Source organism: Pseudomonas sp. GW456-L12, assembly GCF_059424045.1.
The window spans coordinates 112,712-170,382 of the sequence record NZ_JBWKZA010000011.1 but is presented as its reverse complement, the minus strand read 5'-3'; the positions used below and the strand labels follow the sequence as shown (position 1 = coordinate 170,382).

Genomic DNA, 57,671 nt, shown 5'->3' with positions numbered 1-57,671 from the left:
CGGGCAATCAGTGCCGTCAGCGGTGCCGCCACGGTGGTGACCGGCGTCCCCTTCGCCAATCGTCCGGGCGCCGCGGCCCAGAAGCTGGTGGGGCCGTTGTCCAACACCATCCCGGTCAGTACCCGGCATGAGCCCGGCGAGCCATTGGCCGCGGTGATCAAGCGCGTGCAGCGGGCGGTGATCAATGCCGCGGCTCGCCAGGACATGGAGCCGGCAGCCTTGTATCCCGAGGGCATGTCTACCCGCACCGCCGGCTTCGAACTGCCGTTTCCCCAGCTGTTCAACGCCTGGAACTCACGCAGCGCAGGCAGCCGCATCGCCCTGGGCGACAACCAGTGGATGAGCCTGCGGTTATTGCCCAACGATACCTGCCGTGTGGCTTTCGAAATCACCCTGGATGAGCACACCGAGCATATTTCGGGGCGGATCGACATGGACGCCGCAGCCTATGGCGACCATGCAGGACAGGTCATCGAACAGATGATCAGCGATCTGCAAGGCATTCCCGGCGACTGATCCGCAAAGCGTGTAGACACCACCGCCAAGAGCGCAGTTCGCACAGTCCTGCGCTCTTGGTGGATGGCCTGGCTGCAACGAGCCGGGCATCGCTCCTGCCGATAACGCGTGGGGGTGTTCAATCCTCACTGACCGGCTTGAGTTTCAACGAGACAACATGAAGGTTTCGTACTCCAGGTCATCCAGCGCCGTCGATAACCGCGCCAGCCCCAGCAGTACACAGAGCAGCAGCGAGAAGGTGAAGCCATAGCCGAAGAAACTCGGCCCCAGGTACAGGCTCAGCAGGGTCAAGGCGCCGTTGAGTGCCACGAACAAGAGGCACAGTTCCAGCACGATCATCCGTTTGTCGAGGTAGAAAAACACGTTAAGGATCGCCATGAACACCACCTGGATGCTCACCCCGATCAGGTCGATATAGAACAGCGGCAGGTAGTAGCTGGACATCCCCAGCCACTCCAGTATGCGCGGGCCAAAGAGAAACAGCAGAACCACCGTCAGCCCCTGGACCTTGCAGATTTCCAGCAGGCCCTGGCGGATCGAGAAGGTCATCTCGGCTTTCAACGAACCGATATGCTGCAGGGTCTCGCCGTCGCGCACCGCCCGGAACAGGCGCTCGTACCATTCGGCGAAGTCGGTTTCGATCCTTACCAGGAACACCGCCATGCCAGGAATGATCGCCAGGTAGGCGAGGAAGATCGGCAAGTCATAAAGAATCGAGGCGCGCATCGGCCCGATCACCTGGCTCGAGGTCTGCGGGTTGAACCAGAAGATGAACTTGTCGATCCAGATTCCCAGGTTGTAGCAAAGCCCGGTCAACAGCAGGCTGACAAACACCTGGCGCCGGTCCAGAAAGTCGAAGGCCACCAGTTTCTCGGCCCGGTATTCGCGCAGGATGTCGTAGAGAAACAGGAACAATAGGCTGCTGTGCCCCAGCAGCAACGCCAGCAGCAGCCCTTCCATGCCCAGGTGCCTGAGGAAGAATGCGCTGCCGATCATCAGCCCATAGCCCACCAGCATCACCAGCAGGATGCGGTTATAAGCCTTCATCCCCGAGAGGAATATGATCACCAGCCACAGGTTGCAGAGCACCACGAAGTTGGCCAGGGTCAGCAGGCGGTAGATCAGCCCCTGGTCGAACAAGGTGATCAACAGGAGGATGCCCAGTACCCCGGCCCCCAGGGTCACCAGCAGCAGCATGCCCACCAGGTTCGGCAGGATTTGCTCGTACTTGCGCTCGAACAGGCGGTCGGAGACAAAACGGGTGAAGAAGAGTTGCAAGCCGCCGGTGAGGATCAGCGACGTGGCCATCAGGTAGGTCACGGTGATCAGGAACTGGCGGATCACTACCTCCGGAACCACCAGCCCAAGGCTGATGACCCCCACCAGCATCACGCTGAGAATCGACAGGACCCAGGGCCCGGAGCTGATCAGGCCGGCATAGACATAGGCATGCAGCGTCGCCGTGTAGGAGTCGCGCGAGAGAATCTTGCGCAGTTCGAAACCGATACCGGCCATTTACACGGCCTCCTTTTGCAGGGTGCCCATGGCGCTGTGATAAAGCCTGCGATAGCGCTCGATCATCAAGGTTTCGCTGTAGTAGCGGTGAACCCGCGACAAGCCGGCGGCCTGGGCGGACTTCCAGCGCTCGGGGCTGCGCAGCAGGTCGATGATTGCCTGGGACGTGGCCTGGGGATCGGCGATCGCCACCACCTCCCCGGCCAGCCCGAGATCGCGGTCGGACGCTTCGCCGCCCTCGATCAGCTCACGGCAGGAGCCCACATCGCTGCTCACCACTGGAGTACCGGCGGCCCAGGCTTCGAGAATCACCAGGGGCTGGGCCTCGCTGATGGACGTCAGCACCATCAGGCCCAGTTGCGGCAGGATGTCCTGGATCTTCTGGAACCCGAGGAACAGCACCTTTTGCTCCAGCCCGAGGCTGGCCACCAGGCTGCGACACTCGGCGACGTACTCGGGATCTTCCTCTTGCGGCCCGACGATCCAGCCTTCGACCTGCGGCATCACACTGACCACTCCCCGCATGGCCCGCAGGAAGGTCTTCACGTCCTTGATCGGCACCACCCGGCCGATCAGTCCGACCACGGGGGCGATGCCTTCGGCCCGGGACTCAAGGGCCTGGGTCCAGAGCTGCAGGTCGATGCCATTGGGAATCACTTGGGTGCGCTCGGCCGGTGCGCCGTCCTTGATCTGTCGCTGGCGGTTGCCGTCGTACAAGGCAATGATCTGGTCGGCGCTGTCGTAGACCAGATGACCGATGCGCTCGAAGAAGCGCACCCAGAGCATACGGATGTAGCCGGAGCCGGTGTCCATGCTGTCGTTGAGCGCCTGGTTGCTGGTTTCAGCGATCCAGCTGGCCTGGGCCAGGTCGATCTTGCGCTCCTTGGTGTAGATCCCGTGCTCGCTGAGCAGCAACTGGCACCCCCACAGTTGCTTGAGGATGCAGCCCGCCAGCCCGGCATAACCGGTTGAAATCGAGTGCAGGACCCGCGCCCGCGGCATGCGTCGGGCGGCATCTGCGAGCATCAGCAACGGCGACTGCATGGTGCGCAGGGTCCAGAAATAATTGACGAAGGAAGGATCGGCGCAATGCTGCTCGTACCCTTCGGTCAGCGCCTCCCAGCTGGGGCGACTGTAGAGCACGTCATCCAGGGTGATCCGCGCCTGGGCCAGGGAATCGAGCACGCCAATGCCCAGCTCGGCGGCCGGTTTTTCCGGGTTGTGCAGGTAACGGTAAAGGTTGCTCAATTCTTCCAGGGACGCGGTGTGGGCGACTCGCCTGTGCTTCGGATTGCGCCAGGCTTCCTCCAGATACACCTCTTCGATGTGCACGACGTTGGCTGGAATCTCATAGCGGCGCTGACCGTAGGCTTCGCGCTGGCCACCGATGAACAACACCGAAAAGGTCAGTTGCGGCAGCCCGAGGATCATCTGGTGAATCCAGCTGGACACACCGCCGCGCACATAAGGCCAGGTGCCCTCGAGCAACAGGCAGACATCGGCGATGGGCGTTGGGTTGACGGTCTTCTTCATGTCCAGGTCCTTATCAGCCCGGCAAAGGGCGGACGTTGTTGCATCTGCGGCGGCAAGCTGCTCAACAGCGCGGGAATCTCCGCATAGTTCCCGCTTTCAAAGGCGATTTCGGCACGGAACGGCAAGACCTTGGCCGGGTCCATGCCCGCTTCCTGGGCCTGGTGCATATGCAGCCGCGCCTTGTCGATATCGCCGCGCTCAAGGGCGATACGCCCGGCCAGCAACAGCAACTCGCCGCCCTCTCCCGCCTCCAGCGCCAGCCTGGCATGTTCGCCGGCTTGCTCCAGCACGTGCAGCTGGACGCTGCCCTGGGCCAGGCCCAGGTAGGCCAGTTCCCAGTACCAGCGCGCCAGGGTGGCATGCAGGGCGCCGGCCTTCCTGGGCGCGGCACCGGGCAACTGTTCGAGGGAAGACTGGATCCGCTGGTTGATATCGGTTTCCTGCTTGTCGAGCATCGAATACGCCAGGAGACGGACATCGTCGCTCGGATCGCCCAGGGCCAGCTTCAGAATCGGCACCGCTTCCTTGCCCGGCATCCTGCGGGTGGCGAGCAACGCCGCCAGGCGCTGGTCGGGGTCCGGCGCGTGGCGCAACACATCCTGCAAGCCACTGTCACCGAAGGTCGGCGAATGCAAATGGGACTGCGCGCGAAACGGCAGGCCGGGAATGCCGACGGCCTGCCACATCTGCGTATCGCGCTTGCGGGGCAGATACAGCGCCGGAAAGATCGCCGCAATCACCCCCACCGAGCCCAGCAACGGGACAAAGAACGCCAGGCTGAAAATGAACAGCGGACTCCACGGCAACGGCGTGCGATAGCGCGCCGGCAGCAGCCGCCAGACCGCCGCCGTCAGCAGGCCGCAGGCGATCCCGTGGGTCATTGCATACAGCAGCGCGATCTGCGGGTCGGGCAACTGCGCCGTCAGGCTGGCCCAGCTCCCCGCCTCGAAAAACAACGCTGCGCTAAACAGCCACTTGCTGATCATTCAGGCCACACTCGTTGTACAGGAAGTTACGCAGCCCATCCCGTTGCCGGGCCGACTCCAGGTCGTAAGGCAGCACGGTGACCCCCAGGCTGGCCAGTTCCACGCTCATGCCGAAATGCTCGTGAATCAGCTTGCCCAGGCGCGCCAGATAGCCTTGGGCGCCCTCGGCACTGGTCAGTGGCAACAGCACCAGCAACAGAGCGTGCCCGCGGTTGTTGGCAAGGCCCAGATGCAGGTCCAGTCCGCGCTGGCTGCGTTCGAAAAGCCGCGTCAGTTCATCGTTGGCCTGGGTCGATTCAAATGCATAGAGGCAACCGGACAGGCCGTGCTGCTCGACATCCACCAGCGAACGCTTGAGCTGGCGTGTGAAGTGTTGGGCATCGTCGCTTTCCAGTTGCAGCACCTGCAAGTCAGAGTGCAGCAGGTCGGCGATATGCCCGGCCAGCAGCGCCAGCAGGCTGAGGGTGCGCTCCTGGAAGGCGAAGAACGGCATCTGCCGTACCGCGAGGATCGCCAGCACCTGTCCCTGGGTGTCCACCAAGGGAATACAGGCCTGCAGGGACGACACCGAAGCCTGCCCGCCGCTATCGAGCAGCTCTTCACGCACACTCACCAGTTCCTCGCGCTCCAGGCACAAGCGCACCAGCAGGTCGTTGTGGTCCAGCGGCCCCATGGTCCCGGTGGCGGCCAGCAGGGTCAGGTTCGGCGACGCATGGCCGGCCTGCTCCACGCGATACAGCGCGGCTACCCGCAACGAGCCGTACTGGCCAAGCAGGCTCAGCACGGGCTCGGCCAGCAGGCTCAGCGGGTCATCGCCATTGGGCAGCACGCGCAGGCGATCGCGCAGGCCCAGCAACGAACTGCGCAGGCTCTGGTCGCTGCCGGCCAGGCGCTGCTCCAGGCGATCGTGGGACACCCGCAGAATCTGGTGCGCCCGGGTGAAATCGTCGAGCCGGTACTGGCGATACTCGTTGGCCATCTGCAAGCGCAGCAATCGCCGTTCCCACAGGTCTCGCACCTCGCCCACGAGCATGCCGCAGACCAGCACGCCGACAATGTAGGAGGGAGCGATCTGCGCGTAACCGGGCAGCCCCGACTGGCGCAGGATGAAGAACGCCGCCACCAGCAGGCTGGCGCTGATCAGGCCGCGGACAAACCCGTAGCGCACACCCAGCAACAGCGGCGCCAGCACCGACCAGGGAAACTCACCCTGCACCTGCAGCGGGTCTTGTGGCGCAAGCCACAGACCCACACCGATGACCAGGGCCGTCACCAGGAAAGTTTCCAGCCATGACGCCGGACCGCTGGCGCGGGGCGCCAGCGCGTAGTCCATGTGTGGAGATCTCATGACAGTCACTCGATCCTGAGGCCACCGACAAGCTTGTCGAGCACCTTCTGCGCCGCACCGGCCAGGCTTTCGCGGGACCAGCCGGCACGGGCGCCGCTATTGCTCCAGAGCACCTTGCCGGTGCCCGCCTCGACCACCCGCAGGCTGATGCCCACCGCCGGCTCGCCATCCAGGCCATTCTTGTACTGCCACTCTTCAATGCTGCCGGACACCACATAGTCGAGATTCTGCTCGCGAGCCCAATCCATGGCACCGGCCAAGCGCTCGTTATCATCGAGCAGGGCTTGTTCGCCCTGCCCCGCCGCGCCGTTGTAGACCTGGGGTTGCAGGCCCCGGCTGCTCAGTACGCTAAGCAGAATCTGCTCACTGCGCTCGCCGGCCTGGGGCGTCTGGGAATAGTTGACCAGCGGCAACACGCCCCAGCGGGCGGATTTCGACAGCTCGGGGCTGTCCTGACCGGTAAAACTGCTGCAGCCGGCCATCAGCAAGGCGACCATCGCCAGACTCACGCAACGAATGGATTGCATAAGGTTCACTCCTCTTTGAATTCCATGATCAGCGTCCAAAACGGACGCTGTAGCTGACACCTGCCGTGCCCCCGGACTTGCCCGTTCCGCCTTGTGGGGCCGACTGGTAGCCGAAGGTCACCGCCAATTCGTCATCCCCTATCACCTCGGTGCCGACACCGGTACTGACGGCGTAGTTGATGGTGTTGTCGGTCCACTGCCAGCCTGAGCTGACGTCTACCAGCCAGGTGTACTGCCCACGCGTGCGGTTCAGTGCCCCCGGGAAGCCACGCCGCCACGAACTGCCGAAGAACAGCTGGCCGTAGCGCTTTTGCAGCAGGGTCTGGCTGGTGATCTGGTTCGGATCCTCGAGGCCGGCCCCCGCCAGGTCGATGCCCCCGCCCAGGGTATTGGCCAGGTTGGGCAGCGAACGGTGGTCCAGGCTGTTTTGCTGGTAGTCGATGCCGCTGCGCAATGCCCAGTTCGGCCCTTCGAACTGCAAGGTGTGGTCGAACTCGATCTTCAACGCCTGGCCACTGCCCAGGTCATCGCCGCTGCGGGTCGAGAACCAGCGCTGGGCCAGGCTCCAGGACAACTGGTCACGGGCCGAATAGCGATGCCGCCCGCCGACCCAGACATCGTCCTGCTGGCCGAAGGCACGCATCAGCCCGCTGTCCTCGTTCTTACGGTGCCAGTCGGCGCCGACGTCCAGTTCGTTGCCGCTGTCCACCTGCCAGGTGCGGCTGGCGCCCAGGCCGTTGCGGTCATCGTCCTTGCGCAGGCTGCTGTCGAAGATCAGCGTGTAGTTGCCGTCCTCCAACTGCCGCTGCAAGGTCAATCCGGTATTGGTCTCGTTGCCCAGGCGTGATTCATCGAGGGTGTCGCCGCTGTATCGGCCCTGCTCCACCACGAGCTTGGCGTACCAGTCGTCATTCAGGTAACGCGCAGCGCTCAGGCGCGGGCCGTTGAACACCAGCCCGCCGTAATCCTGGCGTTCCCAGGCGATTTGTACGCCCTGGGGCGTGCGCTCGGTCATCTCGATGGCCTGGCGCCGCAATTGCTCACGGATCGCGGGAGGCTGGTCCTCGCCTAGCGCCGACAGGTCGACGGCCAGCGCTTCGCCGCCACGACCCAGGCTGTTCAGGGCCTCGACCCGCTGCGCCGGGTCCAGGCCATCGCTGGCCACCAGGCGTTCCAGGGCTTGGCGATTGTTGCCGTGCAGGGCTTGCTGGATCTGTTCGTAGCGACTGACCTTAAGGCCACGGGCGCGGGCCCAGGCCAGCCAGTCATCCTTCTGCGCCGACTGATTGATGTCATCCAGGCGCACCAGCATTTGCTCGAACCACAACTGCAGCATCGGCCTGGAGCCGTCCAGCCATTGCATCTCCTTGTTCTGCGCCTTGCGCGACGAGTAGCTGCTGGCCACCAGACGCAGCCAGGTCGCATAGCCCTGGGGCGTGGCGCGGATCTGCTCGGGCGTCACCTGACGATTGAGCTTGAGCCGCAGACGCTGGGCCGAGTCGGCATAACCGGCGCCTTCCAGCGCATCGGCGTAGGCCGCCTGGACCATCCAGTCCCGGGGATTGGCTTGCAGGTACAGGCGGTACCAGGCCAGGGCCTCGGTATTGCGCCCCAGCAACTGGCTGGCGGCGGCAAACGGCAGCCAAAGCGTGCTGTCACCGCGCGCCAGGGAACGCCATTGCTGCAGCAGCGGCTTGATCTCGCCCGTGCGCCCCAGGTCGACATACAGCCACATCAGGCGTTCGCGGAAGGTGTTGTCCTCCGGGAAGCGGCTCAAGCCCAGGCGATACAGGCGCTGGGCCTCGTCGTGATGACCCTGGTGGACCAGCAGCGCCCCGCGCGCTGCCAGGACCTGGGAATAGTCGGCGGCTTCCGGGTACTGGTCGGCCTCCTTGAGCAGATCGATCACCAATGGCCAGTCCTGAAGCTCCTGGGCCAGTTGCAGGGCCGCGACCAGGCGCCGCGGATGGTGCCCCTGGCGCCAGCTGTCGACGGTCAACTGCAAGGCCTTGCGCGGATCGCGGGTGCGATAGAGGGCGATCAGCTCACTCTCGTCGCCGGTATTGAGCGAGCCCTTGATGGCCAGCATCTTCTCCAGTGCGAGCTGCAGTTCATCGTCCGACTCCAGGTCCCAGGCCAGCGCGGCACGGGACTGCCAGTAGTCGAGGTCGTTGATTTTGTTGCCGTCGACCGCGGTGATCACCTTCCAGGCCGACTGGCTGTCAAACAGCTTGAGGTGGTTGTTGGCCCAGTCCACCCGCTCGGCGCTGGTCAACGGATAACGGCTGGCGAAATTCTTCCAGACCGCCAGCCGCTGTGGGTACTGCTCGGTGTTTTCCAGGTTCTGCAACAGGCGGACCCAGGCCAGGCGGTGCTTCGGGTATTTGGCGACATAGCGGCGCAACCACTTTTCCGCCTGCTCGGGCGTGCCCCGGGATTCTTCGGCGTACACCAGGGCATCGAGTTCGACATTGCTCAGGGCGCGGCTGTCCATGATCCCCGCCAGCAGCGGAATGCCCCGGTCGAAGTCGTAGCTCTGCATCGCCAGGCGCCAGGTGTGCTCGAACTCGGCCGGGTTGTCACGCAGCTTGCTCAGGCTGATCCAGTAGCCCAGCGCCGAGGCCGAGTCGCCCCGCCATTCGGCGAGATGGGCCATCTGCTCCAGCAGCAACGGATCCTCCGGATGTTGCTCCAGCAGTTGCGAGCCCGCCGCATGAGCGCCCTTGAGGTCACCGAAGGCCAGTCGCTGCCTGAACTCCTTGGCCAGGATTTCCGGGTTGTCGGGCTGCGACTTGCGCCATGCGATGAAAAATGACTCGGCCAGGTCCGGACGCTTGTGCGCTACCGCCACATCGACGCCCCGGTCAAGCAGCGCAGCATCGAATTGCGCATCCGGTTGCGCGGCCAGTTCCCGGGCCAACAGCTCGGCCGCCTGAGCGCCGCGATCCGCCGCCACCAGGGTGTTGAAGGCTTGCTGCAGGAACTGGCGACGCGCTTCAGGCGCCTGGCTGGCATCGAGCAACTGCACATAAAGGTCGGCTGCGCGTCCGGGTTGCTCGCTGGCCTGGTACCACTTCGCCGCCTCGGGCAGCCAATGCTCACGCTGCCCTGGATCGCGACGCGCCAGTTCGGCATAGGCGTCCGCGGCCAGCCCCGGGGCCTGGACACTCAAGGCCAGCGTGGCCAGGCGCTCAAGCTGGGGGGATGGCAGTGTCTTGTAGTCAAAGGCCTTGAAACGTTCGGCCAGGGCCTGCAACGCTGCACTGTCGGTGCTGTTGGTCAGCGCCAGGGCATCCAGTTGCAGGCGGTAGTAGGACTTCAGCGCTGGATCGGCCTGTGGCCATTCGGCCAGGTGTTTTTCCGCCCTCGGGTAATCGCCCAGCTGAATCAGCAGGTCGAGCAGTTGGGTGCGCAATTCGTTGTTTTCCGGGTGGGCCGCCAGCAGCACCTCGGCATAGCTGGCGGACACTTCGTCCGGGGGGCCGAGCGTGGGACGGAAGGTATCTTCGTTGCGATAGGTCGCCCACAGCAGCACGCCGACGACCATCGCCACCAGCAGCAATGCCCAGGGGTTGAGCAGCCGTGCGCGTGGCGCCTTAGTTGCAGAAGAGTTGGGCATCACTCACCTGCTTCATGGGAAGTTGGAAATGCCACAGGCCCTGCTCGGACTTGCCGGCATAACGTTGGCCCCGGACCTCGACCCGACAGGCGCTGGCCGAACGCACCGAGAACTCCAGGTTGAATTGGCCGGCAAAAGAGAAGCTCACCTGTCGGTCACTCACATAACGCCAGTCACGCAAGGGAATATTCGCCAGCTCCAATGCCGGACGCGGGTCACGCTCGGGCCGCAGGGCCAGCAGCGCATGGTCGCCGCTCAAGGCCACATAACGGCCCTGGGGCAGATCACGGACACCGGCCACGCTCCGCGAACGACCCAGATCCGGCCAGCCCAGCTCCGGGTCCAGGCGCAGGGTACGCAAGCCGTCCATGCCGCGGACCTGCCAGTCGCCATTGGCGGTGCGGGCCAGGCTGGCCTGGTACAGGCCATGGACCCGATCGAGGTAGTCGCTCATCCACAACGACAAGGGCTGCTGGCCGCGCATGAACCGGTAGATATCGGCCATGGCCTTGATCGACGCCTGCTTGGTGCCCGAATAGAAGTGGTAGTACAGGTGAATGCCGCGCAGGCGCCGTGGGCTGTCGGTCAGCTCGAACGTATCGATGACGTCGCGAAAGCCGTAATACGGGCCTTTCCAGAGGTTGGTGTACATGTTCTCGTTGATCACCGGGGCGTAGTACTGCAAGCCGCCTTCGGTGGGACGCAACAAGGGGTACAGGCCGGTCAGCGACGAATTGGCTTTGGTCAGGATGGTCTGCCCGCCGTTGACGTTTTTCAGCCCGGCGTCGTAGGCCAGCTTGATGGTCTCGGCGCTGGGCAGCGCATCCCCCGGCCAGAAGAGCAACTTCACCGGCTTCTGCGCAGTGGTCAGGCGGCTGTTGATGTAGTCCCGCGAACCGACGATCTCGCGCTTGAAGTCCAGGGTCTTGTAGCCCTGGATGTTCAGGCGCAATCCGTATTCGGCGTGGAAGTCTTCGTCCTGCCTGGCCTTTTCCGGCTGCAGGTAGAACGGGTGGCTGTAGGTGTGGCTGGCAACCTCGACTTTGGGATCGGCAAAGATCTCCTGGGCGAGGGGCTCCAGCTCCCTGGCGAGGAACGGCGACATGCCCTTGGGCCCGACCTCCCCTTCGATGATCGAAACCGAGGTCAGGTACGGGTTGGGACGAATGTAGTCATCCAGCACCTGGCGCCCGGAATAAGGGGTGCCGCGCACTTCGGCATGGGATGGGAAGCCATCCCCGTCGATATGCACCGTGGCGATCCGCCGGCCGTTCTCGGTGGTGGTGTCCGGGCGCGGTTGCGCCGGCAGGCGCAGGGCTTTCTGGATAAAGGCAAAGGGGTCGAGAATCCAGCGGCTGCGCTCGACATTGGTCTCTACCACATAAGGCGCCAGGGCCATGCCCCCCCAGGTGCCGATGGCCACGGGGGCGTACTTGCCGCCCTGCTCATCCCCCAGCAACAGGGCCGGTTGCGGCCCGTCGGGCAGCAGCGTCATACGGGTCAGCTCTCGGGTGCGCGCCACTACCGGCGCCTCGAAGCCACCGATCAGGGCCTTGTCCTGGCTCAGCACTCGCAGTGCGCCGCGAGCCCCCGGCGCCGCGAGGTTCAGCCCCAGGCGCTTGAGCAATGCGCGATCCTCGATCGGCAGGCCGGCCATGATGGCCAGCGGCACCCGTTCGTCCAGGCGTTGGCCAATCCAGCCATTAAAGGCACGGCTGTCCTGGGGTGGGCCGCTGGTCATCCACACCACCACCCCGGCGTACAGGCCGGCGAAGCTGTGGGACGGCAAACTGGCATCGGCCGGCAGATAGTCCACCCGATAGCCCAGGTATTCCAGCAGACCGCCAAGCATCCGGTGCCCGGCGTGATCGTAGAGTTCGCCTTCGCGCGGGTCGTAGAGCATGGCAATGCGCCGCGGCTGTACTTCCACGGTGCTCATGCCGATGGCGTTGAGGTCCGGGGTGGTGACCACCGGGATAAAGCCTTCCTGGCTCAATTGGCGAACCAGCTTGCGCGCTTCTTCGCGACGGTCGGGCGGCAAGTAGTCGATGGCCACCAACGGCATGTTTTTCGCGCGAAGTGGCTTGAGCTCACCTTCAAGCCAGTTGCGGTCGGACTCGGAAACCGGGCGATAACGCTTGGCTGAGGCATCCCAGCCGGCATGGATCGATTCGACGGCCACGGCCGAGGCAACGCCATCGAGCTCGCCCAGCACTTCGAAGCCCCGGTTGAAGAACAGCTTGAGGTTCGGCTGGCGGCTGTGCAGTTCCCGCAGAAACGCCGCCAGGGCTTTGCGTTGCGGTTCGCGATGAGCCTCGGGGAGCAATTGAAAGCTGTCGAGCGTATCGAGGAACAGACCGGCATAACCCTGCCCTTGCAACGCCTTGGCACGCTTGAACAGATGTTCGCGCCAGGCCGGCGTCGAAATATCCATGACCTGGCTATTCCAGGCCTTGTTACGCGTAGCGCTTGCGCTGCGGGTCAGCGACGCTTTGTCCAGGGCGACGCGGTCGCCATCGAACTCACCCACCGACAGGTAGGCGAACGGCTGGCTGCCAAGTTCGCGCAAGGTGGCAACATTGGCGGTGCTCATATGGCCCGGCTCGACCACAACCCATTCGAACTGCGCCAACTCTTGAAGCGGTGGCCGATCGGCGTACCAGAACCCGACACTGGCGGGCGCCGCCGGCGAGGCTTGCACCACCGAGTGGGTCGCACACAACGCCAGCGCGGTAAACAGCCGCCGTACCCCTTTGCAAACACGCCCCCTGCGAAACTCGATGTCCATAAATCACTCTTGAGTAAATCAATCCGCGCGATACCGGACCCGCGAGCCCTCTGCAACCGGGCCCGCAAGGCGTGGCATTAAAGACTGTGGTAAAGCCGTGCCAGGCCTTCAGCCACGGTGGTTGGCGACCCCAGGTCAAAGCGTTCGCGCAAGCGGCGATTGTCGGCCTTGGAATGCCGGATATCGCCCGAGCGGGCAGCGGCATGACTCACGCTTAGGGGTTTGCCGCTGATCCGTTCCAGGGCCGTAATCAGGTCATTGAGCGTGGTGACCCCGCCGAGACCGACATTGGTGGCATCAGCCGCGGGCTGGGGGTGTTCCAGGCCCTGGAGCAGGATCTTCACCAGGTCTTCGACATAGACAAAATCGCGGGTTTGCTCGCCATCGCCGAACACCACGATCGGCCGTCCGCTTTTCGCTCGCTCGCTGAAAATGCTGATCACCCCGGAGTACGGCGACAATGGGTCCTGGCGGGGCCCGAAGATATTGAAGAAGCGCAGGATCACCGGCTCCAGTCCATGCTGGCGACGATAGAAATTCAGGTAGTGCTCGCTGGAAAGCTTGTCCGCGGCATAAGGCGTCAGGGGGGACTTGGGCGTGTCCTCATCAATCGGGGTGCCCTCCCCGTTATTGCCGTAAACCGCGGCACTGGAGGCAAAGACCACTCGACGGATGCCCGCGGCGATCATCGCCTCGCATACCCGCAGCGTGCCGATGAAATTACTTCGATGAGTAGCTGCCGGGTGTTCGACCGAGGCATGGACCGAAGCGACAGCCGCCAAGTGCACCACCGCGCAGCACCCCTGCATGGCTTCAGTGAGGGTCGCGGCATCGGCGACATCGCCGACCACCAGTTTCAAGGCCGCGCTGTCCATCGGCAGGTTGCTGACCTTGCCGGTAGAGAGATCGTCCAGAACCCGAACGGCATAGCCTCTTGCCAGCAACGCATCCACTAAGTGGGAACCAATGAAGCCAGCCCCCCCGGTTACCAGTACTCGTTTGGCAGACATAGATCATCCCTAAAAAATATCGCAACCCCCATCGTCTAAAACCGGCACCCCCACGAAAATGAGCCATGGCTGTTGGCCTTATGGCTGATCTTTCCGTGGATACCTGATCTTTAACAAAGGCTGTATCGCCTTTTTCTGGAGGGCCTCAGAAGTCCGGCGTCAAAAAAACATCAGTTAAATGACGCAAAACAGAAGCGGATACTGGGATACGAATGCCATCATGTCAATAATACGTCTAATTTTTAAGATGAAGCTGTTGGCGTCAAAAAAAGCCAGCATATTGACGCGCGTCCCCCTGGAGCTCTGGGCTTTGCCCCGGCAATGGAAAATCCATTTTCACGGCGATGCGCGCGCCTTGAACCTCTGCATGCGGGACCTGAGTCGGAATCACGCCTCATTGATCTCAAAACACGACACCCGTATTGAGCGGGGCACCCGAGTGCTATAGAACCCCTTGGCGGTATTGGTCAGCGCGGCGCCATCTTTGCCCTGCTGCGTATTTACCCGCTCCGTTTCCATTCAGGTATCGAGTATGAAATCAAAAATAAACCAAGCCTTGATTACCCCTGCGCTCTTCTCGCTTCTGATGTTCCAGTGGACGCCTGTGTTTGCCGAAGAGGCTGCCAGTTCCCCCTCCAATCTCTTGACCGCGGCGGTTGCCTGGAAGCAGACGGCGGCTGAGTTCGAGGCGCTTTATTACCAAGGCTTCAACATCGCCAGGATGCGTCTGGACCAGGCCCTGCAAGCCCGCAAGGACGGCGACCGACCGTTGGCCGTCATCAGCGATGTCGACGATACCGTGCTGGGTAGCAACAGCTACTGGGGCTACATGATCAATTCGGGGAAAGAGTTTTTCGATGACGGCGCCTGGGACCAGTGGGTCGCCGACAATGGCCCGGTCGCCACGCCCGGGGCAGTGGAGTTCTTGAATTACGCCCAATCGAAGGGGGTCGAGGTGTTCTACGTCACCAGCCGCGACCAGGGCGAAAAAACCAAGGAATATGCCCTGGCCAACTTGCGCAAGAACAAGCTGCCGTTTGCCGATGAACAACACCTGACGGTCTATCGCGACAGCTCCAACAAAGAGCCACGGCAAACGGAAATCGCCAAGGACTACGAAGTGGTGGTCATGCTGGGCGACAACCTCAATGACTTCAAACGCAAGTACTACGTCGCGGACGTCAAGCAGCGCAACAGCCTGATGACGGAAGACAAAGAGCAGTTCGGCCGCAAGTTCGTCCTCTTCCCCAACCCTACCGACGGCCATTGGCTCAAGGCGATCTTCGGTGATTCGGAGCCACCGGCCACCCCGGAAAACCGCGCCAGGTTCAAGGCCGCGGCCGAATCGACAGCCTGGCAACCAAAGCAGTAATCCTGGGCCACCTGTCCTGCCCGCGCCGTTCGAAAACCGGCGTTTTTCCGCAACCTTCTGAACGCTGCATATCCACTCAAAATGATTGGCCCGGCCAGCATTTTGAGTGGAACTGACTAGACCGCAATCGCCCCCGCCCGCCCCGACTCCACCACAAAGGACTTGAGGGTCGAGACACTGGCATACGGGTCCCTGGGGTCGGAAATGATCCGTAAGTGGGTCAGCATCTTCCGTTCTTCCAGCTCCACCGCCACATATCCCCGCCAGCGGCTCTCGAAAAACCTTACATGGGGATTGAAGGGCAGGATGGCGTCGAACGACTGGCCGTCGGACGTGACCGAGGTGCCGACGAATTCAGTGGCGACGATCCGCGAGTCTGGGTCGTGAGCGCGCGCATGCAGGTCCGTGACCCAGAACGAATGAATGTCGCCGCCCCAGAACACCGGGTTACTGGCTCGCCGGCGTTCGATGGAGGCCAGCACGCGTTCGCGAGTCGCCCTGTAGCCGTCCCAGCCGTCGGTCCAAGACCCCAGCGCCTGGCTCGCCGGGACGTGCTGGAGCAGCGGCGCCACCAGCAGGTCCTGGGCGATCACATTCCATTGCGCCCGGGACTGGGCCAGGCCCTGGTCCAGCCAGGCTTCCTGCTGCCAGCCCAGCATGGTGCGCCCAGGGTCGCGCAAATCCAGGCAACTGTCTTCGGCGATATGCCCCTGGTGGCTGCCATTGGGCGCAATGCACGGTTGCTCGGAGCGGTACTGCCGGCCGTCCAATACATGGAATCGGGCCAGTCGCCCATAGTCCAGGTTCCGATAAATGCGCATGTCCGGCCCCCGCGGCAGGCTGGTGGCGCGTAGAGGCATGTGTTCGTAGAAGGCCTGATAGGCCGCCGCGCGCCGCTTGAGGAACGCGGCTACCGGAGTCCCCGGATCCTGGGACCAGCGATTGGCGTAGTCGTTCTGCACTTCGTGATCGTCCCAGGTCGCCACGCTGGGCGCGCTGGCATGCAGCGCCTGTAAGTCAGGATCGGTCTTGTACTGGGCATAGCGGTTGCGATAGCCCGCCAGGTCCAGCGCCTCGTCACTGCTGTGGGGGCGAATGATCTTGCCGGAGTCGGGCGCATAGGATTTTTCGTAAATGTAATCGCCGAGGAAGAACACCAGGTCAGGTTGTTCCGCGGCCAAGTGGCGGTAGGCACTGAAGTAGCCGCGCTCCCAGTGAGAACAGGAGACAAAGCCCAGCCGCGCCGACGCCATCGCGTGCAGCGGCGGAGCCGTGCGCGACTGCCCTGTCGGACTCTGCGCCCCGAGGCTTTCAAATTGGTACCAATAGGGCCGCCCAGCTTCCAGCCCCGCGACCTCGACGTGGACGGAATGGGCGAAACGCTCAGTGGCCATGACTTCGCCTTGTTTCACGATCCGCCTCATCGCCGCGTCACTGGCCACCCGCCAGCGCACCGGCACCGAACGGTTCAAGCCACCACGCCCATCGGCCGCGTTGAACAACGGCGCCAGGCGGGTCCAGATGACAAAGCCATCCGGCAGCGGATCGCCCGAGGCCACGCCCAGGGTGAACGGGTAGTCGATGCCGGCACTACGGGCGAAGGGGCTGAGGATCGAAAAAGCCGTCGCCACCGCCAGGCCCGACAGCACCCGGCGACGGCCCGGATCCACCGGCTTGCGGATATCGTCGCTCATGACGCGGGCCGCCAATCGGCGCGCAACAGCCCGTACGATGGAATCGCTGCGGTGTTGTCAGCGATCCCGGGGCCGTTGGCCAGCTCGAACAGTGTCTCGGCCTGGTGTTTTTGCAGCGCTTTGAGCGCCAGTCGCGGGGTGAGTAACGAAGGAAGTACAGCGCTCATGTCGAGGGGCTCGCCGATAAATGCGCAAAAATGCGCCCCTGGCATGTCAATTTCATGACCATCAAAAATAACTGATGGTTCTTCTGAAATCCGCGTCCTAGACACCTAAAAGCTTAAATTAAAGTTAACCAATCGGTCATTTTCCGTTGCTAGCGTGGCGCCCCTAATCAATGACGGGGTAACGGAATGAGAACCTGGGACGAACCGAAAAAACGCAAGGCGCACATCGAACTGATCCCGATGATCGACGTGATGATGTTCCTGTTGGTGTTTTTCGTACTCGTGAGCCTGAACGTGATTCCGGCACTGGGCATGAAGACCCAGTTGCCCAGCGCCAGCAGTTCGCAACAGCTCAAGCCGCAGAACAAGTTCATCCTCACCCTGGGCCTGGAAGGCCAGTTGCAGCTCGATGGCAAGGACCTCAGCGTCGAAGCCCTGGTGCCGGCGCTCAAGGCTGCGCAAAAGCCTGACAGCAAGTCGACCATCATCGTCAACAGCGACAAGGGCGTGGAAGTCTCCCGCCTGGTCGAGGTCATGGACACCCTGCGCCTGGGTGGCTTTACCTCGGTCTCCATCGCCACGCGCAAGTCCTGATCATGTACGCCCTGTTTCGTGCGCGTCAGTTGCTGGGCAGTGTCCCGGCCCTGATCGCCCTGGTGCTGATTGCACTGGGTGTCCAGTCGCAAACCCTGAAAGTGCAGCCGGTGTATGACGAGTCGGCGGTTGAAATCGCCCTGGTCGAACCAGAACCGGAGGCCGTCCCCGAGCCCGTGGTGGAACAGGAACCACCGCCGCCGGTCATCGAAGACGAAGACGCCGAGCCGGCCCCTCCTCCGCCGCCGCCCAAGCCACAACTAAAGCCACTGCCGAAACCCAAGCCCAAGCCCAAACCGCTGCCCAAGCCAGCGCCCGTGGCCGCCAAGGCAACGCCGACACCCACGCCGCCGGCCACCGCCAAACCCGTGCAACCCGCCGTCGCCCCGACACCGACGCCTGCGCCACCTGCCCCGCCGAAAGTCGACGGCCAGGCCCTGGAAGGCGGCTATCTCAAAGGTTTGCGCAACGAGCTGGACACCTACAAGCAGTACCCCACCGGACGCCAGGCGTCCCTCGAACGCCCCAGTGGCGAGGTGGTGGTCTGGTTGCTGGTGGATCGCCAGGGCCGCGTCCTCGACTCCGGGATCCAGACCCAGGCGTCAAGCATGCTGCTGAACCGGGCCGCCACCAACAGCCTGCGCCGGATCAAGCAGGTCAAGCCGTTCCCCGAGCAAGCCTTCGGTGGGCGCAACGAGCAACGTTTCACCGCCACCTTCAACTACAGCGTGCAGTAAGCACCCAACAGCAGGACGACAGTGATGAAGTTCACCCGGATTCATCTGGCACTCGTTGCCGCGAGCATGGGCCATGGGATCGCCATGGCAGACACCAGCGACAGCGACGTCGGCACCATTGGCGTGCAAGGCAAGGCCACGGCGGGCGGTGGCTACATGGTCCAGGAGGAGAGCGTCAAGGCGCGCTCCACGGTGACCAAGGAGGCGCTGGATAAACAGACCGCCACCGGCAACGCCGTCGACAAACTCAAATACACCCCGGGCCTGAACATCTCCAGCGAAGATGCCACCGGGCTTTCGGGTTTCCGCTTCACCATGCGCGGGCTCAACTCCGACCAGGTGGGGATGTCGGTGGACGGCATGCCGATCAACGACTCCGGCAACTACGCGCTGTACTCCAACCTGCTGGGCGACCCGGAAAACATCGAGCAGATCTTCGTCACCCAGGGCGCGGCCGAGGCCGATGGCCCGCACATCGGTTCCAGCGGCGGCAACATCGGCATCGTGACCATCCGCCCGACCAAGGAAACCGGCGCCTTCGTCAAGCAGGTGGCTGGCAGCAACGGCACCTTCAAGACCTTCGCCCGGCTCAATACCGGCGAAGTCAACGGCCTGAGCAACTGGCTTTCGCTGTCCCACACCGAAGGCGAGAAATGGCGCGGCGACGGCGCGGTGCGGGCGGACAAGGTGGAATGGAACAGCTTCTTCGACATGGGTGGCGGCAACACGGCCAACCTGATCCTCAAGTACCACGAGCAGGACAACAACAGTTACAGCCAGTTGACCAAGACCCAGTTCCAGCAGAACGGTCGCAAGTACGACCCCTACCCTTCGACGCCGGCCCTGGGCAGCAACGGCAAGGTCAGCAGCTACTACGCCCTGGCGCAGAACCCGTTCCAGACCTTTACCGCGGTGCTCAACACGCAATTCAAACTGGCCGACAACCTGGCCCTGTCGGTCATCCCGTATTACTACTGGGGTAATGGCAGCGGCGTGGGCGCCTCCAGCTATGCGCTGAACAGCGGTTCGAACCGGGGCGGCGTGTTCGACCTCAGCAACCTGCAGACCGCCGCCCAGTACAACGCCGACGGCTCCTCCACCAGCGGCGTCTATTACCGCCCTTCGCGCACCCAGACCTGGCGTCCGGGCATCACCACCAAGCTGAACTGGGACCTGGGCGACCACAGCCTGCAATTCGGCTACTGGTATGAGCGCGCGCGCCAGAGCCAGACCCAGCCGTTCATTCCACTCAAGAGCAGCGGCAAGCCGGAAAGTACCTGGCCGGATTCGGATAACGTGGTGGACGCCAATGGCAACAAGGTCCAGGGTCGCGATCGCTTCACCATTACCCCGGCGCAGAAAGTCTGGGCCCAGGACACCTGGTATTTCGCCCCGGACTGGACCCTGGTGGCGGGCCTGGCCTACATGAACGTCAAGCGGGACGGCAGCAACCACGGCAGCCTCACCGAACAGCCGGAAAAGCGTCACCAGACCTATAACAAGTTGCTGCCCAACGTCGGCCTGAAATACCAGATCGACGAGCGCGACCAGGTGTTCTACAGCCTGTCGCGCAACATGCGCATCCCACAGAACTACGTGCTCTACGACCAGGGTGTCGGCTCCATCGATTCCAAGCCGGAAACCAGCTGGAACCACGAGCTGGGCTGGCGCTACAGCGGCGACGACATGACCCTGGCCGCCACCTTGTTCTACATGCAGTTCAAGGACCGCCAGGTCTCGTCCAGGGACATCAACGGCGACTTCGCCGACATCAACGCCGGCGCCGTCGACAACAGCGGCCTGGAACTGGAATGGAGCGGCCTGCTGCCCCACCACTTCAACTACTACACCTCCTACACCTATACCCGCGCCGAGCAGCAGGACGACCTGACTGTCTACAACGCCGGCAAGGCCATTGTCCTGCCCACCAGCGGCAAGCAGTTCGCCAACGTGCCGAAGAACATGCTGGCGGCCAACATCGGCTACGACGACGGGCGCTTCTACGGCACCTTCGGCGGCAAATACACCAGCAAGCTGTATGGCGACCTGACCAACGACGAAGCCATTTCCGGACGCACCGTGTTCAACCTCGGCGCCGGTATCTACCTGCCAGTGGACAAGAAAGTCATCAAGGACGCGACCCTGCGCCTCAACGTCGACAACCTGTTCGACAAGAAGTACCTGGACGGCGTGTACACCACCAAGACCAACGCCGCGCCCTACGGCGGTTTCCGTGACGGCGACCCGGCCTACATCGTGGGCCTGGAACGGACCGTGACCGTCTCCCTGGAAGCGAATTTCTGATCGTCATCCGCCATTATCGAAGAATGAGGTAAAGCATCATGGACATGAACCTGCTTCACGACATCACCTTCTATGTGATGTATGCCGCGGTGGCCATCGCGATCTTCATCGCCATCGAGCGCGGTCTCTACTTCGCCTATGTACGGCGCCAGGCCAGGGCGTTGATGGAGGCCCTGGGCGGTCACGTGCACAGCGAGCGGGATTTGCCGCAAGGCGCGACCCGCCGCGACAGCCTGCCCTTGAGCATGGTCCTGCCAGTGCTGGCGCAAAAGGCTGCCCAGGGTTCGCGCAAGGACCTGGACGACGTGATCGAGAGCCAGTACCTGTCGACCCGCGCGCCACTGGCCCGCAGCCTGTGGATCATCGAGACCATCACCACTGCCGCCCCCTTGCTAGGCTTGCTGGGCACCATCCTGGGGATCATCGACACCTTCAAGGCCCTGGCCAGCGCCGGGGTGTCCGACCCGGGCCAGATTTCCGGCGGTATCGGCACGGCGTTGTTCGCCACCGGCCTGGGGATCGCCATCGCCCTGTTCTGCGTGGTGTTCCATAATTTTTTCCAGGACAGCCTGGAGCGCATCAACGATCAACTGAAGATGCTGCTGATCCGCGCGGCCACCGGCGCCCGTGTGCAGGATGAGGTGCCGCAGCGGGTGCCGAGCCCGTTGCACAGCCGCACCGCGTAATTTCCCAGGGCGGGCGCAGGCCGCGTCCGCCTTTTTCCGATATGAGACGCCTATGTCCGTATGCATGAAGTTTCCACGAGCGCTGCTCAGCGTTCGGATCGCAGGCCTGGCTGGCTTGCTCGTCAGTCCGCTGGTCCAGGCGGACTTTGCCATTCCAGGGTTTGAGTTGGTGCATACGGTGCCGGTGGACACCGCGCTTGGCACGGCGGATCTGCGGCAACCCGGCCCCGTGTGGATCGAGCTGTTCGATGGCGCGAAAAGCCGGATCGACATCGGCCAGTTTTATGCGGCGGACCATCCCGGGTCGGTGCTGGGCACGGTGATCGAACACCTTGAGGCGGCCGGCAAACGCGGGGTGAAGATTCGCTTCCTGCTGGAAGAAAAGGGCCTGAAGCTGTCAGATCCCGCCACCCTGGAGCGATTGCGGGCGATTCCCAACCTGACCTTCCGGGTACTGTCCTACGCCCAGGTGAGCGGCGGGATCATCCATGCCAAGTACATGGTGGTGGATGGCAAACAGGCGTTCGTCGGCAGCCAGAACTTCGACTGGCGCTCGCTGGAGCATATCCACGAAACCGGGTTGCGCATCAGCGATGAAAGCACCGTGGCCCAGGTGCAGGCGATCTTCGAACAGGATTGGCAGGCCCAGGCGGCCGTGGCGGCAAACCAGCCGGTGCCCCTGCCCGCCCCCGGCCAGCCGCCGCTACGCCGCGGCAATTACCTGGTGGCCAGCCCGCAGCGCTACAACCCGCCCGGCGTGGGCGACTCGCAACAGGAGTTGCCGCGCCTGCTGGCCGAAGCGAAGAACGAAGTGCGGGTGCAACTGCTGGACTATGCGCCGCTGTCCTACGGGCCTGACCGGACCCGGCCCTATTACGCGGTGATCGACAATGCCGTGCGGGCAGCCGCGGCGCGGGGCGTGTCGATCAAGTTGCTGGTGTCCAACTGGAACACCGACAAGCTGGAACTGCCCTACCTGAAAAGCCTGGCGGTGCTGCCCAATGTCCAGGTCAGGATCGTCACCCTGCCCCAGGTGCCCCAGGGGTTCATTCCCTATGCGCGGGTGATTCACAGCAAGACCATGGAGATCGATGGGCAGGTGGCCTGGGTCGGCACCAGCAACTGGCTTGGCGGTTACCTGGACAATTCGCGCAACCTGGAAGTGGTGATGCACGACAGCGCGATGGCCAGGCGCATCGGTGAGCTGCACGGGCAATTGTGGGATGGGCCTTATGCCAAGCCGCTGGAGGTGATGGCTGAGTATCCGGATCCGCATCCGGGCACGCCGTGAAGGCAAAAAAAGGCCGAGCCTTTCGACGGCTCGGCCTCCTGTCCAGCGTTCAGCGTTTTGACGCAACCATCGCCTCCACCGTGGTCACTCTGTCCGCACCGGCCGTAGCCTGCCCTGCCCCGCGCGCCACCTGCGCCCGTACTGCAACAGCATCCTGCAGGATCACCTGCGCGGCCTTCTCCGCCGCCACATAGATCGAGGTGACGATGAAGAAGCCGGGGATTTTCGGGAAGATCGAGGCGTCCACCACCCGCAGGTTGCCCACGCCGCGTACGCGGAAGGCGCTGTCGAGCACGGCCATCGGGTCGTCGTCGGCGCCGATCGGGCAGGTGCAGGAGGCGTGGTGGCCCCAGGCCTGGTTCATGACGAAGGTCTTGAGCTGTTCGTCGGTCTGTACCGCGTCGCCGGGCAGTTCTTCGCTGGCGATCAGCCCGGCGTCTTTCAGCGGCTGGGCCAGGTTGCGCACGAACTTGATGCCCTCCACCACCGATTGCAGGTCTTCGCCCTGGGTGTCGCTGCCCTCCTCGAAGTAATGGAAGTTGATCAGCGGGGTGTCGGCCGGGTCTTTCGAACGCAGGGTGACGTAGCCGGCGTTGTTGTTGGTATGGGCCTTGAGTATGGCCCAGGTCAGGTAGTTCAGGTGCTCGACGATCAGCTTCGAGTAACCGGGGAAATAGCCGCGAAACAGCGCCAGCAGGGAGAAGCAGAACAGGTCTGGCAGCGGCCGTTGCTTCAGGGATTTCTTGATGATCGCCAGGACCGCGCCGTTGGTGCTGTAGACCCCGACCTTGCCCTTGGCCCACTCCTCGTACTGCGGATCGCCCTTGGCGTAGCGCGCGCCCTTGAGCACTTCCCAATTCTCGAAGTTCATCCGGTTGACCACCCCGACCTCGTAGCGGTCCTGCAGGTTGCGCCCGACGCCCGGCAATTCGACCCGCACCGGGATGTCCTTGGCCTCCAGGGTTTCGCGCGGGCCGATGCCGGAGAGCATCAGCAGTTGCGGGGTGTTGAAGGCGCCACCGGCGAGTATCACTTCACGGCTGGCGTGCACCTGGCGCAGTTCACCGGTGGCATTGCGCGGCAAGGTGCAGGCCCGGTACAGCCGCGCGCCCTTGATGTACTCCACGCCATAGGCGCGCTGCTGGTCATCGAGCAGCACCCGGGTCACCAGCGCGTCCAGCTCGATGTGCAGGTTGTCCGGGTGGCGCTTTTGCACATCCAGCAGGCGTTCACGGGTGCCGTGGCGATGGTGATGCCGGGTGGTCAGCGGCGGATAGCGCAGGCCGATGGCTTCCTCGCGCACCAGCCGCCAGTCATTGGGGTCGCCCACGCCCTGCAATTGCCAGCCGATGCGCTTGAGGGTTTCGCCCAGGGTCTTGAACGCCTGCTCGGCGGACTTGACGATCGAGCGCACCAGCGACAGGTCGTCGATCACCGCTTCCGGCACGGCCTTTTCCACGTGCAGCCAGCCCTTGAAGCCATGCCGCGACGGGTTGATGCCGAACCAGGAGAGAAACCGCTGGAACGGCCGGTGGTGGCAGTTCTCCAGGTTCTGGAAGTGCTCGCGCATGGCACTGGCGTTCCACGACGGGTCACCGGTGATCTGCGCGATATGGTCCCAGTCCTGGTTGTGCGGGTAGACGGTGATCATCGCATTGTGCGCGGTGCAGCCGCCCAGGCAACTGGCCCGCGGATACAGCACCCCGTCGACGTTCTCGCCCTGGAAGGTCCGGGTGAACTTGGGGTCCTGCGACTGGCGGGCATCGTTGCTGTAGTGGCGGACGAAGAAGTCCCAGCGCATCGCATCGTTCTCGGTGGAGCGCGGGTGGAACGCCGGCACCTGGTACTCCTCCGGCAGCCGCGGGGCGGTGGTGTCCGCCGCCGCCGGGTCGCTGCCCGACTCCAGCACCAGCACCTTGCGGCCCTGTTCGGCCAGGCGGGCGGCGACGGTGCCGCCCCCGGCCCCGGAGCCGACCACGATGTACTCGTAATCCGTTTCGTTGTTCATCGCTGGCCACCTAGAAAGTTTTCAGCAGGGCGATCAAGGCCCGTTTGTCTGCATCACTCAGGGGCGCTTCCTCCTTGAGGAAGCTGGTGCCGAAGTAATGCCCCTTGTCCACCACGAAGTCCGGGCACTTGCTCACCTGCAGCAGCGGCTTGACCAGGCCGGCGAAGACCTTGCGGGCTTCCTCGTCGGAGGCACCAGGCGGCAGTTGCTTGAGGTCGTGCTTGATCTTCAGCAGCAGGTCCAGCACCTGGTCGCGTTTCTCCAGGTCGATGTTGGACAGCAGGCTCACCGGCGTACCTTGCGGGATCGGCCCGAGCTGGATGCCGTCCTCGCCGAACAGCCACGGCAGCCAGTGGCTGAACAGGCCTTCGAGCTTCTGCAGGAAGGTCGGCAGATAGCCGCTGCTGACGCGCAGATAGCTGGTCTCACTGGTGACGTCGACGGTGCCCATATGGGTCTTGCCGGAGCGGGTCATGACCTGGAAGTCGCCGGTGCGGTGTTCCGGCCACAGCAGCATCTCGATCGAGCTGTCGAAGGACGCCATGCGGTCCTCCACCCCGCCCTTCCAGTGGAATTGACCCAGGCGGTTGTTCAGCAGCAGCGGCGCGGTGGACCACACGCTGACCAGCGAGGCCGGCCGCGTATAACCACGTCCGCCCGCCGGCATCGCGTATTCCCAGGGCTCGCCGGTGTAGGGGTTCTGCACCAGCACCGAGCCTACCGCCGGCAATTGCTTGTACGACTCCGACGAGAAGTTGTCCCAGATATTGCCGCCCAGGGCGTTGGTCGCCAGCGGGCTGCAGGCGTTGGTTTCGGTCAGGGTGACCGGCACCCGCAGCTCGGTGGAGAGGAAGTTGTCGGTCAGGAACTTCTCATCCTTGACGATGGCGCGCATCGCCGTCTTGAACTCCGGCGTCTTGCTCCAGGTCCAGTAATTGTTCCAGCACTTGAGGTAACCGTCGTTCACGCAGCCATGGTCGGGAAAGAAGGTCCAGGCCTTTTCCGGCAGTTTGCTGGAGTGACAACGGGCGCAGGTGTCGGCGAAGACTTCCTTGCCGCGCTCCAGTACCGCCGCCGGTTCGCTCAGGTGTGCCGCGCCACCGGGAGCGTTCTTCAGGTAGTCCGGGGTCGCCGAGGCCAGGAAGAACAACGCCAGGTCCGGGGTCTGCGCCTCGTTGGCGTTCCAGTAGGAGGAGTTCTTGCGCGCCACGTCGATGCGGAACGGGGTGATCGGCTTGCCGCCGATCAGCGGCCGGAAGTGGGTGGTCCACTCCTCGCTGTACAGGCCGATATTGATGAACACCCGGTTCAAGGCCCCGAGCGCGCCCACCGAGTCGGCACCGTCCTTGAGCACCCGTGGGGTGAACACCGTGTCGGGCTTTTTGTAGAACTGCGCCAGCGGGCTGTCCGGCGGCACGCCGGGCACCTCGTTGAACTGGCGGTTGTTCAGCCCGCCGCCGGCGAGTTTTTCCTTGCCCAGGTTCGAGGCCAGCTCGATGCGCGCCTTGAGGTTGTAGACCGCGTTCATGGTGCGCGGGTTGTTGATGTAGTCGGTGGAGACGAACGAGGTGTCCAGCGCTCCCGGTTTCGAGGTGTGGAACAGCTGGTACGGGAAGCTGCTCGGGTCCTGGTTCCACATGAAGATCCGGTCGACCCAGAAGTACTGCGCGCCAGGGTTGGAGTTGAGGTTGGACCAGGCCGGATGTTCAGGGTCGGCCGGCGGGTTGGTCGGGTTCGGCCCGACATGGCAGAAGCCGCAGGACATGCCGACCCGGTAAGGTTTCACCAGCTTGTTGTCGTTGTAATAGGCCGGGTCTTCGTAATAGCGCTTGGCGTCCCACTTCTTCTGCGCGTGCTCGTCGAAGTCCGGGTTGGGGAACAGCCGCAGGCCGACGATCCCGGTGCCGTAGCCGTAGTAGGAGCCCACCGGCAGGTTCTTGCCCCGGGCGCCGATCTTCACCCCGGGGTACTTGGTTTCGTCCTCGAAAGGGTCGGCGGCGCAGGACGGGTCACGCTTGTCCAGCCACAGGCCGTAGCGATCGTCACGCGGCCCCTCGCCCTTGACGTAGCAGGGTTCGTTGACCACCCCCAGCACTTGCCAGCGTTTATCGCGGTTGTATTTCAGGCTCGGGTGGTTGGAGACGGTCTTGAGCAGGTCCAGGTTGCCGACGCTGTCGCGCGAGAGCTTGTCCCACAGCGCATCGTTGCCGGCGGTCCAGACGATCCAGTTGTTGCGCCCGCGGGCGAAGGCCTGGAGCGCCTGCTGTTCGGTAATGCCGGGGATGAAGGGCGACAGTCGCTCGACCAGCAGTTGCGGTTGCCTGGACACGCCGTAGTCCATGTCGGCGAAATAGTCCTCGTCGGCGCCTCTGAGGCTTCCGGCATCGCGGCCGACGCATTTGGCTTCGTCGAGTCGCTCGCCGGGCTTGTCGCCGCAGGGGTTTTTCGTATCGCTGCTACAGGCCTGTAACAGCACCAAAGGAAGGAAAATGCTCAACATCAGCTTCACGGGTGTCATGCGCTGCTCCTTGCATGTGCTGCAGACCGGTCCCTCTGTCCTTGGGGACACCTGTGTCGCGACCGGTTCTTTTTCTGATGGCCGAACAACCGACTGCCTGCGCACCGGGCCGGTTAACCTCGGCACGCCAATCGCCTTACAACGCCCTACAGCCGCCATACTAGGCCATGGCAAGCGGCTCAATACTTCCATTTGGCGATGAAAAGCCAGGGGTAATTGCGATTGGCTATCGGGCTTCACACTCACCGTTCCGGCTGTCGGAAACGCTACTGGCAACCCGCTGTTTTCCTGCTTTAACTTACTCGTGAGGGACGGATCACCCTCTCTTTCGCGAGGCTGCACATGGACAGGAAAAAGCCCGCTTCTTCGGCTCAGGATGCTCAGTTTCACGCCGAACATGCCCGTATCGACCAACGTCGGGATCTGCTCGGCCTGGCGCGCAAAAGCGCCGGCCACTGGGCCGTTGCCCTGTCCGGTGGCGGCATTCGCAGCGCCACCTTCTGCCTCGGCGTGTTGCAAGCCATGGCCCGGGCCAGGGCGCCGGATGCCGTGGGCGAAGAACCGGGCATCGGCAAGCGCCTGCTGGCGCAGTTCGACTACCTCTCCACCGTCAGCGGTGGCGGTTACCTGGGTTCGTTTTTCGGCAGCCTGTTCCTGCCCGGGCGCCTGCGTGGACGGGAAAACGCCCAGGTGGTGGCCTGCCCCGAAGTGCAGGCCGCAGAAGATGCCTATGAAGTGCTCGACTTCGAGCCTCCGGGGCGCATCCACACCCATATCGACTACGCCAAGGCCCCGGTGGGCGAAGCACCGCTGGCCTGGCTGCGGGAGAACGGCCGCTACCTGACCCCGGGCGGTTCGGGCGACCTGTTCTATGTCCTGGGCCTGTCGCTGCGCAATCTGCTGGCGCTGCATTTCGTGATCGGCATGCCGCTGTTGTGCGTGCTGGCCCTGGCCACGTTGCTGCAAGTGAGCATCGCCGGTAGCGACCTGTGTTCACCGATCACTGTCCTGCTGCCCATGGGCCTGATCAACCCCTTGTGCGGTTCGCTCTGGTGGCTGCCAGGGGGGGCGACAGTGTTCGGGGTGATACCGCTGATGCTGGCGTTCTGGATGGTGTATTTCCGCAAGAACCAAGACGACGCGGTGCGCCTGCGCAATTGGGCAACGCTGCTGTGCAGCGCGGCCGGCGCCCTGTTCATCGCGCTGGCCTTTACACCCAGAGGACTGGACGTTGAACTGCGCACACTGCTGATCGTCTGCGGGCTGGTCATCTGGCTCGGGGTGCTGGCCTGCATCGGCGTAGCCCTACGCCTGCGTTTCAAGCGCGACAAAGACGACGCGCTGGCGCGCAACAACTGCGTGCGCACCTACCGGGTCCTGGTCACCCGCTATCTGGCCCAGGTCCTGATCTTCACCCTGATGCTGGGCTTCTTCGCCCTCGTACCCTGGCTGGCCCAGTGGATCTACACCAGCGAGCAACGCGCGCAACTGATGTCGCCTACCGGCGCCCTGCCGCTGTTGATCGGCGCGATCCGCGCCCTCTCCTTCCTGTTCGACGACAAGGCCCTGCCCAGCTGGGTGAGTCGCCTACCCCTGAACGTGATCGCCGGTGTCGCCGGCATCGCTATCTTTCTGCTGGTGGCCCTGCTCTGGGGGCTGCTGGTGCAGTTCGTGCGCTATCATGGGCCGGATGCCGACACCGTGGCGCGCCTTTGCGGCCTGGCTGGGCTGGCATTGATCCTGAGCCTGGGGACGGGAAACTTCATCGGCTTTCTCAACCTGTCCTCGTTGCAATCCTTCTATCGCAGCCGGCTGACCCGGGCGTATCTGGGCGCCTCCAACGGCCTGCGTTTCGCCGGCAGGACGGCCAAGATCCGCAAGCAGCGCCTGAGCGTCGCCGAAGCGCTGCCCGGCGACGACGTGCCGATCGAGCAGTACTACGGCGTCACCACCTGCGCGCCGGTGCACCTGGTCAACGTCACCCTGAACCTTACCGTCGACCCGGCCGAGCAACTGGTACAGCGCGACCGCAAGGGCAAGCCGTTGTGCTTGGCGCCCAATGGCGCGGAGGCACCCGACAGCGTCAGCTACATCCTTGACGGCGAACCGCGCAAGCGCTCGATCAAGAACAAATGGTTCAGCGAGATCTACCAGCCACGAGGGCTGGCCGATTGGGCTGCGACCTCCGGCGCAGCGATCTCCACCGGCCTTGGCCGGGCCACGACACTGGGCACTTCGCTGTCGTTTGGCCTGACCAACCTGCGCCTGGGCACCTGGTGGCCGAGCAATTTTCTTGAAGGCGACAAAAAGTCCGACAGGCCCCGGCGTTGGCGGGACAAGTTATGGGGCACGGTGTTTCCGACACAGACTTACCTGTTCTATGAGTTGAGTGCGAGTTTCCACGGCCTGAATCGCAACTATCAGTACCTGTCCGACGGTGGCCACTTCGAAAACACCGCCACCTACGAACTGATCCGCGAAGGGCGCAAGATCGAGGTGATTGTCTTGTGCGATTGCGGCGCCGACCCGACCTACCAGTTCGACGACCTGGCCAACCTGATCCGCCTGGCGCGGATCGACCAGGCCCTGGAGATAGTGGAAGACTCGGACGTGCATAGGGTGCCATTACTTGCGCCCTACTTCGGCCATACCCGCAACTTCAGCCACCCGGGCCCCGACGACAGCCTGCGCTGCGCGATGCTGTTCAACGTGCTCGATCGCCAGGGCCAGCGCACCGCACGGATCCTGCTGCTCAAGCCACGCCTGATCGCCGGGGTGCCGGTGGACGTGCTCAATTACGCCAACGCCCACCCGACCTTCCCCAACGAAAGCACCGCCAACCAGTTCTTCGACGAAGCGCAGTTCGAAAGCTACCGGCAACTGGGCCTGCAGATCGGCCAGACGCTGTTCGGCAGCGGCGAGCCGACCCCGGTTTCCCAGGCGTTGTGGAGCTACCTGGCATCCGGAAGCCGGCAAGCGGCAGCAGCGCATACCAGCCTTGACCGGTCTCCGCTGCCAACCGCCACCTAAGGCGTGGAAAACACTCCGGTATCGGTCAGCGTCCGGACATCGACCCGATGGGGAAAGATCTTCTTGGCCACGAACAGGTCATCGACTTCCTGCAAGGCCTGCATGTCCTGGGCCGCCACCGGCAGCAGCGACTCGTCGCCCCAACGGCGCAGGGTCTGCGACACCTCCAGCGGGATGTCGTTGACCCTGGCGAAGACTCGCGCGTATTCGTCCGGGTTCTGCCGGCCCCACTCCAGGGCCTTGGCGAAACGTTGCAGGACATCGCTCAGGGCCTGGCGCTTCAGTGGGTCGCTGAGCACTTCGTCCGAGGCAGTGATGAAGTTCAGCCCGGTGTTGATGCCCTCGCCGCTGATCAGCACTCGGGCACCCTGCTGCTCGGCGAAAGCCTGATACACGCCGAAGGTGGCCCAGGCCTCGATTTGCCCGGCATTGAAGGCCGGCAAGGCGTCGGTCGGCAGCACGAAGCCGACCTTGACGTCCTTCTCGTCGACCCCGGCGTTGGCCAGGGCGCGAATCAGCAGGTACTGGGCAATGCTGCCGCGGGCCGACGACACCACCACATTGCGCCCCTTGAGGTCGGCGACGCTGCGGATCGGCGAATCCGCCGGCACCAGGATCGCGATGCCGCGCGCCTGGCCGCGGCGCACCGCGACGATGCGCAACGGCGCGCCACCGGTGGCCGCCGCCAGCACCGGGGTATCGCCGGCGGGCGCCAGGTCGACGGCACCGGCGCGCAGGGCTTCGAACAGCGGTGCGGCGCCCTGGAAGTTCGCCCACTGCACCTTGTACTCGATGCCCTCCAGGGCGTTCGCCGCCTCCACCACCGTGCGCAGGCCCTTGGCCTGGTCACCGAGGATCAGGGTGACGCCGGACAGGTCCGAATGATTCGCGGAGCTGGATTTGCTTTCGCCGCCTTCACCACAGCCACCAAGCAAGAGCATGGCGCCCGACAACAGCAGGACCGTGGCTTTCCAGAGGCGCGAACCTTGGTTCAGCAAAGGATCAACCATGGGCGAACCGCCGGATACTCGAAGGCTGGTGCGCAGTGCCGGCTGCTGGCAGCGCGGGCTCCGCCGCTTCCACCCCCAACAGGCTCAGCAGGCGCGCGCGGATTTCCTGGAAACCGTCCTGGCCGGTGTCCCGCGCGCGTGGCAGGTCGATGCTCAGTTGCTCGGCGATCTTGCCGTTGGCCAGCACGATGACCCGGTCGGCCAGGAGGATGGCTTCGTCGACATCGTGGGTCACCAGCAGCACCGCCGGCGTGTGCTTGCGCCAGAGGTCGATGATCAGCCGGTGCATGCGGATCCGGGTCAGCGCATCCAGCGCGGCGAAGGGTTCGTCGAGCAACAGCAGCTTGGGCTCGCGCACCAGGCCGCGGGCCAGGGCCACGCGCTGGGCTTCGCCACCGGAGAGCGTCGCCGGGTAGGCTTCCAGGCGGTGGGCCAGGCCGACCTCGGTCAGGGCCTGCACCGCGCGGGCGCGGGCATTGGGGATGCGCAGGCCGAGGATCACGTTCTTCCAGGCGCGCTTCCAGGGCATCAGGCGGGGCTCCTGGAACACCGCCGCCCGCGCCTTGGGCACCCGCAACTGGCCGCTGTCGATGCTGTCGAGCCCGGCCAGGCTGCGCAGCAAGGTGGTCTTGCCCGAACCGCTGGCGCCCAGCAGTGCGACGAACTCCCCCGGTGCGATGTCCAGGTCCAGGCCGTCGATGACCCGCTGCTCGCCGAACTGGCGCACCACATTGCGCAGTTGTACCGGATGGGCGGCTTTGGTCGCGTCCACAAGATCGATGCTCGACATATCAATTCCTCACGAAAGTTGGGCGCCAGGCCAGGGCAAAACGTTCCAGGGTGCGGATCAGGCCGTCGATCAGCAGGCCGAGGACGCTGTAGATCAGCAGGCAGATGACGATCACGTCGGTGCGCATGAAGTCCCGCGCATCACTGGCCAGATAACCGATGCCAGCGGTGGTGTTGATCTGCTCGACGAACACCAGGGCCAGCCAGGAAATCCCCAGGGAATAGCGCAGGCCAACGAAAAACGAGGGCAAGGCGCCCGGCAGGATCACGTGCCAGATCAGCTCGCGCCGGCTCAGGCCCAGGGTGTTGGCGGCCTCGATCAGCTTGGGGTCGATATTGCGGATACCGGCGAACAGGTTCAGGTACACCGGGAAGGTGGTGCCGGTGACGATCAGGGCGATCTTGGTGAACTCGCCGATGCCGAACCAGAGAATGAACAGCGGCACCAGGGCCAGGGAGGGAATGGTGCGCAGCATCTGCATCGGCGAATCCAGCACCACCTCGCCGCGTTTCGACAGGCCGCTGATCAGCGCCGCGACTACCCCGATGCTGACGCCGATGCTCAAGCCCACCAGCGCCCGTTGCAGCGACACCAGCAGGTGCTTGCCCAATTCACCGGAAGCGATCATGGCCCAGAGCGTGCCGCCGATCTGCGACGGCGCGGCGATCACCCGCTGGGGAATCAGCCCCCAGCGCGAGGCCAGTTCCCACAACAACAGCAGCACGATCGGGCTGATCAGCCGCAGCAGCGCCTCGGGGGTGCGCCAGTTGCGCAGCCACTGCGGGATCCAGCGAGCCCCACCCTGCCCTGTACTGTTGAAGCGAACGGCCTTATCGACGGAAAACGAGCTGCTGGCGCCCGGTGTCTCGAAAGTCTTGTCGCTCATCAGGCTTCCTTCCTCATCAAGCCCATGGCCGGAGGCGCCATGTTTCAGCTTCGAATTCATGCTATTCGCATAAAAAATCGCAGTGAAATTCTTTTTGGGAATAACCTAATATGATTAAAAATCAGATAGAAAATTAACCAGATAAATTATTTGCATAGTAAGACGGCTCGGCCAACGCCCTTTGCGGGGTGTGCGAATGCAGCGCTATAAAATGCACATTGCTGATACATGGATATTTAAATAATCAGTTAATTTAATAATTAACTTAGAACAAAACGGCATTTCACACCCTGCCCCGCTGCGCCTACTTTCGACACCACGGACCGACCCCTTGCCCGGTGGAGGCTGAATCACGCCTATTGGAAAACTATTGGAAGAAAACAGGGAATCCACCATGAGTATCGAATTCATCGGTTTTATCGGCGGCCACCACGCCTCGGAAATCCACCCACGCAGCGGCCCCGTGCTGCAACCCGACTACGTGGAGAAAGTCGCCCGCGCCCATGAAGACGCCGGCTTTGACCGCGCCCTGGTGGCGTTCCACTCCAACAGCCCGGACAGCACCCTGATCGCCGCGCACGCCGCCAGCGTGACGAAAAAGCTCAAGTTCCTGATCGCCCACCGCCCGGGTTTCGCCGCGCCGACCCTGGCCGCGCGCCAGTTCACCACCCTGGATGTGTTCAATGGTGGGCGCACCGCGGTGCACATCATCACCGGCGGCGATGACCGCGAGTTGCGCGCCGACGGCAGCTACATCGGCAAGGACCAGCGCTACGCCCGCACCGACGAATACCTGGACGTGCTGCGCCAGGAATGGACCCGCGACCAGCCCTTCGACTATCAAGGCCAGTATTACCAGGTCGAGGGCGCGTATTCGGCGGTGCAGTCGCCGCAACAGCCGCACATTCCGCTGTACTTCGGCGGTTCCTCGGCGGCGGCCATCGCGGTGGCCGGCAAGCATGCGGACGTCTATGCGCTGTGGGGCGAAACCTACGAGCAGGTGCGCGAAGTGGTGAGCCAGGTGCGTGCCGAGGCCGCCAAGCATGGTCGCAGCATCAGGTTCAGCCTGTCGTTGCGGCCGATCCTGGCGGATACCGAAGAGCAGGCCTGGGCCCGCGCCGAACGCATCCTGCAGCAGGCTACGGCTCTCGCCGAACGGAACGGTTTTGTCCGCCGCGAACCACCCAATGAAGGTTCGCGCCGCCTGCTGGCGGCAGCGGCCCAGGGCTCGCGCCTGGACAAGCGGCTGTGGACCGGCATCGCCGGGCTGCTCGGTGCCCAGGGCAACTCGACGTCCCTGGTCGGCACCCCGGAGCAAGTGGCCGAAGCCCTGCTCGACTATTACGACCTGGGCATCACCACCTTCCTGATCCGCGGTTTCGACCCGCTCGAGGATGCCATCGACTATGGCCAGCGCCTGATCCCGCTGACCCGCAAGCTGGTAGTCGAGCGCGAGCGGCTGGCCGCGGAAAAAGTCGCCTGAGCTGAAACCCCGACGCATGGAGCCCTGATCGCCCTGTAGCCGCTGCCGCAGGCTGCGATCGGGGCGCAACGCGCTATTACTGACCCTTGGCGGCGCCTGGCCTGGCGCCCGCTGCGCGGTCGTTCGCAGCCTCGCTTCGCTCGGCAGCGGCTACAAAGCATCACGCCTTGCTGGATTGACGCCTTGTAGCCGCTGGCGCAGCCTGCGATCGGCTGCGCAGCAGACGTAAAACCGGAGACTGCGGTATGTCAGGCAGACCGCGTCTTGCGGATTCACGACTGCTGCGTCGGAATGCCGCCCAAGCCGATCGCAGGCTGCGCCAGCGGCTACAGTGCGTAAGCGCGCTGGCATGTCCGTACCATCACTCCTTGTAGCCCGTATCGCTACGCTCCAACTGACGGATCAATGCATTCCAATGCCGGGCGACACCCGGCCCATCACCACTCTTGAAGGCTTCGGCCTGCTTCTCGACCTTGGCCACTACCTCGGCCGGCGGGAAAATCAGTTCGGCATTGCCGCTGGCCTGGGCAGCGATCTGGATATTGCAGGCGCGCTCCAGGTAATGCAGTTGCTGGAACGCATGCTCGACGCTGATGCCCGCGGTGAGCAGCCCGTGGTTGCGCAGGATCAGCACGCTCTTGTCCCCCAGGTCCGCCACCAGCCGTTCGCGCTCGTCGAGGTCGAGGGCGATGCCTTCGTAGCCGTGGTAGGCCACGCGCCCGGAAAAGCCGATGGCGTGCTGGGAGATCGGCAGCAGGCCGTCGCGCTGGGCGGACACGGCGATGCCGTCGCGAGTGTGGGTGTGCAGGACCGCGTGCAGGTCGGGACGGGCGCCGTGGATCGCGCTGTGGATCACATAACCGGCATAGTTGATGCCCAGGCCCGTGGGGTCGTCGACGATGGTGCCGTCGATGTCGACCTTGACCAGGTTGGAGGCGCTGATTTCGTCGAACAGCAAGCCGAAGGCGTTGATCAGGAAATGCTCGTCGGGCCCCGGCACCCGCGCGGAAAAGTGCGTGTAGATGTGATCGGTCCACCTGTACAAGGCCGCCAGCCGGTAGGCCGCGGCGAGCTTCACGCGCACCTCCCATTCTTCGGGGCTGACACGCTGGCGAACATTTTTCGAGACGCTGGATAACGGGCTGACGCTGCTCATGGCAAAACTTCCTGGATGGCCTTTAAGGAACTCCAGCAAGCCTAGGGGAAGGCAAAAAATAATAAAAAGCACATTTTAATCTAAGCTAATTATCATTATTTTTTATTTTAAGCCGTCCCTCTCCCCTCCCTCTTTACCCCGCTCACGCGGCGCTCTTGATCTTCTGCAGCGAGCCCGCGACCAGCTTGCCAAAGGCATCCACCGGCCCTTGCAGGTTGCCGAGAAAATGCGGGTAGATCAGCCACAGATCCATCACCGGCTTGAAGTCCTTGAGCGGCATCACCGCCAGTTGTTCGCGGTGGGCGCTGCGCTCCAGCAACGGCCGCGGCACCAGGCCCAGACCCAGGCCATCGGCCACCAGGCCCAGTTGCAACTCGGTGCCGAAGGTTTCCAGGTTGACCCGCAGGGCCAGGCCCTGGTCCGACAGGGTGCGTTGCAGCCCGGCGCGGAAACCGCAGCCGTCCGGATTGAGAATCCAGCCGTTCTGGTAAATGTCCGCAAGCTTGCACGGGCGCTTGGGCAATTGCGCCTTGGCGCAGACCACCACCAGCTCCATCTTGCCGATCGACTCACCGATGATGTTGTCCGGAAAGATCTTGCCGGCCGGGAACAGCGCGGCCGCCGCGTCCAGCTCGCCACGCTCGATCTTGCCCACCAGCTGGCTGCCCCAGCCCGTGGCCACCTGGGCGCGCAACTCGGGGTATTCGACCCGCAGGTGCTTGAGGGCATCGAGCAGCACCACATCGCCGATGGTCTGCGGCACGCCCAGGCGCAACAGCCCGGTGGGCGGCGCATCGGTGGCCACCAGTTCGCGCAGGGCATCCATTTCCCGCAGGATCAGCCGGCACTGCTCGTACACCCGGGTACCGATCAGGGTCGGCTTGAGCGGCTTGGTATTGCGGTCGAACAGCTCCACGCCCAAGGCCTGCTCGAAGTTCTGCACCCGCCGGGTGATCGCCGGTTGCGTCAGTTGCAAGGTCTCGGCGGCATGGCTGATGGACTGGCAACGAATCACTTCGACAAAGGCGTCGATATCATCAATTTTCATTTGGCCCGCACATAGAGAACAGTCATTAAGATGTTCGAAAAGCATAGTTTGAATGTGCGTAGCTGAATAGCCTGGCGCATCTATCGATAACGTCTAACGCTATTCACAAGGGTTCTAAATTCCTTTCAGCTATAACCTAATCATAAAAAAATAGCATATTAAGAAAAATCATTATGCTTAAATCCTGATAACGAACCTGATATCGAACTTAGACCACGACCACGGAATCGCCATGACCCAGGCCCGACACCCGGAGAGACTCAGAGCATTCATAGGCGCCCTGGCGGAGCTGATCGACAGCAACCCTCGCGAAGGCGATCTGCTGCACCGCGGCGGCAAGCTGCTGGCCCAGCTGGTCAGCCATGACGACTGGTTGCCCGAAGACTTCGCCCAGCCGGACCCTGCGCGCTATCAACAGTACCTGCTGCACGCCGATTCCCGGCAGCGCTTCAGCGTCGTCAGTTTTGTCTGGGGGCCGGGGCAACGCACGCCGATCCACGACCACCGGGTCTGGGGGCTGATCGGCATGTTGCGCGGCGCGGAGTATTCCCAGGGCTTTGCCCGCCACAGCGACGGCAGCCTGCGGGCCGAGGGCCAGCGAATCCAGCTGCTGCCCGGCCAGGTCGAGGCGGTGTCGCCGAAGATCGGCGACATCCATCAGGTCAGCAATGCCTTCGACGACCAAGTGTCCATCAGTATCCATGTCTATGGCGCCAATATTGGTGCCGTGCGCCGCGCGGTGTACCAAGCCGACGGCAGCGAAAAACTGTTCATTTCCGGTTATTCCAACGCCTTCCTGCCCAATATCTGGGACCTGTCCAAAGAGAGCCAAGCCCTATGAGCACAGCACCTACCCGCTCCTACCCGCAGATCCGCCAGGCGCTGCTGAACCGTGAAGAGCTGGCCCTCGTCGATGTGCGCGAAGAGGCGCCCTTCGCCCAGGGGCATCCGCTGTTCGCCGCCAATATCCCGCTGTCGAAACTGGAGCTGGAGGTGTATTCACGGATTCCCCGGCGCGATACCCAGATCACCCTCTATGACCATGGCGAAGGCCTGGCGGAACGTGCCGTGCAACGTCTGCAAGCGCTGGGCTACAGCAACGTCAGCTTGCTCGAGGGCGGCCTGCAAGGCTGGCGCGACGCCGGTGGCGAGTTGTTTATCGACGTCAATGTGCCGAGCAAGGCCTTCGGCGAACTGGTGGAAAGCCAGCGGCATACGCCGTCCCTGGCGGCGGAAGAAGTCCAGGCCCTGCTCGACAGCCAGGCTGACGTGGTGGTGCTCGACGCCCGGCGTTTCGACGAATACCAGACCATGAGCATTCCCCGTGGCATCAGCGTGCCGGGGGCGGAGCTGGTGCTACGCGCCCGCGAGCTGGCGCCGGACCCGGCGACCCGGATCATCGTCAACTGCGCCGGACGCACCCGCAGCATCATCGGCACCCAGTCGCTGATCAACGCCGGCATCGCCAACCCGGTGGCCGCCCTGCGCAACGGCACCATCGGCTGGACCCTGGCCGGGCAGGCGCTGGAGCACGGCCAGTCGCGGCGCTTCGCTGCGACCAGCGAAGCTCATCGCGCCATTGCCGCCGATGACGCCCGGCGGGTGGCCGACAAGGCACGAGTGGGCCGCGCCAGCCTCGGCGATCTGCAACGCTGGCAGCAGGAAACGCAGCGCAGCACCTACCTGTTCGACGTGCGCACCGCGGAAGAATTCGAGGCCGGCCACCTGCCCACGGCCCGCTCCACCCCCGGCGGACAACTGGTACAGGAAACCGATCATTTCGCCAGTGTGCGCGGCGCGCGCCTGGTGCTGGTGGACGACGATGGCGTGCGCGCCAATATGTCCGCCTCCTGGCTGGCGCAGCTGGGCTGGCAGGTGTACGTGCTGGACGACTTGCAGCCCGCACATTTCAGCGAACGAGGCCCCTGGCAGGCCCCGGTGCCCGCGCCGCGCCAGGCCGAGGAAATCAGCCCGGACACCCTGGCCCAGTGGCTGGGCGAAGGCGACACTCTGGTGCTGGATTTCACCAGCAGCGCCAACTACGTCAAGCGGCATATCCCGGGGGCCTGGTGGGCCTTGCGCGCGCAGTTGCCGCAGGTCCTGGCCAAGCTGCCGCCCGCCGAGCGTTATGTGCTGACCTGCGGCAGCAGCCAGTTGGCACGGCTGGCAGTCGCCGAGGTCGAGGCCCTGACCGGCAAGGCGGTATTCCTGCTGCACCAGGGCACCGCCAACTGGATCGCCGCGCAGCTGCCGCTGGAGACGGGCGAAACCCGCCTGGCCTCGCCGCGCATCGACCGTTATCGCCGGCCCTACGAGGGCACCGACAACCCCCGCGAAGCCATGCAAGCCTACCTGGACTGGGAGTTCGGATTGGTGGAGCAACTGGCCCGCGACGGCACCCACGGTTTTTATGTGATCTGAACCCTGTGAATTGAAGCCCGGCTCATGTGCCTTCAGCGGTCATGAGCCAGCCGACGCAACACCCGGACCGACCCCTTTCTCCAGGCGGAGGTGACCCCAAACCACCGACACCCGCCTGGAGCCTGTCGTCATGCGCGCTACCCTGCCCTTCATCACCCCGCTGTTGCTGGCTGCCACTCTCTGCCTCGCCGCCACGGTGCAGGCCGCCGACCTGCAACCGCTGCGGGTGGCCAATCAGAAATCCACGATCAAGGTCTTGCTGCAAGTCTCCGGCGAGCTGCAGGACGTGCCTTATGAAATCCAGTTCTCCGAGTTCCCCGCCGCCGCCCCCCTGGGCGAAGCGCTGAATGCCGGCGCCGTGGATATCGGCGCCCTGGGCGATGCGCCCTATGTGTTCGCCCTCGGTGCCGGCGCGCCGCTTAAGGTGGTCAGCATCGTCCATGCCGAGGGGCGCTACACCACGGCCATTCTCGCGCCCAGGGATTCGCCGCTGAACGACGCCCGCGACCTCAAGGGCAAGCGCATCGTCACCACCCGTGGCTCCATCGGCCACTTCCTGGCGATCAAGGCCCTGCGCAGTGTCGGCCTGAGCACCCAGGACGTGCAGTTCATCTATCTGCTGCCCAGCGAGTCGCGCACCCTCCTGGACAACGGCAGCGCCGACGCCTGGTCGACCTGGGACCCCTACACCACCATCGCCACCACCCAGAGCCAGGCCAAGGTGCTGGCCAGCGGCGACAGCCTGCTGAGCAACCACCTGTACCTGGCCGCCACCCGCCAGGCCATCACCGACAAACGCCAGCAGCTCGAAGACTTCGTCGCCCGGGTCGATCGCGCCTACCGCTGGACCAATGCCCATCCCCAGGAGTTCGCCGCCGCCCAGGCCCAGGTCACCGGCCTGCCGCTGGCGGTGCACCTGGCGGTGGCCAAGGCCACGCACATGCAGCCGGTGGCGATCGACGACCAGGTCATCGGCGGCCTGCAAACCACCGCGGACATCTACCGCGAGGAAGGCATCCTCACCCGGCCCATCGACGTTTCCCAAGGCTTCGACAAGAGCTTCAACACCCCGCGCGTGCAACTCAACCAGGCATCCCGCTAACCAGGCTACGGATTCAGGAGCACCACCATGAGCAAACAACGTCAATTGAAACTCGGCGCGATGGTCCATGGCGTCGGTCACGGCTGGGGCGAATGGCGCCATCCGCGGGCCCTGGCCAACGCCAGCGTGAACTTCGACTTCTATAAGCAGCAGGCGCAGCTGGCCGAGGCGGCGAAGTTCGACTTCGTGTTCATCGCCGACAGCCTGCACATCCATGAAAAATCCAGCCCGCACTACCTCAACCGCTTCGAGCCGCTGACCATCCTCTCGGCCCTGGCCGCCAGCACCCGGCATATCGGCCTGGTGGCCACTGTCACCGTCAGCTACACCGAGCCGTTCCAGGTCGCCCGCCAGCTCGCCTCGCTGGACCATATCAGCGGCGGTCGCGCCGGCTGGAACGTGGTCACCTCCTGGCTCAGCGGCACCGCCGACAACTTCGGCAAGGCCGAGCACCCGCCCCACGCCGTGCGCTACCGCATCGCCAAGGAACATGTGGCGGTGGTCCAGGGCCTGTGGGACTCCTGGGAAGACGACGCCTTCGCCTACGACAAGCACAGCGGCGAATTCTTCACCCCCGGCAAGCTGCATGCCCTGGAGCACAAGGGCGAGTTCTTCTCGGTGAAGGGCCCGCTGAACATCGCGCGCTCCCGGCAAGGCCAGCCGGTGATCTTCCAGGCTGGCACCTCCGAGGACGGGCGCAATTTCGCCGCCGAAAATGCCGATGCGATTTTCGTCAATTCCGAGGGCTTCGACGAAGCCCGCGCCTATTATCAGGACCTGAAACGCCGCGCCAGCGGCTTTGGCCGCGATCCACAGCTGCTGTCGATCCTGCCCGGCATCCGCCCGATCGTTGGCCGCGATGCCGCAGAAGTCGAAGAGCGTTACCAGCAGGCGGTAGCGCTGGTGAGCATCGAAGACGCCATAGTCGCTCTCGGCCGGCCGTTCAACGACCATGACTTCAGCCAGTACCCGCTGGACGGGCCCTTCCCCGACCTCGGCGACCTCGGCGCCAACAGCCAGAAAGGCGGCTCGGAGCGGATCAAGCAGCTGGCCAGGGATGAGGGCCTGACCTTGCGCGAAGTGGCCCTGCGCTTCTCCCGACCACGGCGCGACTTCGTCGGCACCCCTGAGCAGGTCGCCGACGCCATTCAGACATGGTTCGAAGAAGGCGCGGCCGACGGTTTCATCATCAACTCGCTGCTGCCGGACGGCCTGCAGTACTTCACCGAACGGGTGGTGCCGGTGCTGCAACAACGCGGTCTGTTCCGTGACCAATACAGCGGCCAGACCCTGCGCGACAACCTCGGCCTGCCGGTGCCGGTCAACCGCTACGCCACTGCGTCCCAGGCCAGCGCAACCCAGAGCGAGGCCGTGGCATGAGCGAATACCTCAACCGTCGCGGCTTCCTCACCGCCAGCTCGCTGGCCCTCGGCGCCTTGGGTTTGTCATCGCTGGGGTTCGCGCCACGGGTATTCGCCCAAGGCAACAGCCTTGCCGACCTGACCCTGGGAGTCGCCACCTACCGTGGGCAGGACTCCTACTTCGTCGAGGACGCCGGCACCGCCAACACCCCCTATAAGGTCGAATACTCGGAGTTCGCCGGCGGCAACCTGATCGTCGAGGCCTTGGCCTCGGGCAGCCTGGACGTCGGTGGGATGAGCGAGATCCCGCCGATCTTCTCGATCCAGAGCCATCGCCAGCCACGCCTGATCGCGGTGCTGCAAGGCGACGTGAACAACCAGGTATTCCTGATTCCCAAGGACTCGAAGGTCGAGTCGGTCGCGCAGTTGCGCGGCAAGCGGGTCGGCTATGTGCGCTCCACCACCTCGCACTACTTCCTGATCAAGGCCTTGAAGGAACAGGGCCTGAGCATGAACGACATCACCGCGGTAGCGCTCACGCCCCAGGATGGGTTCAGCGCCTTCCAGAGTGGCCAGCTCGATGCCTGGGTGATCTATGGCGTGTTTATCCAGCTGGCGAAATTCCGCAGCGGCGCCCGGGTACTGAAGACCGCCCTGGGCTACCTGTCCGGCAACTACCTGATCGCCGCGCGGCCCGCGGCCCTGGAAGAGCCGCTGCGCAAGCAGGCGATCCAGGACTATATCCGGCGCCAGGCGCGCACCCTGGAGTGGATCAACGACAACCCCGGGCCCTGGGCGAGCAAGTCGGCGCAGTTGCTGGGCGTCGACAAGGCGGTGTTTCTCGACATGTACAACAACCGCAGCCAGCCGTCGCGGATCATCGCCGTCAACGATCAGGCCATCGCTTCGCAGCAGGCAGTCGCCGACCTGTTCTTCGACGCCGGCGTGCTCAGCGAACGGCTCGACGTCAGTCCCCTGTGGGACCGAAGTTTTGCCTTGCTGCCGCTATGAACCGGCTCCCAGCCTCCTTGATCGAGTGAAGTCACCATGAGTCTTTCTTCTCCCCTGCCGCCCTTGCTGCACCCGGTCGAAGTCGCCGACTTCGACGCCTTGCTGCAAGGCCTCGGCCAGCAACTCGGCGCCACGGCCCACCTGTATGACCAGAGCGGCGCCTTTCCCCGGGACAACTTTGCCCTGCTGCATCAGCACGGCCTGTTGGCCCTGACGGTGCCCAAGCACCTGGGCGGTGGCGGCGCCAGCCTGGCCCAGGCGCGCAAGGTGATCAGCGCGGTGGCCAAGGGCGAACCCTCCACCGCGCTGATCCTGGTGATGCAGTACCTGCAGCACTCGCGCCTGCAAGACAGCAAGAGCTGGCCCGAAGCCCTGCGCCTGCGGGTGGCCAGCGATGCGGTACGCGACGGCGCGCTGATCAATGCCCTGCGGGTCGAGCCCGACCTTGGCACCCCGGCCCGCGGCGGCCTGCCGGCGACCATCGCCCGGCGCACCGCCGCCGGCTGGCGCATCAGCGGGCGCAAGATCTACTCCACCGGCAGCCATGGCCTGAGCTGGTTCAGCGTCTGGGCCCGCAGCACCGACGAAGACCCGCTGGTCGGCGCCTGGCTGGTGCACAAAGACACTCCTGGCATCAGCATCGTCGAGGACTGGGACCACCTGGGCATGCGCGCCACCTGCAGCCACGAAGTGCTGTTCGACAATGTGCTGGTGCCGCTGGACCACGCCGTCAGCGTCAGCCCCTGGAGCGCGCCGCAGCCGGAGCTGGATGGCGAGGGCTTCCTGTGGATGGCGGTGCTGCTGTCGGCGGTCTACGACGGCATCGCCCAGGCCGCGCGGGACTGGCTGGTGGGCTGGCTGGAACAACGCAAGCCGTCCAACCTCGGCGCGGCATTGGCAACCCTGCCGCGTTTCCAGGAAACCCTCGGCCATATCGATACCCTGCTGTTCGCCAACCGCAGCCTGCTGGATTCCGCCGCCGAAGGCCGCACGCCGACGAGCAACGCCGCGCAACTGAAGTACCTGGTGACCGGCAACGCGATTCGCGCCGTCGAGCTGGCCATCGAGGCTTCCGGCAACCCCGGCCTGTCGCGCCACAGCCCGCTGCAACGGCATTACCGCGATGTGCTCTGCGGTCGTGTCCACACCCCGCAGAACGATGCCGTGCTGCAAGGTGTCGGCAAGGCGGTATTCGCCCAGCGCCAGAACAAGGACAAGTCATGACCCCACTCGTTATCGCCAGCCAACTGGATGCCGACTTCAACGCGGTGATCCGCCAGCGCCTTGAGCAGACTCACCCCGGGGCCAGGGTGCTCGACGTCCCCGTCGGCGTGCCCAGCGACCTGCCGGCCGAGGTCAGCATCCTGCTGGCGCGACCGATCAATGTGCGGGGTTACCTGGCGCCGGACACCCCGCCTCCGGGCTGGCCCTATGCACTGCGCTGGATCCAGGTGGTGTCGTCGGGCATCGACTTCTACCCCAGGTGGCTGTTCAACGGCCCACCGGTCAGCACCCTGCGCGGCAGCGGGGCCGAGAACATCGCCGAGTTCGCCCTGGCCGCGATCTTCGCCGCGGCCAAGCACCTGCCGCAGATCTGGGTGCATGACCCGCAGTGGAACTTCACCGCGCTGACCCCGCTCAAGGGCAGCACCCTGGGGCTTCTCGGCTTTGGCGCGATCGGCCGCAGCCTGGCGGGCAAGGCCCGGGCCCTGGGCCTGAATGTGCTTGCCCTGCGCCAGAGCCAGGCGCCGTTCGAGGTCGAGGGCGTGCAGGCGGCGCGGGACATCCATGAGCTGTTCGCCCGTAGCGACCATCTGGTGCTGGCGGCGCCCTTGACCGAAGCGACCCGGCATATCGTCGACCGCGAGGTGCTGGCCAGCGCCAAGCCCGGCCTGCACCTGATCAACATCGCCCGCGGCGGCCTGCTGGACCAGGACGCCCTGCTCGCGGCCCTGGACAGCGGGCACATCGGCCTGGCCTCGCTGGACGTCACCGAACCCGAACCCCTGCCGGCCGGCCATCGGCTGTACAGCCATCCCAGGGTGCGGCTGTCGCCCCATACCTCGTCGGTCTCCACCAACAGCCGGCATGAGATCGCCGACGGTTTCCTGGCCAACCTCGAGCGTTTTCTTGCAGGACAGCCGTTGGAGAACCCGGCGAATCTCGAGCGCGGCTACTAGCGGGCGCCAGACGTTTCACCGCAATCGCGGGCAAGCCTCGCTCCTACGGATCACACGTACCTGTAGGAGCGAGGCTTGCCCGCGATTGCGTTATTGAATACCCCGGATAAACATCAGAAATACGCATTTATTAATCGCATTAAATTACATATTTTTATAATTAACTTATAACTATTCAGACTTTTACACGGCGTATTTATACAAATACTGTTACATCCAGCACCGACCACCCGACCAGGTGGAGGCCCACGGAACTGCATTTTTTCCGGCCGACACCACTCCACGGTCAATAGCTCCACCCGAACCTGAAACCGGCTCAAGCCCCCGCCGCGATGGCTTTCAAAGCATGGCCCCGGCGCAGCTTTGCCCGAAAAAACATAACAACGCCAACCTACACACCTGGGGTTCACCATGCAGCACTTCACCGCACACCGCCTGACGCTGGCTGTCTCCCTGAGCGCCGGCGTCTCGCTGAACCTGGCCGGGTTGCCGGCCCACGCCGAAGAAAGTACCGACAAGGCTGCGCTGCCGGTGGTCACCGTCACCGCCGAGCACCATGCCGAGGACCTGCAAAAGGCCCCTCTGGCGATCTCCGCGTTCGACGAAAAAGCCCTGGAAGACAAGCAGATCAAGAGCATCCGCGACCTCTCCGGGCAGGTGCCGAACCTCACCCTCAGCCGCCAGTCGATCTCCTACAGCGCGCAGACCTACGGCATCCGTGGCATCGGCGAGACCGATCCGATCCAGGAAGCGGCCGTGGCGGTCTACGCCGACGACCTGTACATCCCACGGGCGATTTCCTCGATGCTCGATTTCAACGACGTCGAGCGCGTCGAGGTCCTGCGCGGCCCCCAGGGCACCCTGTACGGACGCAACAGCAGCGCTGGGGCGATCCGCGTGATCACCCGCGACCCGACCCAGGAAACCCGGGGTTTCCTCGAACTCGGCGCCGGCGACTACAACGCCCGCAACGGCCGCCTGCTGATCAGCGGGCCTCTGGTGGACAACACCCTGTTCGGCAGCTTTTCGGCGATCCGCCTGAGCCGCGACGGCACCGTCTCCAACCCCACCCGTGGCAAGGACGTGAACAACGTCGATATCCAGTCGTACCGCGGCAAGCTGCGCTACAAGCCGGACGATTCGCCCTGGGATGTGCAACTGACCCTGGCCGGCACCTTCGACCGGGGCGACACCACCAGCTACACGCCCTTCGATGCCAACGGCCGCTTCGACAAGTTCAAGAGCTACAGCAGCCTCGATCCGAAAAACCGCCTCGACCAGGGCAGCTCGGTGCTGCGGGCGATCTACGCCATCGACGACCACCTGAATTTCAAGTCGGTGACCGCCTACTCGGCCTTCCACCAGCCGGTGGACTACGACAACTCGGGCCAGGCGGCGCTGATCCAGAACAACCTGATCCTCTACAAGCAGGACTACGCCACCCAGGAGTTCCAGTTCAACGGCGACTACGACGACCTAAGCTTCAGCACCGGCCTGTACCTGTACCGCGAGAAGTTCGACGCCGAGCGCGACAACCTCACCTACTCGGTGGCGCGCAACCGGGTGATCGGCCAGGGCCAGTACAGCACCACCCACACCGAGAGCTATGCGCTGTATGGCCAGGGCAGCTACAAGATCACCCCGCAACTGTCGCTGATCGCCGGGCTGCGCTTTACCCGCGAGCACAAGAACTTCGAGTACGACAACTACGCCATCGACAGCAATCGACGGATCACCGGCACTAATTTCAGTGCCGATTCGAGCAAATCCTGGCAGTCCACCAGCCCGAAACTCGGCTTCGAATACGCCTGGACGCCGCACCTGAACCAGTACGCCTACGTGGCCAAGGGCTTCAAGGCCGGTGGCTACGATAACCGCGCGCCGACCCGGGCCGCCGCCGAGCAGGCGTTCTCCCCGGAAGACGTGACCACCTGGGAAACCGGCTTCAAGGGCGACTTCTTCGACCGCCGCCTGCGGGCCAACCTGGCGCTGTTCTACAACGACTACAAGGACCTGCAGACCAACGCCTACGACCCGGCACTGGGCGTCAGCCTGCGCACCAATGTCGGCCAGGCCCACACCTACGGGGTCGAGCTGGAAACCCTCAGCGCCCTGACCCGCGACCTGCAGCTGACCTTCAACCTCGGCTACCTGCAAAGCCAGTACGACGACTTCGAGAACGCCAGCGGCGCCGGGGTCGATGCCAACGGCAAACAACTGGTGTTCTCGCCGCGCTGGAACACCAGTGTCGGCCTCAATTACACCATCCCCGCCGGCCTGCCCGGCACCTGGCTGGCCGGCAGCGATGCGCAGTTCCAGACCAAGTCGTACGCCAACGCGCTGAACGACGACATCCAGGAAATCCCCCGGCAGACCTTCTGGAACGCCAACACCCGCTACATCTCCGGCGACGGCCACTGGACCACCACCCTGGCGGTGAAAAACCTGCTCGACCGCGCCTACCCGCAGTCCGTGGGCTACGTGCCGTCCAGCGGCGCCCGCTACTACTCGGTCAACGACCCGCGAACCCTCTTGCTGTCCGTGCGCTACGACCTCTGACCCCCTCATCGGCAAACATGCCAAGGAGCACCTTATGGCTTTTACCCGCAGGCAACTGATTTCCCGTATCGCCGCCGTCGGTGGTTATTCCGCCGCCGTCGGCGCCCTCGATGCCCTGGGGCTTGCGCCCAAGGCGATGGCGGCGAGCTTCGACCCGCTGCAACTGGGCAGCAGCGGCAAAGGCAAGCATGTGGTGGTGGTCGGCGCCGGCATTTCCGGGCTGGTCAGCGCCTATGAACTGCGCAAGGCCGGTTTCAGCGTGACCATTCTCGAGGCCCGCGAGCGTGTGGGCGGACGCAACTGGACCCTGCGCCGCGGCACCAAGGTCGATTTTGACGACGGCGTCAGCCAGACCGTGGACTTCGATGAGGGCCAGTTCTTCAACGCCGGCCCGGCGCGCATTCCCAGCCATCACCAGACCCTCCTCGGCTACTGCCGCGAGCTGGGCGTCGAGCTGCAAGTGCTGGTCAACAGCAGCCGCAATGCCCTGGCCTTGCCCGACGCCCGGCAGCCGGCGTTCCAGCTGCGCCAGGCGGTCAACGACAGCCGTGGCCAGCTGTCCGAACTGCTGGCGCGCAGCGTCAGCCGCAAGGCCCTGGACCAGGACCTGAGCGCTGACGACCGCCAGGCGCTGCTGAATTTTCTCAAGGTCTATGGCGACCTCAACGCCGACTTCCAATACAAGGGCTCGGTGCGCTCGGGCTACACCCGCCTGCCCGGCGCGGGCGAGCAGACCGGCATCACCCGGGCGCCGCTGGAATTGCAGACCCTGCTCAACCCCAAGCTCTGGGGCGCGCTGGTGTTCGATGAAATCCCCGAGTTTTCCTCGACCATGTTCCAACCGGTGGGCGGCATGGACCGCATTCCCCTGGCGTTCTACGACAAGCTCAAGGATGCGGTGCGCTTCCACGCCGAAGTCAGCGACATCCAGACCGCAGAGCTTGGCAGCCGCATCACCTACAAGGACCGCCAGACCGGCAAGAGCCAGACCCTGAGCGCCGACTACGCCATCGTCACCGTGCCCCTGCCGCTGTTGGCCAAGCTGCCGAACAACTTCAGCACGCCGTTCAAGCAGGCGATCCTCAGTGCCCAGAGCGACCAGGCGAACAAGGTGGCCTGGCAGTCGCCGCGCTTCTGGGAAACCGACTTCAACATCTTCGGCGGGCTGTCCTACCTGGACCACGAGGTCAAAGGCCTGTGGTACCCCAGCGACCGGCTGAACAGCGCCCAGGGCATCCTTATCGCCGCCTACAACACCAGCGCGGCGGCCCAGGCCTTCAGCCAGAAATCCCTGGCCGAGCAGTTCGCCTCCTCGCGCCAGGCCGTCGAACTGCTGCACCCCGGGCACAGCGCCAAGCTGCAAAAACCGGTGGCCATCAACTGGTCCAAGGTGCCCTTCAGCAAAGGCCCGTGGATCGTCAACGACGAGGTTGGCGAACAGGCCTACCACATCCTCAACCAGCCCCAGGGCCGCACCTACCTGGCCAGCGACGCCCTGGCCCATGGCGGCGTCGGCATCTGGCAGAACAGCGCCGCCGATTCGGCGCGCCGCATCGTGACCTTGATCGGCCGCCATGCCGAACGCCTGCAACCGGGCGTTGCCGCCTGATTTTTCCCACTGATGTTTCCGCCCTTTTCTCCACAGCAAAAAGGACCGACCGATGAAAACCACCACACTGCTCGCAGGACTGCTTATGACCGCCACCGCCTTCACCAGCCTCAGCCACGCCGACGAGATCAAGCGCATCGCCCTGCCCGATTCCAACTTTCCGATTTCCCTGGCGGTGGCGGTGCCGGCGCAGACCGAGCTGCTGTTCGTCAGCGGCCTGCTCGCCGACCTGCACGACCCGCAAGCGCCGAAGGACTCCTTTGCCGCCTACGGCGACACCGCGACCCAGACCACCTCGATCCTCAACAAGCTCAAGGGCGTGTTGCACAGCCAGGGCCTGGACCTGGGGGACGTGATCCAGCTGCGGGTGTTCCTGGTGGGCGACCCGGCCAAGGGCGGCAAGCTGGATTTCGCCGGGTTGCAGCAAGGCTATACGCCGTTCTTCGGCAGCGCCGAGCAGCCGCACAAACCGGCGCGCACCGCGGTGCAGGTGGTCGCCCTGCCGCTGCCCGGCGGCCTGGTGGAAATCGAAGCCGTCGCCGCTCGCAAGAAGTGACACGGCCCCAAACCGACATTCAGGAGCTTCATGCTTATGCCCAGCTCAACCGTCCAACACGCCGTGCCTGCGTTTCGCCCGTTACTGCTGCCGCTGTCGATTGCCTGCGGCCTGGCTTGGTTCAATCTGGCGGCCGCCGAAAGCGCCTCGCCGACCCTCGATACGGTGGTGGTCACGGGTAACCGGGGCACCGCCGAACGCACCGTGACCACCAGCCCGACGCCGATCGACGTGGTCACCGGCGAACAACTGCGCGCGGTGGGCAAACCCAGCCTGCTGGAAGCGCTGAGCAAGTTCATCCCGTCCTTCAACCTGCCCGACCGCGCCGGTTGGGACGCCAGCGGCGTGGTGCGCTCGGCGACCCTGCGCGGGCTCACTGCCTCCCATGTGCTGGTGCTGGTCAACGGCAAGCGCCGGCACACCAGCGCCACCTTGAACATCAACGGCATCAACAGCGGCGCGGCGCCCAGCGACCTCGACCTGATCCCGGTGGCGTCCATCGACCATATCGAGGTGCTGCGCGATGGCGCCGCGGCGCAGTACGGCTCGGACGCGATTTCCGGGGTGATCAACATCATCCTCAAGCAGACCACCGGCGGCAGTTCCGACACCACCCTCGGCCAGGGCTACGACGGCAAGCGCGGCACCGCCCAGGAGGCGCTCAACTACGGCTTCCAGGTCGGCGAGGCCGGGGTGCTGAATGTCTCCCTCGACAGCCGTTACCAGGAGCGCGACAACAAGGCCGGCAGCAACGGCTACAGCCGCCATTACTACCCGCTGGCCGACGGCTCGCCCGACCCGCGCGAGGCCGATGCCAGCCACCACACCTACAAGGGCTACGGCCTGCCCCGCAGCCAGCTGGCCGATGTCGGCTACAACCTCGACCTGCCGCTGAACGACGCCGTGACTCTGTATTCGTTCTCGACCCTGGCGACCCGGGAGAACAACGACGGCCAGAACTTCCGCCTGCCCAACGGCCGCAACACCATCACCACCGGCCCCAATGGTTACCCCAACGGCTACAGCCCCTACTGGCTGGTCAACGAAACCGACTTCCAGTCGGCGTTCGGCGCCAAGGGCGGAGACTTCGGCGGCTGGGCCTGGGACCTGAGCAGCACCTACGGGCGCAACTACGCCAAGCAGCGCACCTACGACAACCAGAACCCGTCGCTGGGGGAAAACACCCCGAACAAGTTCACCTCCGGCATCTACATCGCCGACCAGTTGACCAGCAACCTGGATCTGAAGCGCAGCTACGAGATCGGCCTGGCCAAGCCGCTGGACCTGGCCTTCGGCTTCGAGCACCGGCGCGAAAGCTACGAGACCCGCGCCGGCTCCGAAGCCTCCTATATCGATGGCGGCTATGTGTTCCCCGCCGGCCACCCGCGCGCCGGGCAACGCCCCGACCCAGGCGCCCAGGTGACCAATGGCATCAGCCCCGAGGATGAGCAGAAGATCAGCCGCAACAGCGTCGCCAGCTACATCGACCTAGGTTTCTACCCCGTGGCGCAGTGGTATGTGGGCGTCGCCGCGCGCTACGAGCACTACAACGAAGGCGTGGGCGCCACTCGCAGCGGCAAGCTCAGCACCCGCTATGAGTTCAACCCGGTGTTTGCGCTGCGCGGCACTATCAGCAACGGCTTTCGCGCGCCGTCCCTGGCCAACCAGATCTTCACCGCGCGCTCGACCGGCTTCGACACCATCAATGGCGTCTACCAGTCCTACAACTATGTGATCCTGCCGGTGGATTCGGCCGGCGCCCAGGCGCTGGGGGCGCAGTCCCTGAAACCGGAGCGCTCGACCAACTTCAGCCTGGGGTTTGCCCTGACCCCCAGCGAAGACCTGAGCCTGACCGTGGACGGCTACGTGATCAACCTGCGCGACCGCCTGGTGCTCAGCGAACGCTTCCAGGGCCCGGGAGTGGCCGCCCTGCTCGACAGCATCGGCGTGCCCGCCACCGCTGGCGCGCAGTACTTCACCAACGGCGCCAACACCCGCACCTCCGGGGTCGATGTGGTGGGCAATTACCGACAGAACCTGGCCCGCTACGGCTCAGTGAAATGGACCGCGGCGCTGAACTACAACCACACGCAAATCCTCAGTGTCAGCGACACCCCCGCGCAACTGAGCGCCCTGGGCAGCAACTTCCAGCTGCTCGGGCGCCAGTCGCGGGCGCTGCTCACCAAGACCTCCCCCAGCAGCAAGATGATTTTCTCCGCCGACTGGGCGATCCGCGACTTCGACGTCAACCTGCGACTGACCCGCTACGGCACCTACACCGAGGTCAACAGTTCGAGCAACCCGGACCTGGACCGCGAATACTCGGCCAAGTGGATCACCGACCTGGACGTGGCCTATGCCTTCGACAAACAACTGACCGTAGCGGTGGGCGCGCAGAACCTGTTCGACAAGTACCCCGACCATATCGGGGTGAGCAACTCGTCGTTCGGCGACAACTGGGGCAGCTACTCGCCCTTCGGCTTCACCGGCGGCTACTACTACACTCGTCTGCAATATGCCTTCTGAGTAGCTGCCCATGACTGACGTGTTCGCCAAGGTGGCCCTGGGGCCGCTGTTACTCGCCCAGGGCCTGTACACCCGCTGGGTCACCCCCAGGTTGCCGGAGGCCGAAGGCCCGCGCCAAGGCAGGCACGCCGACGCCAGCGGGCCGGCCCTGCGCCTGTTGATCCTCGGCGACTCCGCGGCGGCGGGCGTGGGCGCCCTTACCCAGGACGAGGCGATCGCCGGCCGGCTGGTGGCTGGCCTCGCCGGCGACTTCCAGCTGTCATGGCAGCTGCGGGCACAGTCCGGGCTGGACTCGCGACAGTTGTTCCAGCTGTTGGAGGACAGCCCGGCCGAGCCCTTCGATGTGGCCCTGGTGTCCATCGGCGTCAACGACGTCACCAGCCGCATCGCCGCGGCCGAATGGCAGGCGCGGATCTCACGCCTGATCGCACTCTTGAGCGAGCGCTTCGAGGCCCGGCATATCGTCTTCCTGCCCGTGCCACCCATGCACCTGTTCCCCGCCCTGCCCCAGCCGCTGCGCTGGTACCTGGGCCTCAGGGCCCGGCGCTTCAACAGCCTGCTGGTCGAACTGCTGGCCGGCCAGGATCGTTGCGCATTGCTGGCGACCCGCTTCCAGCCGGCCGCCAGCCTGATGGCCGGGGACGGCTTCCACCCTTCCCCGGCGCTCTACCAGATCCTCGCGGATGAAGCGGCGCGGGTCATTCGCCAGCGTTGCAGCCGCTAAGCCGCTCCCCCTCTCCCACACATCCGCACCCGCCCTGGACGCCGGCCAACAAACTCCGGGGTTTCGCGTATGGTGCCCGGCGGCGTGCCCGATATCATTTGCTGGCCGGTTCGCAGCAGCCTGCCGGCGCCGAACCGACGCCCTGACGTTCACCTCGATACCCAACGGACCCCATACCTTATGCCCGCATCCACGCTTGCCGGTGGACGGCGTTCGAGCAGCTTTTTGTTTTGCCTGGCGCTGTCCTTGATGGTGCCCCTGATGAACAGCAGTGCTCCGACGCCGCTCTACCCCTTCTACAAAGAGCAGTTCGACCTGAGCGCGCTGGACCTGACGCTGATTTTCGGCGCCTATGGCATTGGTGTACTGATCGCCCTGGTGGCCATGGCGCGGGTCGCCGGCAGTGTCAGCGACCTGCGCCGCCTGTTCGTCCCCGCCAGCCTGCTGGTGCTGGTGGGGGCCGCGACCTTTGCCCACGGCACCGCCCTGGGCCCGTTGTGCACGGCGCGGTTGCTGGCCGGCCTCGGGTCGGGGGTGATGACCGCGGTGGTGAATATGGCGCTGGTGCGTTTCAACCCGGGGCACAACGACAAGTTGCCGGCCCTGGTGGCGACCCTGGCGATGGTCTCGGGCCTGGCCCTGGGGCCGCTGGTCAGCGGCGCGGCGTTGCAGCTGGACCTGCGTCCCCTGGCAGCGCCCTTCTGGCTGATCGCCGCGCTCGGCCTGGCTTCGGCGGTCGCGACCCTGATCCTCTGGCCATCCCGGGCGGCCAGCGATGCGGCGGCACCCGCGGTGGCAAACACCCGCCCGGCCAGCCTCAGGCAAGCCTTGCGCGGCATCGGCCTGCCCTTTCACCTGTGCGCCTGGAGCGTGTTCTTCAGCTGGTCCTTCGCCGCCTGCGTGTTCGTGATCGGCCCGCAGGTGGCGCAGCAGGTGTTCGGCCTGGAGGACCGCGGAATCTTTGGTTATGTGGTCTCGGCCTATCTGCTGATCGCCGGTATCAGCCAGCTCTGTTGCCAGCGCATGGACGCGCGCCAGGCGCTGCTCAGCGGTTGGCTGTGCCAATGCCTGGCATTGCTGGTCCTGCTCCTGGCCTGCTACAGCCAGGCCCTGTACCTCGCCCTGCCGGGGCTGGCGATCGGTGGCTATGCCTATGGCGCGCTGTTCGTCGGCAATGCCCGCCTGGTCAACCAGCTGGCGCCCCGGCACAGCCACGGCAAATTGATTGCGTATTTCTACGCCACCGTCTACCTGTTCAACGCCACGCCGGTGCCCATGGGTTTGCTGGTGGACGCCTGCGGCATCGTCACCGCCAGCAACCTCGCGCTCGGGCTGTTCCTGGTCATTGGCCTGGCCTTGTTCGCCTTGGCTCGCCGTACGCGTTTTGTCGCAGGCGCCGAGCACGCGTGATCGGGGCTGGTGAGCGGCGTTCAGAAACCTTTGCCGAAGACGGACAGAACGCACCCTCGAAGGCCCTGTCCCTAGCGGCTAACCACTCGTCGTACGCCGCCGAACAAATTTCAACTTTTGAAAAATCCCGGCACTCCCAATTAGTGCTTGCTGCAACGGCGAGCGAAATTCAATCGACCAGGAGGTAGCGAATCATGGCTAACACCGGACATTCCAATCCCGGGAATTTTGCCAACGATCGTCAAAAAGCATCCGAAGCCGGCAGGAAAGGTGGCCAGGCATCGGGTGGTAACGTTGCCCACGACCGGCAGAAAGCATCGGACGCCAACAAGAAAGGCGGCCAGCCCGGCGGCGCCCGTGGAGGTCGTAGCTGATCGTTGAGCCTTACCTGCGAGGGCCTGGGCCCTTGCTTTCATGCCGGGCCACCGCGGCCCGGCCTTTCGAGGAGAAGCATGATGAAGATCTCTGAAGTCATGACCCGTAACGTACAGACCGCACGCCCCGAACAGACGCTGCGGGAAGTCGCCAACATGATGGCCAGCATCGACAGCGGCGCGATCCTGGTGAACAACGAGGACCGGCTGGTCGGCATGATCACCGACCGCGATATCGTCATTCGTGCCGTGGCCAAGGGCCAAAGCTGCGATATGCCGATCAGCAGCGTCATGAGCAATGACATTCGCTATTGCTTCGACGACCAGGAGGTCGACGAAGTGGCCCGCAACATGGCCGATATCCAGCTGCGGCGCCTGCCGGTGGTCAATCGCCAGAAACGCCTGGTGGGCGTGGTGTCCCTGGGCAATATCGTCAAGGCCCACGATAGCCAGGCCAACAGCACGGTGCTGCAGGGCGTGGCCAAGGCCCATTGATAGCCTGGACCCAGACGGCAGTGGCCGAGCGGCCACGGCCGGTATCTACCCGGTGGGCCGGCGCAATGGCGAGGCAGCCGTCGGCCCCGGGTTCTGTCGTCGCCCGGCGTGATCTCAACGCCGGACCTTCACCACGGCCATCAGCAGCGCCGAAGACAGCACGCCGAGGGTCATGAACACATAGGCCGCCCCGGGATTGCCGGTAAGGCCGATCAGATAGCCGACGATCCACGAACCGACAAAGGCCCCCAGCGCGCCGCAGGCGTTGATCAGGCCGATCGCCCCGCCGAACACATTGGCCGGGAGCACTTCCGGGATCAGCGCGAAAAACGGTCCGTAAGGCGCGTAGAGCGCGGCGCCGGCGACGGTCAGCAAGGCGAACGACAGCCAGAAGTGGGATGGCCCCAGCAAGTACGAACAGAAGAACGCCAGCGCGCCCACCCCCAGCAGCGGCCAGACAAACGACTTGCGCCGCCCGGAGCGGTCCGATGCCCAGGACACCGCGAGCATGGCGGCGACGGCGGCGACATAAGGCACCGCGCTCAGCCAGCCGACCGTGACAATGTCCGTGGCGGCCGCCTGCTTGATGATGGTCGGCAGCCACATGATGAAACCGTAGACGCCGATGCTCCATAAGGCATGCACGGCACAGAGCTGGATCACCACCGGGCTGGTGAAGGCCTGGCGATAGTTGCGCACCGCCTTCAGGCCTTTCTGCTCTTCGGCGAGGATGGCGGCCAAGCGGTCTTTTTCCTGCCGGCTGAGCCAGTCGACCTGCTCGGGCTTGTCCCGCGCCAGGCGCCACCAGACAAACGCCCACAGCACCGCCGGCGCGCCTTCGATGACGAACATCTCGCGCCAGCCCCAGGCATGAATCAGGTAGCCCGAGACCACCGACATCCACAGCACGGTGATCGGGTTGCCCAGCACCAGGAAGGTATTGGCCCGCGAACGCTCCTGGCGGGTGAACCAGTTGCTGATGAAGATCAGCATCGCCGGCATCACCGCGGCTTCGACTATGCCCAGCGACACCCGGATCACCATCAGCATCGGGATATTGGTCACCAGGCCGGTGGCCATCGCACACAGGCCCCACAGGATCAGGCTGCAGAACACCAGCTTGCGCACGCTGTAGCGCTGCGCGTAGATGGCGCCGGGCACCTGGAAGAAGAAGTAGCCGAGGAAGAACAAGGCGCCGATCAGTGACGAGGTGCTCTTGCTGATGCCCAGGTCCTGCTCGATGCCCGCCGCACTGGCGAAGCCATAGTTGGCCCGGTCCAGATAGGCCAGGCTGTAGGTGATGAAGATCAGCGGGATCAGGTACAGCCAGCGCCTGGGCGCGAAGCCCGTGGCGGTGGTTGGCGCATGCCCGGCCTGGTCGCGGGTGTGCGGCGGCAGTGCCGGTTCGTTGAGATGGCTCATGGGTGTCCCCTGTTTGTTGTTGTTTTTCAGGTACGGCTGCAGGGCTCAAACGACGCTGGTCAATCCTCCGTCGACAAAGATCGTCTGGCCATTGATGAAGTCCGAGGCCGCCGAGGCCAGGAACACCGCCGTGCCGCACAGTTCCTCGACCCGGCCCCAGCGCCCGGCCGGCGTGCGTTTGCACAGCCATTGGGAAAACCCCTGGTCGTCGATCAGCGCCCGGTTCATTTCGGTCGCGAAATAGCCCGGGGCCAGGCCGTTGGCCTGGATGCCATGGCGCGCCCATTCGGCGCACATGCCTTGGGTGAGCATCTTCACCGCGCCCTTGGACGCCGCGTACGGGGCGATGCTCGGCCGGGCCAGCGCGCTCTGCACCGAGCAGATGTTGATGATCTTGCCGCGGCGCCGGCCGATCATGTGCCGCGCCACGGCCTGGGACACATGGAACACCCCGTCCAGGTTGACCCGCATCAGCGCGTGCCAGTCCTCGGCGGCGAAATCCTCCAGCGGTGCGCGCCGCTGGATGCCGGCGTTGTTCACCAGGATGTCGATGGCCCCGACCTGCGCCTCGAAGGTGTCTATGGCCTCGAACAGCCCGGCGCGATCGGTGACGTCGAACACCGCGATCTCCGCGCCGATGCCCTCGTCGCGCAACTGCCGGGCAGCGGCCTGGGCCTTGTCTCTATTACGATCGTTGATCACCACCTTGGCGCCGGCGGCGCCCAGGCCCCGGGCCAGTTCCAGGCCAATGCCCTTGCCTGAACCGGTGATCAGGGCCCTTCTCCCATCCAGCTGGAAACAACCGGGATTGAATGACATGCTTTTCTCCGCAAGACGGCCGCGTTTTTTTAAATGGGCCTTGCGGGCACTTCAACGCAGCTGGCGGGTGCTGTCCAATCGTCATTGGTGATCTGGTAATCAATCCTCGTGATCACTGCCTCGAATCGCTTTCAGCCTGGAGTCGCCCGATGGAAATCAAACACCTGCGCTCGTTCGTGACCCTGGCAGAGGAGCTGCATTTCGGCCGCGCGGCGCAACGGCTGGCCATCGTCCAGCCAGCCTTGAGCATGCAGATCAAGCTGCTGGAGGAGGAATTGGGCGTGCGCCTGTTCGAACGCAACCGCCACGCCGTGGCGCTGACCGAGGTCGGGGCGATCTTCCTGCCCGAGGCCCGCGCGACCTTGCATCAGGCGGCTCATGCGATGGATGTGGCCAGGGCTTCGGGCCGTGGGGAAATCGGCCGCGTGCGCCTGGGGTTCGTTTCCTCGGTACTGCCGGAGTTCCTGCCGACGCTGATCCGCGCCC

The 57,671-nt window shown here is 64.3% G+C and carries 43 protein-coding genes and 1 pseudogene (2 of these 44 running past the window's edge); 25 read left to right on the top strand and 19 right to left on the bottom strand.

Going from position 1 to position 57,671, the window contains the following annotated elements:
* Window positions 1-516, top strand: partial view of a condensation domain-containing protein gene (locus tag AC07Y9_RS16540; RefSeq protein ID WP_102679717.1) — the final stretch only. It extends 753 nt beyond the left edge of the window; only the last 516 of its 1,269 coding nucleotides appear in the window; its start codon lies beyond the left edge, outside the window; its stop codon occupies window positions 514-516.
* Between the two features lie 144 nt (window positions 517-660).
* Here the strand turns inward: AC07Y9_RS16540 and pelG are convergent, their stop codons facing one another.
* From pelG to AC07Y9_RS16500, 8 genes are all read right to left on the bottom strand, one after another.
* Window positions 661-2,031 (bottom strand): exopolysaccharide Pel transporter PelG, encoded by a 1,371-nt coding sequence (gene pelG, locus AC07Y9_RS16535; RefSeq protein ID WP_102679718.1) that lies wholly within the window; start codon window positions 2,029-2,031, stop codon window positions 661-663.
* A complete protein-coding gene (gene pelF / locus AC07Y9_RS16530; RefSeq protein WP_102679719.1) occupies window positions 2,032-3,564 on the bottom strand; it encodes a GT4 family glycosyltransferase PelF in 1,533 nt (510 codons plus the stop codon).
* Window positions 3,561-4,550, bottom strand: a complete 990-nt coding sequence (locus AC07Y9_RS16525; protein WP_102679720.1) for a HEAT repeat domain-containing protein — start codon at window positions 4,548-4,550, stop codon at window positions 3,561-3,563. The genes pelF and AC07Y9_RS16525 overlap by 4 nt, the downstream gene beginning before the upstream one ends.
* Window positions 4,528-5,898: a PelD GGDEF domain-containing protein gene (locus AC07Y9_RS16520; RefSeq protein ID WP_102679721.1), complete on the bottom strand. Its 1,371-nt coding sequence runs from the start codon at window positions 5,896-5,898 to the stop codon at window positions 4,528-4,530. Before AC07Y9_RS16520 ends, AC07Y9_RS16525 begins: the two co-directional genes overlap by 23 nt.
* 5 nt (window positions 5,899-5,903) lie before the next feature.
* The gene (locus tag AC07Y9_RS16515; protein ID WP_007925542.1) at window positions 5,904-6,425 is read right to left on the bottom strand and encodes a hypothetical protein; all 522 of its coding nucleotides are present in this window, start codon (window positions 6,423-6,425) and stop codon (window positions 5,904-5,906) included.
* A gap of 28 nt (window positions 6,426-6,453) precedes the next feature.
* A complete protein-coding gene (locus AC07Y9_RS16510) occupies window positions 6,454-10,044 on the bottom strand; it encodes a tetratricopeptide repeat protein (protein WP_102679722.1) in 3,591 nt (1,196 codons plus the stop codon).
* On the bottom strand, window positions 10,022-12,832 hold the full coding sequence (locus tag AC07Y9_RS16505; RefSeq protein WP_102679723.1) for a bifunctional glycoside hydrolase/polysaccharide deacetylase family protein: 2,811 nt from the start codon (window positions 12,830-12,832) through the stop codon (window positions 10,022-10,024). The genes AC07Y9_RS16510 and AC07Y9_RS16505 overlap by 23 nt, the downstream gene beginning before the upstream one ends.
* 77 nt (window positions 12,833-12,909) lie before the next feature.
* Window positions 12,910-13,842, bottom strand: coding sequence for an NAD-dependent epimerase/dehydratase family protein (locus AC07Y9_RS16500; protein ID WP_102679724.1), 933 nt, complete (start codon window positions 13,840-13,842; stop codon window positions 12,910-12,912).
* Window positions 13,843-14,374: 532 nt separating this feature from the next.
* Between AC07Y9_RS16500 and AC07Y9_RS16495 the strand changes: the two genes are divergently transcribed.
* Window positions 14,375-15,214: a 5'-nucleotidase, lipoprotein e(P4) family gene (locus AC07Y9_RS16495; protein WP_007925533.1), complete on the top strand. Its 840-nt coding sequence runs from the start codon at window positions 14,375-14,377 to the stop codon at window positions 15,212-15,214.
* A 116-nt stretch (window positions 15,215-15,330) separates the two neighbouring features.
* Here the strand turns inward: AC07Y9_RS16495 and AC07Y9_RS16490 are convergent, their stop codons facing one another.
* On the bottom strand, window positions 15,331-16,908 hold the full coding sequence (locus tag AC07Y9_RS16490; protein ID WP_102679726.1) for an alkaline phosphatase D family protein: 1,578 nt from the start codon (window positions 16,906-16,908) through the stop codon (window positions 15,331-15,333).
* A 35-nt stretch (window positions 16,909-16,943) separates the two neighbouring features.
* A pseudogene (locus AC07Y9_RS16485) lies at window positions 16,944-17,075 on the bottom strand (GNAT family N-acetyltransferase); the annotation flags it as partial.
* A gap of 186 nt (window positions 17,076-17,261) precedes the next feature.
* Between AC07Y9_RS16485 and AC07Y9_RS16480 the strand changes: the two are divergent.
* From AC07Y9_RS16480 to AC07Y9_RS16460, 5 genes are all read left to right on the top strand, one after another.
* Window positions 17,262-17,669, top strand: coding sequence for an ExbD/TolR family protein (locus AC07Y9_RS16480; protein WP_007925526.1), 408 nt, complete (start codon window positions 17,262-17,264; stop codon window positions 17,667-17,669).
* A gap of 2 nt (window positions 17,670-17,671) precedes the next feature.
* Window positions 17,672-18,406, top strand: coding sequence for an energy transducer TonB family protein (locus AC07Y9_RS16475; protein WP_102679727.1), 735 nt, complete (start codon window positions 17,672-17,674; stop codon window positions 18,404-18,406).
* Between the two features lie 24 nt (window positions 18,407-18,430).
* Window positions 18,431-20,710: a TonB-dependent receptor gene (locus AC07Y9_RS16470; protein ID WP_087090940.1), complete on the top strand. Its 2,280-nt coding sequence runs from the start codon at window positions 18,431-18,433 to the stop codon at window positions 20,708-20,710.
* 38 nt (window positions 20,711-20,748) lie between these two features.
* Complete coding sequence (locus AC07Y9_RS16465; RefSeq protein WP_102679728.1) at window positions 20,749-21,396, top strand: MotA/TolQ/ExbB proton channel family protein; 648 nt, start codon at window positions 20,749-20,751, stop codon at window positions 21,394-21,396.
* A 64-nt stretch (window positions 21,397-21,460) separates the two neighbouring features.
* Window positions 21,461-22,687 carry a phospholipase D-like domain-containing protein gene (locus tag AC07Y9_RS16460; RefSeq protein ID WP_256580937.1) on the top strand — a complete coding sequence of 409 codons (1,227 nt, stop codon included), beginning with the start codon at window positions 21,461-21,463 and terminating at the stop codon, window positions 22,685-22,687.
* Between the two features lie 49 nt (window positions 22,688-22,736).
* Here the strand turns inward: AC07Y9_RS16460 and AC07Y9_RS16455 are convergent, their stop codons facing one another.
* Together AC07Y9_RS16455 and AC07Y9_RS16450 are read right to left on the bottom strand one after the other, a co-directional pair.
* On the bottom strand, window positions 22,737-24,695 hold the full coding sequence (locus tag AC07Y9_RS16455) for a GMC family oxidoreductase (protein WP_102679730.1): 1,959 nt from the start codon (window positions 24,693-24,695) through the stop codon (window positions 22,737-22,739).
* 10 nt (window positions 24,696-24,705) lie between these two features.
* Window positions 24,706-27,213, bottom strand: coding sequence for a hypothetical protein (locus AC07Y9_RS16450; RefSeq protein WP_102679731.1), 2,508 nt, complete (start codon window positions 27,211-27,213; stop codon window positions 24,706-24,708).
* 342 nt (window positions 27,214-27,555) lie between these two features.
* On the opposite strand from AC07Y9_RS16450, the gene AC07Y9_RS16445 reads away from it, so the two are divergent.
* A complete protein-coding gene (locus AC07Y9_RS16445) occupies window positions 27,556-30,243 on the top strand; it encodes a patatin-like phospholipase domain-containing protein (RefSeq protein WP_256580938.1) in 2,688 nt (895 codons plus the stop codon).
* Here AC07Y9_RS16445 and AC07Y9_RS16440 read toward each other — a convergent pair.
* From AC07Y9_RS16440 to AC07Y9_RS16430, 3 genes are read right to left on the bottom strand one after another with little or no spacing between them, the layout of a single operon-like run.
* Window positions 30,240-31,253, bottom strand: coding sequence for an ABC transporter substrate-binding protein (locus AC07Y9_RS16440; RefSeq protein WP_102679732.1), 1,014 nt, complete (start codon window positions 31,251-31,253; stop codon window positions 30,240-30,242). The genes AC07Y9_RS16445 and AC07Y9_RS16440 overlap by 4 nt on opposite strands.
* Window positions 31,246-32,043 (bottom strand): ABC transporter ATP-binding protein, encoded by a 798-nt coding sequence (locus tag AC07Y9_RS16435; protein WP_102679733.1) that lies wholly within the window; start codon window positions 32,041-32,043, stop codon window positions 31,246-31,248. Before AC07Y9_RS16435 ends, AC07Y9_RS16440 begins: the two co-directional genes overlap by 8 nt.
* Before the next feature lies 1 nt (window position 32,044).
* Window positions 32,045-32,929: an ABC transporter permease gene (locus tag AC07Y9_RS16430; protein WP_102679796.1), complete on the bottom strand. Its 885-nt coding sequence runs from the start codon at window positions 32,927-32,929 to the stop codon at window positions 32,045-32,047.
* Window positions 32,930-33,323: 394 nt separating this feature from the next.
* Between AC07Y9_RS16430 and AC07Y9_RS16425 the strand changes: the two genes are divergently transcribed.
* The gene (locus AC07Y9_RS16425) at window positions 33,324-34,412 is read left to right on the top strand and encodes an LLM class flavin-dependent oxidoreductase (RefSeq protein WP_102679734.1); all 1,089 of its coding nucleotides are present in this window, start codon (window positions 33,324-33,326) and stop codon (window positions 34,410-34,412) included.
* Window positions 34,413-34,773: 361 nt separating this feature from the next.
* On the opposite strand, the gene AC07Y9_RS16420 is transcribed toward AC07Y9_RS16425, so the two are convergent.
* Complete coding sequence (locus AC07Y9_RS16420) at window positions 34,774-35,568, bottom strand: class II aldolase/adducin family protein (protein WP_102679735.1); 795 nt, start codon at window positions 35,566-35,568, stop codon at window positions 34,774-34,776.
* A 142-nt stretch (window positions 35,569-35,710) separates the two neighbouring features.
* The gene (locus AC07Y9_RS16415) at window positions 35,711-36,616 is read right to left on the bottom strand and encodes a LysR family transcriptional regulator (protein ID WP_009049085.1); all 906 of its coding nucleotides are present in this window, start codon (window positions 36,614-36,616) and stop codon (window positions 35,711-35,713) included.
* A 232-nt stretch (window positions 36,617-36,848) separates the two neighbouring features.
* Between AC07Y9_RS16415 and AC07Y9_RS16410 the strand changes: the two genes are divergently transcribed.
* The 15 genes from AC07Y9_RS16410 to AC07Y9_RS16340 all read left to right on the top strand — a co-directional run bounded on the left by AC07Y9_RS16410 (window position 36,849) and on the right by AC07Y9_RS16340 (window position 54,944).
* Window positions 36,849-37,457 (top strand): cysteine dioxygenase family protein, encoded by a 609-nt coding sequence (locus AC07Y9_RS16410; protein ID WP_102679736.1) that lies wholly within the window; start codon window positions 36,849-36,851, stop codon window positions 37,455-37,457.
* Window positions 37,454-39,037, top strand: coding sequence for a rhodanese-related sulfurtransferase (locus tag AC07Y9_RS16405; RefSeq protein ID WP_102679737.1), 1,584 nt, complete (start codon window positions 37,454-37,456; stop codon window positions 39,035-39,037). Before AC07Y9_RS16410 ends, AC07Y9_RS16405 begins: the two co-directional genes overlap by 4 nt.
* Before the next feature lie 130 nt (window positions 39,038-39,167).
* Window positions 39,168-40,139: an ABC transporter substrate-binding protein gene (locus AC07Y9_RS16400; RefSeq protein WP_102679738.1), complete on the top strand. Its 972-nt coding sequence runs from the start codon at window positions 39,168-39,170 to the stop codon at window positions 40,137-40,139.
* Between the two features lie 27 nt (window positions 40,140-40,166).
* On the top strand, window positions 40,167-41,519 hold the full coding sequence (locus AC07Y9_RS16395) for an LLM class flavin-dependent oxidoreductase (protein ID WP_102679739.1): 1,353 nt from the start codon (window positions 40,167-40,169) through the stop codon (window positions 41,517-41,519).
* Window positions 41,516-42,511 (top strand): ABC transporter substrate-binding protein, encoded by a 996-nt coding sequence (locus AC07Y9_RS16390; RefSeq protein WP_102679740.1) that lies wholly within the window; start codon window positions 41,516-41,518, stop codon window positions 42,509-42,511. Before AC07Y9_RS16395 ends, AC07Y9_RS16390 begins: the two co-directional genes overlap by 4 nt.
* A gap of 36 nt (window positions 42,512-42,547) precedes the next feature.
* Window positions 42,548-43,735, top strand: coding sequence for an acyl-CoA dehydrogenase family protein (locus tag AC07Y9_RS16385; RefSeq protein ID WP_102679741.1), 1,188 nt, complete (start codon window positions 42,548-42,550; stop codon window positions 43,733-43,735).
* Window positions 43,732-44,691 carry a D-isomer specific 2-hydroxyacid dehydrogenase family protein gene (locus tag AC07Y9_RS16380; protein ID WP_102679742.1) on the top strand — a complete coding sequence of 320 codons (960 nt, stop codon included), beginning with the start codon at window positions 43,732-43,734 and terminating at the stop codon, window positions 44,689-44,691. Before AC07Y9_RS16385 ends, AC07Y9_RS16380 begins: the two co-directional genes overlap by 4 nt.
* Window positions 44,692-45,102: 411 nt before the next feature.
* Window positions 45,103-47,250 (top strand): TonB-dependent receptor, encoded by a 2,148-nt coding sequence (locus tag AC07Y9_RS16375; protein ID WP_102679743.1) that lies wholly within the window; start codon window positions 45,103-45,105, stop codon window positions 47,248-47,250.
* 34 nt (window positions 47,251-47,284) lie between these two features.
* Window positions 47,285-48,859 carry a flavin monoamine oxidase family protein gene (locus AC07Y9_RS16370; RefSeq protein WP_102679744.1) on the top strand — a complete coding sequence of 525 codons (1,575 nt, stop codon included), beginning with the start codon at window positions 47,285-47,287 and terminating at the stop codon, window positions 48,857-48,859.
* Window positions 48,860-48,911: 52 nt separating this feature from the next.
* Window positions 48,912-49,415, top strand: a complete 504-nt coding sequence (locus AC07Y9_RS16365) for a RidA family protein (protein WP_102679745.1) — start codon at window positions 48,912-48,914, stop codon at window positions 49,413-49,415.
* Window positions 49,416-49,451: 36 nt separating this feature from the next.
* Entirely contained in the window at window positions 49,452-51,941 is a 2,490-nt protein-coding gene (locus tag AC07Y9_RS16360; RefSeq protein ID WP_102679746.1) for a TonB-dependent receptor plug domain-containing protein, read from the top strand.
* A gap of 10 nt (window positions 51,942-51,951) precedes the next feature.
* On the top strand, window positions 51,952-52,665 hold the full coding sequence (locus AC07Y9_RS16355; RefSeq protein ID WP_102679747.1) for an SGNH/GDSL hydrolase family protein: 714 nt from the start codon (window positions 51,952-51,954) through the stop codon (window positions 52,663-52,665).
* Between the two features lie 180 nt (window positions 52,666-52,845).
* Window positions 52,846-54,075 carry an MFS transporter gene (locus AC07Y9_RS16350; RefSeq protein ID WP_102679797.1) on the top strand — a complete coding sequence of 410 codons (1,230 nt, stop codon included), beginning with the start codon at window positions 52,846-52,848 and terminating at the stop codon, window positions 54,073-54,075.
* A gap of 194 nt (window positions 54,076-54,269) precedes the next feature.
* On the top strand, window positions 54,270-54,449 hold the full coding sequence (locus tag AC07Y9_RS16345) for a con-10 family general stress protein (protein ID WP_102679748.1): 180 nt from the start codon (window positions 54,270-54,272) through the stop codon (window positions 54,447-54,449).
* Between the two features lie 81 nt (window positions 54,450-54,530).
* Window positions 54,531-54,944 (top strand): CBS domain-containing protein, encoded by a 414-nt coding sequence (locus AC07Y9_RS16340; protein WP_007925499.1) that lies wholly within the window; start codon window positions 54,531-54,533, stop codon window positions 54,942-54,944.
* 114 nt (window positions 54,945-55,058) lie between these two features.
* Here the strand turns inward: AC07Y9_RS16340 and AC07Y9_RS16335 are convergent, their stop codons facing one another.
* Together AC07Y9_RS16335 and AC07Y9_RS16330 are read right to left on the bottom strand one after the other, a co-directional pair.
* Window positions 55,059-56,366: an MFS transporter gene (locus AC07Y9_RS16335; RefSeq protein ID WP_102679749.1), complete on the bottom strand. Its 1,308-nt coding sequence runs from the start codon at window positions 56,364-56,366 to the stop codon at window positions 55,059-55,061.
* A 45-nt stretch (window positions 56,367-56,411) separates the two neighbouring features.
* The gene (locus AC07Y9_RS16330; protein ID WP_102679750.1) at window positions 56,412-57,185 is read right to left on the bottom strand and encodes an SDR family NAD(P)-dependent oxidoreductase; all 774 of its coding nucleotides are present in this window, start codon (window positions 57,183-57,185) and stop codon (window positions 56,412-56,414) included.
* 149 nt (window positions 57,186-57,334) lie between these two features.
* On the opposite strand from AC07Y9_RS16330, the gene AC07Y9_RS16325 reads away from it, so the two are divergent.
* Window positions 57,335-57,671 carry the 5' portion of a LysR family transcriptional regulator gene (locus AC07Y9_RS16325; protein ID WP_102679751.1) on the top strand. It continues 557 nt past the right edge of the window, so 337 of the gene's 894 nt are visible here — the first part of the coding sequence; its start codon is at window positions 57,335-57,337; the stop codon falls past the right edge of the window.

Bases quoted from the DNA above. Each gene is read 5' to 3' on its own strand.
- AC07Y9_RS16515 (WP_007925542.1), bottom strand. From the start codon at position 6,425: ATGCAATCCATTCGTTGCGTGAGTCTGGCGATGGTCGCCTTGCTGATG.
- AC07Y9_RS16360 (WP_102679746.1), top strand. From the start codon at position 49,452: ATGCCCAGCTCAACCGTCCAACACGCCGTGCCTGCGTTTCGCCCGTTA.
- AC07Y9_RS16340 (WP_007925499.1), top strand. From the start codon at position 54,531: ATGAAGATCTCTGAAGTCATGACCCGTAACGTACAGACCGCACGCCCC.
- AC07Y9_RS16385 (WP_102679741.1), top strand. From the start codon at position 42,548: ATGAGTCTTTCTTCTCCCCTGCCGCCCTTGCTGCACCCGGTCGAAGTC.
- AC07Y9_RS16420 (WP_102679735.1), bottom strand. From the start codon at position 35,568: ATGAGCAGCGTCAGCCCGTTATCCAGCGTCTCGAAAAATGTTCGCCAG.
- AC07Y9_RS16435 (WP_102679733.1), bottom strand. From the start codon at position 32,043: ATGTCGAGCATCGATCTTGTGGACGCGACCAAAGCCGCCCATCCGGTA.
- AC07Y9_RS16495 (WP_007925533.1), top strand. From the start codon at position 14,375: ATGAAATCAAAAATAAACCAAGCCTTGATTACCCCTGCGCTCTTCTCG.
- pelG (WP_102679718.1), bottom strand. From the start codon at position 2,031: ATGGCCGGTATCGGTTTCGAACTGCGCAAGATTCTCTCGCGCGACTCC.
- AC07Y9_RS16505 (WP_102679723.1), bottom strand. From the start codon at position 12,832: ATGGACATCGAGTTTCGCAGGGGGCGTGTTTGCAAAGGGGTACGGCGG.
- AC07Y9_RS16470 (WP_087090940.1), top strand. From the start codon at position 18,431: ATGAAGTTCACCCGGATTCATCTGGCACTCGTTGCCGCGAGCATGGGC.
- AC07Y9_RS16335 (WP_102679749.1), bottom strand. From the start codon at position 56,366: ATGAGCCATCTCAACGAACCGGCACTGCCGCCGCACACCCGCGACCAG.
- AC07Y9_RS16480 (WP_007925526.1), top strand. From the start codon at position 17,262: ATGAGAACCTGGGACGAACCGAAAAAACGCAAGGCGCACATCGAACTG.
- AC07Y9_RS16370 (WP_102679744.1), top strand. From the start codon at position 47,285: ATGGCTTTTACCCGCAGGCAACTGATTTCCCGTATCGCCGCCGTCGGT.
- AC07Y9_RS16430 (WP_102679796.1), bottom strand. From the start codon at position 32,929: ATGAGCGACAAGACTTTCGAGACACCGGGCGCCAGCAGCTCGTTTTCC.
- AC07Y9_RS16400 (WP_102679738.1), top strand. From the start codon at position 39,168: ATGCGCGCTACCCTGCCCTTCATCACCCCGCTGTTGCTGGCTGCCACT.
- AC07Y9_RS16405 (WP_102679737.1), top strand. From the start codon at position 37,454: ATGAGCACAGCACCTACCCGCTCCTACCCGCAGATCCGCCAGGCGCTG.
- AC07Y9_RS16425 (WP_102679734.1), top strand. From the start codon at position 33,324: ATGAGTATCGAATTCATCGGTTTTATCGGCGGCCACCACGCCTCGGAA.
- AC07Y9_RS16345 (WP_102679748.1), top strand. From the start codon at position 54,270: ATGGCTAACACCGGACATTCCAATCCCGGGAATTTTGCCAACGATCGT.
- AC07Y9_RS16445 (WP_256580938.1), top strand. From the start codon at position 27,556: ATGGACAGGAAAAAGCCCGCTTCTTCGGCTCAGGATGCTCAGTTTCAC.
- AC07Y9_RS16365 (WP_102679745.1), top strand. From the start codon at position 48,912: ATGAAAACCACCACACTGCTCGCAGGACTGCTTATGACCGCCACCGCC.
- AC07Y9_RS16395 (WP_102679739.1), top strand. From the start codon at position 40,167: ATGAGCAAACAACGTCAATTGAAACTCGGCGCGATGGTCCATGGCGTC.
- AC07Y9_RS16350 (WP_102679797.1), top strand. From the start codon at position 52,846: ATGCCCGCATCCACGCTTGCCGGTGGACGGCGTTCGAGCAGCTTTTTG.
- AC07Y9_RS16355 (WP_102679747.1), top strand. From the start codon at position 51,952: ATGACTGACGTGTTCGCCAAGGTGGCCCTGGGGCCGCTGTTACTCGCC.
- AC07Y9_RS16475 (WP_102679727.1), top strand. From the start codon at position 17,672: ATGTACGCCCTGTTTCGTGCGCGTCAGTTGCTGGGCAGTGTCCCGGCC.
- AC07Y9_RS16500 (WP_102679724.1), bottom strand. From the start codon at position 13,842: ATGTCTGCCAAACGAGTACTGGTAACCGGGGGGGCTGGCTTCATTGGT.
- AC07Y9_RS16460 (WP_256580937.1), top strand. From the start codon at position 21,461: ATGAAGTTTCCACGAGCGCTGCTCAGCGTTCGGATCGCAGGCCTGGCT.
- pelF (WP_102679719.1), bottom strand. From the start codon at position 3,564: ATGAAGAAGACCGTCAACCCAACGCCCATCGCCGATGTCTGCCTGTTG.
- AC07Y9_RS16465 (WP_102679728.1), top strand. From the start codon at position 20,749: ATGGACATGAACCTGCTTCACGACATCACCTTCTATGTGATGTATGCC.
- AC07Y9_RS16415 (WP_009049085.1), bottom strand. From the start codon at position 36,616: ATGAAAATTGATGATATCGACGCCTTTGTCGAAGTGATTCGTTGCCAG.
- AC07Y9_RS16380 (WP_102679742.1), top strand. From the start codon at position 43,732: ATGACCCCACTCGTTATCGCCAGCCAACTGGATGCCGACTTCAACGCG.
- AC07Y9_RS16510 (WP_102679722.1), bottom strand. From the start codon at position 10,044: ATGCCCAACTCTTCTGCAACTAAGGCGCCACGCGCACGGCTGCTCAAC.
- AC07Y9_RS16525 (WP_102679720.1), bottom strand. From the start codon at position 4,550: ATGATCAGCAAGTGGCTGTTTAGCGCAGCGTTGTTTTTCGAGGCGGGG.
- AC07Y9_RS16440 (WP_102679732.1), bottom strand. From the start codon at position 31,253: ATGGTTGATCCTTTGCTGAACCAAGGTTCGCGCCTCTGGAAAGCCACG.
- AC07Y9_RS16450 (WP_102679731.1), bottom strand. From the start codon at position 27,213: ATGACACCCGTGAAGCTGATGTTGAGCATTTTCCTTCCTTTGGTGCTG.
- AC07Y9_RS16390 (WP_102679740.1), top strand. From the start codon at position 41,516: ATGAGCGAATACCTCAACCGTCGCGGCTTCCTCACCGCCAGCTCGCTG.
- AC07Y9_RS16520 (WP_102679721.1), bottom strand. From the start codon at position 5,898: ATGAGATCTCCACACATGGACTACGCGCTGGCGCCCCGCGCCAGCGGT.
- AC07Y9_RS16455 (WP_102679730.1), bottom strand. From the start codon at position 24,695: ATGAACAACGAAACGGATTACGAGTACATCGTGGTCGGCTCCGGGGCC.
- AC07Y9_RS16410 (WP_102679736.1), top strand. From the start codon at position 36,849: ATGACCCAGGCCCGACACCCGGAGAGACTCAGAGCATTCATAGGCGCC.
- AC07Y9_RS16375 (WP_102679743.1), top strand. From the start codon at position 45,103: ATGCAGCACTTCACCGCACACCGCCTGACGCTGGCTGTCTCCCTGAGC.
- AC07Y9_RS16330 (WP_102679750.1), bottom strand. From the start codon at position 57,185: ATGTCATTCAATCCCGGTTGTTTCCAGCTGGATGGGAGAAGGGCCCTG.
- AC07Y9_RS16490 (WP_102679726.1), bottom strand. From the start codon at position 16,908: ATGAGCGACGATATCCGCAAGCCGGTGGATCCGGGCCGTCGCCGGGTG.